At 56.4% G+C, this 57671-nt stretch carries 49 protein-coding genes, 1 tRNA gene and 3 rRNA genes (2 of these 53 only partly in view); 36 read left to right on the top strand and 17 right to left on the bottom strand.

What is annotated here, in order from left to right:
• The 7 genes from J8Z22_RS03270 to J8Z22_RS03300 all read left to right on the top strand — a co-directional run.
• Positions 1-145 carry the final stretch of a type IV pilus twitching motility protein PilT gene (locus J8Z22_RS03270; RefSeq protein ID WP_028114178.1) on the top strand. 887 nt of this gene lie to the left of the window's left edge, so 145 of the gene's 1032 nt are visible here — the last part of the coding sequence; its start codon lies beyond the left edge, outside the window; it ends in the stop codon at positions 143-145.
• Positions 146-153: 8 nt separating this feature from the next.
• Positions 154-1269: a PilT/PilU family type 4a pilus ATPase gene (locus J8Z22_RS03275; RefSeq protein WP_252008754.1), complete on the top strand. Its 1116-nt coding sequence runs from the start codon at positions 154-156 to the stop codon at positions 1267-1269.
• Between the two features lie 95 nt (positions 1270-1364).
• Positions 1365-1997 carry a TetR/AcrR family transcriptional regulator gene (locus J8Z22_RS03280; RefSeq protein ID WP_028114176.1) on the top strand — a complete coding sequence of 211 codons (633 nt, stop codon included), beginning with the start codon at positions 1365-1367 and terminating at the stop codon, positions 1995-1997.
• 7 nt (positions 1998-2004) lie between these two features.
• Entirely contained in the window at positions 2005-3345 is a 1341-nt protein-coding gene (locus tag J8Z22_RS03285; RefSeq protein WP_245595617.1) for an efflux RND transporter periplasmic adaptor subunit, read from the top strand.
• Positions 3342-6446, top strand: a complete 3105-nt coding sequence (locus tag J8Z22_RS03290; protein WP_252008756.1) for an efflux RND transporter permease subunit — start codon at positions 3342-3344, stop codon at positions 6444-6446. The genes J8Z22_RS03285 and J8Z22_RS03290 overlap by 4 nt, the downstream gene beginning before the upstream one ends.
• 373 nt (positions 6447-6819) lie before the next feature.
• Positions 6820-9054, top strand: coding sequence for a bifunctional diguanylate cyclase/phosphodiesterase (locus J8Z22_RS03295; RefSeq protein WP_028114173.1), 2235 nt, complete (start codon positions 6820-6822; stop codon positions 9052-9054).
• Positions 9055-9493: 439 nt separating this feature from the next.
• Positions 9494-10789 (top strand): NAD(P)/FAD-dependent oxidoreductase, encoded by a 1296-nt coding sequence (locus tag J8Z22_RS03300; protein WP_028114172.1) that lies wholly within the window; start codon positions 9494-9496, stop codon positions 10787-10789.
• A gap of 51 nt (positions 10790-10840) precedes the next feature.
• On the opposite strand, the gene yciA is transcribed toward J8Z22_RS03300, so the two are convergent.
• From yciA to nfo, 3 genes are all read right to left on the bottom strand, one after another.
• Complete coding sequence (gene yciA, locus J8Z22_RS03305) at positions 10841-11236, bottom strand: acyl-CoA thioester hydrolase YciA (RefSeq protein WP_281171325.1); 396 nt, start codon at positions 11234-11236, stop codon at positions 10841-10843.
• On the bottom strand, positions 11236-12255 hold the full coding sequence (gene ltaE, locus J8Z22_RS03310) for a low-specificity L-threonine aldolase (protein ID WP_252008758.1): 1020 nt from the start codon (positions 12253-12255) through the stop codon (positions 11236-11238). Before ltaE ends, yciA begins: the two co-directional genes overlap by 1 nt.
• Positions 12256-12740: 485 nt before the next feature.
• Positions 12741-13592: a deoxyribonuclease IV gene (gene nfo, locus J8Z22_RS03315; RefSeq protein WP_028114169.1), complete on the bottom strand. Its 852-nt coding sequence runs from the start codon at positions 13590-13592 to the stop codon at positions 12741-12743.
• Positions 13593-13707: 115 nt separating this feature from the next.
• Between nfo and ung the strand changes: the two genes are divergently transcribed.
• Positions 13708-14370, top strand: a complete 663-nt coding sequence (ung, locus tag J8Z22_RS03320) for a uracil-DNA glycosylase (protein WP_035416174.1) — start codon at positions 13708-13710, stop codon at positions 14368-14370.
• Positions 14371-14467: 97 nt separating this feature from the next.
• On the top strand, positions 14468-15010 hold the full coding sequence (locus J8Z22_RS03325) for a hemerythrin domain-containing protein (RefSeq protein WP_028114167.1): 543 nt from the start codon (positions 14468-14470) through the stop codon (positions 15008-15010).
• Positions 15011-15062: 52 nt separating this feature from the next.
• On the opposite strand, the gene J8Z22_RS03330 is transcribed toward J8Z22_RS03325, so the two are convergent.
• From J8Z22_RS03330 to J8Z22_RS03345, 4 genes are all read right to left on the bottom strand, one after another.
• Positions 15063-15245 carry a DUF3545 family protein gene (locus tag J8Z22_RS03330; RefSeq protein WP_028114166.1) on the bottom strand — a complete coding sequence of 61 codons (183 nt, stop codon included), beginning with the start codon at positions 15243-15245 and terminating at the stop codon, positions 15063-15065.
• A 109-nt stretch (positions 15246-15354) separates the two neighbouring features.
• Positions 15355-16998, bottom strand: coding sequence for a glucose-6-phosphate isomerase (pgi, locus tag J8Z22_RS03335; protein ID WP_028114165.1), 1644 nt, complete (start codon positions 16996-16998; stop codon positions 15355-15357).
• A gap of 59 nt (positions 16999-17057) precedes the next feature.
• Entirely contained in the window at positions 17058-18014 is a 957-nt protein-coding gene (gene tal, locus J8Z22_RS03340; RefSeq protein WP_028114164.1) for a transaldolase, read from the bottom strand.
• Positions 18015-18140: 126 nt separating this feature from the next.
• Positions 18141-19160, bottom strand: coding sequence for an outer membrane beta-barrel protein (locus J8Z22_RS03345; RefSeq protein WP_252008760.1), 1020 nt, complete (start codon positions 19158-19160; stop codon positions 18141-18143).
• Positions 19161-19669: 509 nt separating this feature from the next.
• Here J8Z22_RS03345 and J8Z22_RS03350 point away from each other — a divergent pair.
• Positions 19670-21124, top strand: coding sequence for a sodium:alanine symporter family protein (locus J8Z22_RS03350; RefSeq protein ID WP_035416171.1), 1455 nt, complete (start codon positions 19670-19672; stop codon positions 21122-21124).
• A 116-nt stretch (positions 21125-21240) separates the two neighbouring features.
• Complete coding sequence (gene yaaA, locus J8Z22_RS03355; RefSeq protein ID WP_028114162.1) at positions 21241-22014, top strand: peroxide stress protein YaaA; 774 nt, start codon at positions 21241-21243, stop codon at positions 22012-22014.
• Positions 22015-22066: 52 nt separating this feature from the next.
• On the opposite strand, the gene J8Z22_RS03360 is transcribed toward yaaA, so the two are convergent.
• Together J8Z22_RS03360 and rpsT are read right to left on the bottom strand one after the other, a co-directional pair.
• Positions 22067-23461: a M20/M25/M40 family metallo-hydrolase gene (locus J8Z22_RS03360; RefSeq protein ID WP_252008762.1), complete on the bottom strand. Its 1395-nt coding sequence runs from the start codon at positions 23459-23461 to the stop codon at positions 22067-22069.
• A gap of 131 nt (positions 23462-23592) precedes the next feature.
• Entirely contained in the window at positions 23593-23853 is a 261-nt protein-coding gene (rpsT, locus tag J8Z22_RS03365) for a 30S ribosomal protein S20 (RefSeq protein ID WP_028114160.1), read from the bottom strand.
• Between the two features lie 263 nt (positions 23854-24116).
• Between rpsT and murJ the strand changes: the two genes are divergently transcribed.
• From murJ to J8Z22_RS03430, 12 genes are all read left to right on the top strand, one after another.
• Positions 24117-25673, top strand: a complete 1557-nt coding sequence (gene murJ / locus J8Z22_RS03370) for a murein biosynthesis integral membrane protein MurJ (RefSeq protein ID WP_252008764.1) — start codon at positions 24117-24119, stop codon at positions 25671-25673.
• 68 nt (positions 25674-25741) lie between these two features.
• Positions 25742-26671, top strand: coding sequence for a bifunctional riboflavin kinase/FAD synthetase (gene ribF, locus J8Z22_RS03375; protein ID WP_028114158.1), 930 nt, complete (start codon positions 25742-25744; stop codon positions 26669-26671).
• A gap of 33 nt (positions 26672-26704) precedes the next feature.
• Positions 26705-29527, top strand: coding sequence for an isoleucine--tRNA ligase (gene ileS / locus J8Z22_RS03380; RefSeq protein ID WP_252008766.1), 2823 nt, complete (start codon positions 26705-26707; stop codon positions 29525-29527).
• A 10-nt stretch (positions 29528-29537) separates the two neighbouring features.
• Entirely contained in the window at positions 29538-30038 is a 501-nt protein-coding gene (lspA, locus tag J8Z22_RS03385) for a signal peptidase II (RefSeq protein WP_028114156.1), read from the top strand.
• Positions 30035-30481, top strand: coding sequence for an FKBP-type peptidyl-prolyl cis-trans isomerase (gene fkpB, locus J8Z22_RS03390; RefSeq protein ID WP_028114155.1), 447 nt, complete (start codon positions 30035-30037; stop codon positions 30479-30481). Before lspA ends, fkpB begins: the two co-directional genes overlap by 4 nt.
• Before the next feature lie 2 nt (positions 30482-30483).
• Positions 30484-31413, top strand: coding sequence for a 4-hydroxy-3-methylbut-2-enyl diphosphate reductase (ispH, locus tag J8Z22_RS03395; protein WP_028114154.1), 930 nt, complete (start codon positions 30484-30486; stop codon positions 31411-31413).
• A 106-nt stretch (positions 31414-31519) separates the two neighbouring features.
• The gene (gene pilV / locus J8Z22_RS03400) at positions 31520-32074 is read left to right on the top strand and encodes a type IV pilus modification protein PilV (RefSeq protein WP_252008768.1); all 555 of its coding nucleotides are present in this window, start codon (positions 31520-31522) and stop codon (positions 32072-32074) included.
• Entirely contained in the window at positions 32071-33027 is a 957-nt protein-coding gene (locus tag J8Z22_RS03405) for a PilW family protein (RefSeq protein WP_252008770.1), read from the top strand. The genes pilV and J8Z22_RS03405 overlap by 4 nt, the downstream gene beginning before the upstream one ends.
• Positions 33024-33464 carry a pilus assembly protein PilX gene (locus J8Z22_RS03410; protein ID WP_156897092.1) on the top strand — a complete coding sequence of 147 codons (441 nt, stop codon included), beginning with the start codon at positions 33024-33026 and terminating at the stop codon, positions 33462-33464. The genes J8Z22_RS03405 and J8Z22_RS03410 overlap by 4 nt, the downstream gene beginning before the upstream one ends.
• 1 nt (position 33465) lies before the next feature.
• Positions 33466-37113: a pilus assembly protein gene (locus tag J8Z22_RS03415; protein WP_252008772.1), complete on the top strand. Its 3648-nt coding sequence runs from the start codon at positions 33466-33468 to the stop codon at positions 37111-37113.
• Entirely contained in the window at positions 37113-37505 is a 393-nt protein-coding gene (locus J8Z22_RS03425; protein WP_305881813.1) for a type IV pilin protein, read from the top strand. Before J8Z22_RS03415 ends, J8Z22_RS03425 begins: the two co-directional genes overlap by 1 nt.
• Positions 37505-37780, top strand: a complete 276-nt coding sequence (locus J8Z22_RS03430; RefSeq protein WP_252010444.1) for a TapY2 family type IVa secretion system protein — start codon at positions 37505-37507, stop codon at positions 37778-37780. The genes J8Z22_RS03425 and J8Z22_RS03430 overlap by 1 nt, the downstream gene beginning before the upstream one ends.
• Positions 37781-37784: 4 nt before the next feature.
• Here the strand turns inward: J8Z22_RS03430 and J8Z22_RS03435 are convergent, their stop codons facing one another.
• Entirely contained in the window at positions 37785-38309 is a 525-nt protein-coding gene (locus tag J8Z22_RS03435) for a GspH/FimT family pseudopilin (protein WP_252008776.1), read from the bottom strand.
• 121 nt (positions 38310-38430) lie between these two features.
• Between J8Z22_RS03435 and J8Z22_RS03440 the strand changes: the two genes are divergently transcribed.
• Positions 38431-38769, top strand: coding sequence for a P-II family nitrogen regulator (locus J8Z22_RS03440; RefSeq protein WP_028114147.1), 339 nt, complete (start codon positions 38431-38433; stop codon positions 38767-38769).
• A 53-nt stretch (positions 38770-38822) separates the two neighbouring features.
• On the opposite strand, the gene J8Z22_RS03445 is transcribed toward J8Z22_RS03440, so the two are convergent.
• Complete coding sequence (locus J8Z22_RS03445; RefSeq protein ID WP_028114146.1) at positions 38823-39584, bottom strand: outer membrane protein assembly factor BamD; 762 nt, start codon at positions 39582-39584, stop codon at positions 38823-38825.
• A 123-nt stretch (positions 39585-39707) separates the two neighbouring features.
• Here J8Z22_RS03445 and rluD point away from each other — a divergent pair, with 123 nt between their 5' ends.
• The 12 genes from rluD to rimI all read left to right on the top strand — a co-directional run bounded on the left by rluD (position 39708) and on the right by rimI (position 52845).
• Complete coding sequence (gene rluD / locus J8Z22_RS03450; protein WP_252008778.1) at positions 39708-40679, top strand: 23S rRNA pseudouridine(1911/1915/1917) synthase RluD; 972 nt, start codon at positions 39708-39710, stop codon at positions 40677-40679.
• Positions 40679-41401: a peptidoglycan editing factor PgeF gene (gene pgeF, locus J8Z22_RS03455; RefSeq protein WP_252008780.1), complete on the top strand. Its 723-nt coding sequence runs from the start codon at positions 40679-40681 to the stop codon at positions 41399-41401. The genes rluD and pgeF overlap by 1 nt, the downstream gene beginning before the upstream one ends.
• 77 nt (positions 41402-41478) lie before the next feature.
• Positions 41479-44055 carry an ATP-dependent chaperone ClpB gene (gene clpB, locus J8Z22_RS03460; protein WP_028114143.1) on the top strand — a complete coding sequence of 859 codons (2577 nt, stop codon included), beginning with the start codon at positions 41479-41481 and terminating at the stop codon, positions 44053-44055.
• Between the two features lie 121 nt (positions 44056-44176).
• Positions 44177-44500 (top strand): hypothetical protein, encoded by a 324-nt coding sequence (locus J8Z22_RS03465; protein WP_252008783.1) that lies wholly within the window; start codon positions 44177-44179, stop codon positions 44498-44500.
• 566 nt (positions 44501-45066) lie between these two features.
• Positions 45067-46623 (top strand): 16S ribosomal RNA (locus J8Z22_RS03470).
• A gap of 360 nt (positions 46624-46983) precedes the next feature.
• Positions 46984-49873, top strand: a 23S ribosomal RNA gene (locus tag J8Z22_RS03475).
• A 94-nt stretch (positions 49874-49967) separates the two neighbouring features.
• Positions 49968-50082, top strand: a 5S ribosomal RNA gene (gene rrf / locus J8Z22_RS03480).
• The 16S, 23S and 5S rRNA genes sit together here, the layout of an rRNA operon.
• A gap of 959 nt (positions 50083-51041) precedes the next feature.
• A complete protein-coding gene (locus J8Z22_RS03485) occupies positions 51042-51215 on the top strand; it encodes a hypothetical protein (RefSeq protein ID WP_156897081.1) in 174 nt (57 codons plus the stop codon).
• A 121-nt stretch (positions 51216-51336) separates the two neighbouring features.
• Positions 51337-51413: transfer RNA gene (locus tag J8Z22_RS03490), tRNA-Trp, on the top strand.
• Positions 51414-51536: 123 nt separating this feature from the next.
• Complete coding sequence (locus tag J8Z22_RS03495; RefSeq protein WP_252008785.1) at positions 51537-52043, top strand: GNAT family N-acetyltransferase; 507 nt, start codon at positions 51537-51539, stop codon at positions 52041-52043.
• Positions 52040-52399 (top strand): hypothetical protein, encoded by a 360-nt coding sequence (locus J8Z22_RS03500; RefSeq protein ID WP_028114138.1) that lies wholly within the window; start codon positions 52040-52042, stop codon positions 52397-52399. The genes J8Z22_RS03495 and J8Z22_RS03500 overlap by 4 nt, the downstream gene beginning before the upstream one ends.
• A complete protein-coding gene (gene rimI / locus J8Z22_RS03505; RefSeq protein WP_035416085.1) occupies positions 52396-52845 on the top strand; it encodes a ribosomal protein S18-alanine N-acetyltransferase in 450 nt (149 codons plus the stop codon). Before J8Z22_RS03500 ends, rimI begins: the two co-directional genes overlap by 4 nt.
• Before the next feature lie 38 nt (positions 52846-52883).
• On the opposite strand, the gene lipA is transcribed toward rimI, so the two are convergent.
• The 6 genes from lipA to mltB all read right to left on the bottom strand — a co-directional run.
• Positions 52884-53852, bottom strand: coding sequence for a lipoyl synthase (gene lipA, locus J8Z22_RS03510; RefSeq protein WP_028114136.1), 969 nt, complete (start codon positions 53850-53852; stop codon positions 52884-52886).
• Positions 53845-54498 (bottom strand): lipoyl(octanoyl) transferase LipB, encoded by a 654-nt coding sequence (gene lipB, locus J8Z22_RS03515; protein WP_028114135.1) that lies wholly within the window; start codon positions 54496-54498, stop codon positions 53845-53847. Before lipB ends, lipA begins: the two co-directional genes overlap by 8 nt.
• 74 nt (positions 54499-54572) lie before the next feature.
• A complete protein-coding gene (ybeD, locus tag J8Z22_RS03520; RefSeq protein ID WP_028114134.1) occupies positions 54573-54836 on the bottom strand; it encodes a DUF493 family protein YbeD in 264 nt (87 codons plus the stop codon).
• Positions 54837-54958: 122 nt separating this feature from the next.
• Positions 54959-56128 carry a D-alanyl-D-alanine carboxypeptidase family protein gene (locus J8Z22_RS03525; RefSeq protein ID WP_028114133.1) on the bottom strand — a complete coding sequence of 390 codons (1170 nt, stop codon included), beginning with the start codon at positions 56126-56128 and terminating at the stop codon, positions 54959-54961.
• 95 nt (positions 56129-56223) lie between these two features.
• Complete coding sequence (locus J8Z22_RS03530) at positions 56224-57015, bottom strand: septal ring lytic transglycosylase RlpA family protein (RefSeq protein WP_035416082.1); 792 nt, start codon at positions 57013-57015, stop codon at positions 56224-56226.
• Positions 56999-57671, bottom strand: partial view of a lytic murein transglycosylase B gene (gene mltB / locus J8Z22_RS03535; protein WP_028114131.1) — the 3' portion only. Its footprint extends 281 nt past the window's final position; only the last 673 of its 954 coding nucleotides appear in the window; its start codon lies off the right edge, out of view; its stop codon occupies positions 56999-57001. Before mltB ends, J8Z22_RS03530 begins: the two co-directional genes overlap by 17 nt.

A 57671-nucleotide genomic window follows, 5' to 3' on the forward strand; every position in this document is an offset into this window, starting at 1 on the left:
CAAGGTGGCGCAGATGTATTCCGCCATTCAGACCGGAATGAGTCATGGCATGCAGACTCTGGAACAGAGTCTGACCAAGCTGGCCAATCAGGGAGTCATTAGCCGTCAGGATATGATGGCCAAGCTGAACGTCAGTACCTTGTAGGAGTCGATATGGAGATCAACGCCCTGCTGACCGAGATGGTCAGCCGCAAAGCCAGTGATCTGTTTATTACCGTGGGTTTTCCCCCCAGTGCCAAGATCGATGGCGTGATGACGCCGTTGACGGATCAGCCCTTGACCGCAGAGCAGGCGCTTTCGATGGTGGAGGCGGTAATGGCCGCCGACACCCGGCAGCAGTTTCATCAGCACCGTGAGGCCAACTTCGCCTACAGCTTTGATGAGCAGTTGGGGCGGTTTCGGGTGTCGGCGTTCTGGCAGCGGGAGTATCCTGGCATGGTGATGCGGTTGATTGAAACCCGCATTCCGACCCCCCAGGAGTTGCATCTGCCGGCGATCATGTCCGAAGTGGCGATGATGAAGCGCGGGCTGGTGATCATGGTCGGGGCCACCGGAACCGGTAAATCCACCTCGCTGGCGGCCATGGTGGGTCACCGTAATGCCAACCAGGCCGGTCACATCCTCACCATTGAAGATCCCATTGAGTTTGTGCATCAACACCGCAAAAGTATGGTGACGCAACGAGAGGTGGGCCTGGACACCGAGTCGTTCGAGGCGGCGTTGAAGAGTTCGCTCAGGCAGGCGCCGGATGTCATTCTCATCGGGGAAATCCGCAGTCAGGAGACCATGGAGTTCGCCCTGGCTTTCGCCGAAACCGGCCATCTGTGCATGGCCACACTGCACGCCAACAACGCCAACCAGGCCCTGGATCGGATCATGCATCTGGTGCCAAAAGAGAAGCACCGCCAGTTGTTGTTCGATCTGTCTCTGAACCTGAAAGCGGTGATGGCCCAGCAATTGGTGCCCAGTGCCGATGGTCAGGGTCGGCGGGTGGCCATCGAGGTATTGCTGAACACGCCAAGAGTGGCGGACCTGATCGCCAAGGGGGAGTTGCATGAGCTGAAGCAGGCGATGGCCGCCAGCACCGAGCAGGGAATGCAAACCTTCGATCAGGCGTTGTTTACGCTCTATCAACAGGGGCAGATCAGCTACGATAATGCCCTGCATCATGCCGATTCCGCCAATGACCTGAGGTTGATGATCAAGTTGCATTCCAAGGAACGGGACAGCAGCAGTAGCCTGGATGGGGTCACCATCGAGTTGGATTAATTCATCAATTGCCGATATTAAGATGAATTATTGCAGTGCCTTAGGTTGTCACAGTACCTTAATATTCATCGACTGATGAATATTAAGGTACCGCCATGGCCAATCGACAGGGTCGACCTGTGGGTGACTCCGATGCCCGCCAGCGTTTGATCGACGCTGCCCGTAAACAGTTTTCCTTTGCCCCCTACGAAAAGGTGTCAACCCGCCAGGTTGCCGAAGAGGCCGGCGTTAATGCCGCGTTGATTCGATACTATTTTGCCAATAAATGGGGTTTGTTCGAAACCATGATGGCGGAAACGGTCGCCCCCATCTCCGAGAAGGTACTGCAGGCGCAGCAGAGTGAGGACTTTGAGTCCATCAGCGTGGTGATGCGCACCTATAACCAGGTCATGTCAGAAAGCCCCTATTTTCCCCGCTTGGTGTATCGCTTGCTGTCTATGGAGGGCTCCGCCGGCCAGGTACAGCAACTGCAGAAACTGATTCATGGTGTGTTTTCCCATGGAGAAAATTTGATGTTTGAGGAACTGGCTGGCAAAGGCGGACTCAAACCCGGCGTCGATCCCGCTCTGGCCAGGCTCAGCTTCGCCAGTTTGATGGTGTTTCCCTTCCTGGCACCGCCGTCGATGTTGAAGGTTCAGGGAATCAAGGTCGATGATGATTTTTACCACCGCCTGGCGGAACACAACATCGCCTTGCTGCAAGCAGGCCTGCTGAAACAACCGGAGTAACCCTACCATGCCCGATACCCTGCTAACTCGCCTTGAGCTCGGCTCCAGATTTGGCCGCTATGCCAGGCGTCATCCGAGACAGCTTGGGGTGGCTGCCATCGCCATCGGTGCACTGGTGCTGGTGCTGGCCATTCAGCTGCGGCCGTCGGCGCCGGTGAATCCGTCAGCCAGTCATGCCCGCCTGGTGGAGGTGATGACCCTGACCAAGGGCAAAGTTTCCCCGCAGGTGAAAGGTTATGGCCGTGCCGCGCCGAAATTGGTGTGGCAGGCATTGTCTGAAGTCAGTGGGGCGGTGGTGTATCGCAACCCGTTGCTGGAAAAGGGCCGTTTTCTGGCCGCCGGGACCGAGTTGGTGCGCATCGACCCGCTGGAGTATGAGCTGGCGGTCGCCCAGGCCGAGGCCGATGTCAACAGTGCCAGGGCGCAATTGGCGAGGCTGGCGCAGCAGCGGGAGAATACCGACATTTCACTGGGAATCGAAAGCAATCGGCTGCAATTGGCCAGTGAAGAGTTCGTGCGCAAACAAAAATTACAACAGCAGGGGCTGACCTCTCTCTCTGAGCTGGACAATCAGCAGCAGAGCGTACTGTCGCAAAAAAAATTGGTGCAGGAACTGCAGAACCAGCTGGCGCTGCTTCCTGACGACATCAAGGTGGCTAAGGCGCAGTTGAAAGTCAGCGAGGCGAGGTTGCAGGACGCCAATCGCAAACTATCCAAAACCCGTGTCAGCTTGCCGTTTGATGCTCGCATCGCCCAGGTAGGGGTGGAGTCCGGTGAAGTGGTCAGTAATGGCCAGATGATGGTCGAGGCCGATGGCTTGGAGGTGATGGAGGTGGAGGCTCAGGTTGCCATTCATGATCTCATCACCCTGATGAAAGGGCAGCGCCTGCCATTGCCGGAGGGACAGCTGCCGGATGTGTCCAGATTAAACCTGGACGCCAGCGTTATGCTGCAAAGCGGTCAGTTTGAGGCTCGGTGGCCAGCGACGGTTGCCCGCTTCAGTGAGGCCGTGAACCCGGCTCAAGCTACCGTTGGGGTGATTCTGGAGGTAAAACAGCGTTATGGCGAGGGTAAACCCCGACCGCCTCTGACCAAGGGGATGTTCGTCGAGGCCAGGTTATCCGGAGTGGCGGCGGAGCACTTTCTGGTGCCGGAACACGCACTTCGGGGCACCGACCTGTATCTGATGGATGATCAGCAGCGGCTGTTGATTAAGCCGGTGACGGTGTTGTTCCGCAGCGGCACCCAGGTGGCGATCAGTGGCGACCTGGAGCCGGGAATGAAGGTGGTGGTGAATGACCTGATTCCTGCTGTTGCCGGCATGTCTTTGAAAGTGGTGCAATCATGATCGCCTATTTCAGTCGTCACCCCACTGCCGCCAACCTGCTGATGGCGGGCATTATGCTGATAGGTCTGCAGGCCCTGCCCGGTATCAAGCGGGAGACCTTTCCCGAGTTTGACCCAAAGTACATCAGTGCCTCTGTCGCCTATCCCGGGGCGTCGCCCATGGAGGTGGAGGAGAGCCTGTGCCTGCGAATGGAAGACGCGGTAGATGGTATCGGTGACATCATCGAGACCAAGTGTTCGGCGCTCGAAGGCGCCGCCACCCTGATGCTGAAGCTGGATGACAACGCGGAGATCAGCCGTAACCTGGTGGATGTCCAGACCCAGATTAATGCCATCAAAGATTTTCCCGCCGACATTGAGCCGCCGGTCGTGCAGCAGTTTGAGTGGACCGAACCGGTGATTGATGTGGCCATCAGTGCCGATCTGCCGCCGCCGCAGCTTAAGGCCTACGCCGAAGATCTGAAACGGCGGATTAAACTGGATGCGGATGTGGCACTGGTGGAGGTCAAGGGGTTTTCCGATCACCAACTTCGGATTGAGCTGCGCCAGGCCCAGGTTCGTCAGCTGGGACTGTCGGTAAAGGAGATTGCCGACAAGGTGGCACAGCAGAACGTGCAACTTCCCAGCGGCAGCATTGAGACCGACCAGAAAAACTTGCTGATTCGTTTCGATGAGCGACGGGTAACGCCTCAGGGACTGGGTGAGTTGGTGGTGGCCTCGGATGACAGCGGTGCCGTGGTCAGGTTGAAGGAGATTGCCACAATTACCGACAGGTTTGAGCTTGATGAGGCCAAGATTGATTTCGATGGCCACCCGGCCGCGGTGCTGACCATCAGTAAGAATGAAGCGGAAGATGCCCTCAAGGTCAAAGATAGGGTGGTGGACTTCATTGAGCAGGAGCGCAGCCGCATTCCCGATGGCATCATCTTGAGCCTGACTAATGATCTGTCGTCGTTATTGTGGGATCGGCTGACCATGATCCTCAGTAATGGCTACCAGGGCATCATCCTGGTGTTTCTGGTGATGTGGCTGTTCTTTTCGTTGCGGTACTCGTTTTGGGTAGCCGCTGGCTTACCGGTTGCCTTCCTGGGGGCCCTGTTCCTGATGAGTGTCTTTGGCATCTCCATCAACATCATGACTCTGGTGGCATTGTTGATGGCCATCGGCATCATGATGGATGACGCCATTGTCCTGGCGGAGTCCATTGCTGCCCACATCGACCGGGGCATGGAGGTGGATCAGGCGGTGATCGCCGGTGTTAACAAGGTGATGCCCGGGGTGGTGTCGTCGTTTTTGACCACGGTGTGCGTCTTTGGTGGATTGCTGTTTCTGGACGGTCAGATGGGGGCGGTGCTGTCGGCGATTCCGGCGGTGTTGATCATGGTGCTGAGTCTGTCTCTGATCGAGGCGTTTCTGATTCTGCCCAACCACCTGGGGCATTCGTTGCACAAACAGCGGCAGGAGCGTGAAGCGACCGGAGTGCGTCGCCGTTTTCAGGATGGCTTTGAGCATTTCCGCAACCATCGACTGGTGCCGGCGGTGCGCTGGGCGGTGGCGCGCCGTTACGCCTTTGTGGGCTCGATCATTGGCCTACTGCTGGTCTCGTTTGCCCTGGTGGCCATTGGCGCAGTGAAGTTCATTGGCTTTCCCGAGCTCGATGGCGATGTGGCCGAGGCCAGGTTGATTTTGCCACCGGGGTCGACGTTGAAGCAGACCGAAGCGGTGGTGGATCGAATAACCGCTTCGGCGGCCGAAGTGGCCGAGCGTTTTACCCAGGAACAGCAGGAGCCGCAGCCGCTTTTGCGTCACACCACGGTACACTACAACAGCAATCAGGATGCCGGTGAGAGCGGCCCCCACGTGGCGACCGTCAGGCTGGATATGTTATCTGCGGAAGTGCGAAACACCCGCATCGACGAGTTTATCGATGCATGGCGTCAGCACACCGGTGAGCTGGCGGCGCCGTTGGCGTTGTCATTTCAGCAACCGAAAATGGGGCCGGGCGGCCGCGACATAGAGTTGCGGTTTCAGGGCGATGACCTGCAACAGCTAAAGCGGGTGTCGGTTCAGGTACAGCAGTATCTGGGCCAGTTTGATGGCGTGACCGGGTTGCTGGATGACATGCGTCCTGGTAAGGAAGAGATTAAAGTCAGCCTGCGTCCAGGCGCCGAAACCTTTGGGGTCGACGGCAACCTGATCGCGGCGCAGTTGCGGGCAGCATTTTTCGGTCAGAATGCCGACATTGTTCAGGTTGGACCGGAAAATATCGAGATTCAGGTGCGACTGGATAAGCGCCAGGCCGGTGACATTGATGCCCTGAGCCGGTTTCCGGTGCTGGTGGCCGAGGGCAGCCAGATTCCTCTGGCGGCAGTGGCAAACATCGAGTTTCAGCGCTCGTTCGTGCGGATCCAGCGCATCGATGGTCTGCGTACCATCACCGTGATGGGCAACATCTATAACAGCAAAGCCAATGCCGCGCAGGTGCTGACTCAGCTGCGGCAGGAGTTTTGGCCTGAGGTGAAGCAGCACAACCCGGGTGTCAGGTTGGTGGTGGAAGGTGCCTCTAAGGACTCCCAGGAAACCTCCAGTTCCATGCAGCGCGGCTTTATCATCGGTTTGTTCGGCATCTTTGCCATCCTAAGCTTCCAGTTTCGCAGTTATCAGGAGCCACTGGTGGTGATGTCCGCCATTCCCATGGCTCTAATTGGGGTGATCTGGGGCCACGCCTTGCTGGGTAAGGACCTGTCGATGCCTTCGATGTTGGGTTTTGTGTCCCTGGCTGGTGTGGTGGTCAACGATTCCATCTTGCTGGTGCAGTACATTCGCCACCACCTGCAAGCGGGAGAGGAGATCTACGAAGCGGTGGTGCAGGCCAGTCGCGAGCGCTTTCGGGCGGTATTTTTGACCTCACTGACCACCGCCGTGGGCTTGTTGCCGCTGTTGTTGGAAACCAGCTTGCAGGCCCAGGTGGTGATTCCCATTGTCATCTCCATTGTGTTTGGGATCTTTGCTTCAACGCTGTTGGTGCTGTTTATGATTCCCGCCGCTTACGCCATCCTGGCTGATCTGGGCTGGGTGAGACAAGCTGACGCGGCTGGCTAGCCCCGGGAGGCCCTTGTAGGAGATCGCCCTTTTTCGAGTAGGAAAAGGGCGGCGCCCTATTTTTAAAGCTGTTGATGTTTAAGTATTAGTTCCTGCTGTTTTGTCATTGATTGGTGATTTTTTTTGAGGCCAGATCTTGGCGTTATTGGCCCTGGCTGACTAAATTTACACTTGCCGATCTGCCCGCGTTTCACTCTAATAAATTCCGCCGCAGAGGGGAGAACCCCGATGCAGAGGCGGTCAATTCTATCGTCGTTGTACGCCACCTGCCGTGGTGGCGCTGTCCGCAGGATGCGGGCTAGGCTCTGGGTGCAACCGGTTTATCGGAAATAGGCTGTGGGAGGGCTCCCGCCTTGAGATAAGAGGTGCAAGGATGCAACGGATTTTTGCTCGGCCACTGAAGTGGCAATTGACCCTGGTGTTTGCTGTGATCATGGCGGCGGGTACCGTCATTAGTTGGCGTCTGTCGGAGATGGGATTGCGTCTCGACGATGCCAGTGCCAACCTGGTGCAGCACAAGATTCCCGAATTAAACCGAATTCATCAATTGAGGTATCAGGTCCTGGAGCTCAAAGGGCTGCTGGTGGATGCCGAACAGGCGGGCATTAGCGTCGGCTTGCAACAGCAGATTGAGTCCACCGCCCAGCACAGCACTCAGTTGCTGGCCGAGTTACAGCAGCAGCAACACCGTGCGGCCCTGTTTCAGGAGCTGCAACTGGCGTCATCGCAGCTGCGCCAGTGGACGGCCTCACCCCAAAGCGCAGAATCCCTGCCTCAGTTGGCTGAGATCAGTGAGCTTTTGTTGTCAGTGCTTGATGGCGTCGATCTGGGGCTGATGAATGATGCCGGTGATTATCAGCAACTTGTGCATACAGCGACCGAAGGGGCCACGCGCCTGGTGGTGCAGTTTTTGTTGCTGTTGTGGCTGGCCATTGCCTTGATCGCCTTCCTGTCGTTGATCTTCTTGCGGGAGCATCGTCGCCGCAAGCGGCTGAGCATGTTCCCCGAACACAACCCGGATCCGGCTCTGGCCTGTGACTATCAATTGACTCTGACTTACCACAACCCGGCCTTTGATCGCTTAGCGGCTGAACTGGGCTTTGACTGCGCCAAAGAGATGTTTCGCACCTTGCTTGAGGCACTGAATTATCGCGACAGCCTGGAACCGATGAAGGAACACAGGCTGACATTTTATGGCCGGACTCTGGCGGTGACAGTGGTGATGCTGGATGAGCTGGAGCGGATCCATATGCACATAAAAGATGTGTCCGAGGCCCAGCAGGTACAGGAATTGATGGAACATCGCAGTAACCATGATTTTCTGACCGGGTTGCCGAACCGGCGTCGTTTCGAGCATGACATCGACTATTGGCTTACTCACCAGAGCTGTGAACTGGTGGTAGGCATGTTGCATCTGGACCGGTTTCAACGGGTGACTTCCGCAGTGGGTTTTGGCGGTGGTGACGGTGTGTTGATACGGGCCACCGAGATTCTCAGCAATCAACTGCAGAAACTGTCATTGCCGGATCAACCCATCGCATTGTATCGCTTCGAGTCGACGCGGTTCGCCATGCTCTGGGTCGGGAGTCACCGCCCGGAAGCGGTGTCTCGCCTGGCGGAAAAGGTGAAGTCGTCGTTTCAGCAACCCGTGGTGTGCGGTCGCAGTGAGCGGCAGTTTTTCTTCTCGCTCAGTCAGGGATTCTCCTCGACCACAAGTTCCATTCGCGATGCCGGCAGTCTGATTCGGGATGCGGATTGCGCCGCTAGTCGGGCGGTGCATGAGGGTGGAGACCGAGTCCGTTTCCACTCCGAAGCCCAGAGTCAGAAAGAGCAACGGAAACTGAGGTTGGAGCAGGATCTTCGATATGCGCTGGAGCGCAATGAGCTCAAGGTGTATTACCAGCAACAGTGTTGTGAAAGTGAATTCATCAGTGCTGCCGAGGCGCTGTTACGCTGGCAGCACCCCCAGTTGGGGATGATCCCACCGGATGAGTTTATTGAACTTGCTGAGCAATCGGGTCAGATCATTGAGATCGGTGAATGGGTGCTTCAGCAAGCCTGTGAGCAGGTGAAAAGCTGGAATCGAGAAGGGCGGCGCATGGGGGTGGCAATCAATGTGTCGGTGAAGCAGTTGGTGGTGCCACAGTTTGTGGATTCGGTGAAAGAGGTGCTGGCGCTGACCAAGGTGGATCCGTCGTTGATCGAGTTTGAGCTGACCGAATCGATGCTGATGGAAAACCTTGAGGCCGGCAAGCAGGCGATGCTGAAGATCAAGGCGCTGGGTGTGCGCTTTGCCATCGATGATTTTGGAACCGGTCACTCATCGCTGGCGTACCTGTCTCAACTGCCTTTCGATGTGCTTAAGATTGACCACAGTTTTGTCAAGCAACTGCCTCGGGATCCGCATTATTGCAAGGTGACTAAAGCGATTCTCAGTCTGGCCAAGAACCTGGGACTGACGGTCGTTGCCGAGGGCGTCGAGCATCAGGATCAGATGCGCTGGTTACGTCAGCATGGCTGTGATCTGATGCAGGGCTACCTGCTGGGCAAACCGGTTACGGTACCGGAGTTTCGTAAGTTACTGGCATTGCAGCCGGTGGTACATTGACCAAGCGGCGGTTGGTTTGACCTTGTTACCTGGCTTGGGATAGCGTCGCTGCCTGATCGTGCTCAGAAAAGCAGCTACGGCATTTTCTATTTTGATTTCAGCCACTTTAGATTATGAGGCCAGGGTTGCCACTTTCGGCGCGCAAATCCCGTCATTGAGTTTCAGTCACTGAAAGTTGTTGCTGACAGAGTTTTCTGGCTCGAGGCGGATTTTGAGTTCTCGATCGCCTATTTCTGTAGCTATGAGTGGTTGATCATAAAGGATTAAGTTGAATTAATGTCTGTTTGAAAGGGAATGACGGCGTTGTTAGACTGCCAGACGGCTCGATGAGGGTCACATTTGCCAGGATGCAGAACGTGATCAGGGGTGAATTTTGGCCCCGGGGAGTGAGCTGTAACGACTGGTGGTTGCTCAACTAATCCCGCTGTGGAGTGTCACAATGACCAAAATTGTAATCGTTGGCGGCGGCGCCGGCGGCATGGAGATCGTTACCAAGCTGGGACGAAAACTGGGCAGAAAAGGGAAGGCGGAGATCACCCTGATCGATCGCTGCGATCATCATATCTGGAAGCCGCTGCTGCATGAACTGGCCACCGGCAGCCTCGATGAGGGGCTGAACGCACTGGACTACCGCATGCACGCTTCTCAAAATGGCTACCGCTTTGAACAGGGAATGCTGGCGGGTCTCAACCAGATCGACCGGCAGGTGATACTGGCGCCGATGCTGGATGAGTTTGGCACCGAGATCCTTCCGGAGAGAAAAATCGGCTATGACTATCTGGTGATCGGCGTCGGCGCAGTGACCAATGATTTTGGCATTCCCGGAGTGCAGGAACACTGTGATTTTCTGGATCTGACCGAACAGGCGATGGCGCTGAGGAAGAAGATTCGTCACCGCTTCTTACGTTACGCCAAAGAGCACAATGTGGAGCAGGAGCACTTTGAAATCTCCATCGTTGGCGCCGGCGCGACCGGGGTGGAGATGGCGGCCGAGATGCATCATGCCGCGGATACTCTGAGAGGTTACGGTTACGACATACGTGAAGACCTGTTGCAGGTGAACCTGATTGAAGCCACAGACCGGGTTTTGCCTCGTATCGACAAGCCACGCATTTGCGATGCCGTGGCCAAAGAGTTGGCCAAGTTGGGGGTGAGGGTAAAAACCGATACTCGCATCAGTGAAGTGACCCCGGAGGGGATGCATACCGCCGACGGTCAATTCATTCCTTCGGACATGGTGTTGTGGTCGGCCGGGGTCAAGGGGCATCCATTCCTCGCCACCTTGGGTCTGGAGGTCAATCAGGCGGATCAGATCATGGTTCACCCCAGTTGTCAGAGCCTGAGCAATGATCGCGTCTTTGCCTTTGGCGATTGTGCGGCCTGTCCCCAGGAGGACGGCAGCTGGGTACCGCCACGGGGTCAGACGGCCCGGCAGATGGCGCTGTTGGTGGGGGACAACATCGAAAAGCTGATGGCGGATCCCCGGGCCAAGCTGGCGGGGTATGTGTATAAGGATCTGGGATCCTTTGTGAACATGTCCAAGTTCCATACCGTGGGGAATCTGATGTCCTTTGTCGGTGGTGGCATGACGGTGGAGGGAAAGATGGCGCGGCTGGTCTACACCTCATTGTATCGACGCCACCTGATCGCCCTGCATGGTGTCAGCAAGGGGTTGCTGTTGATGTCGCTCAATGGCCTGCAGCGCATCATGCGACCGGAGCTGAAGTTGCACTAGCAGCCAAACCAAAAAAAGGGAGCCCAGGCTCCCTTTTTCTTTGTCAGATTCTCAGCCCTGAGGGGGCACGGTCCGCGGGCGGCCCGATTCGGTGATGGCGACATAAGTGAACGTGCCTTCGGTGACGCAGTAGCGATCTTTTTCGCCTTTGAGCACCGGCTTGGCCCAGACCTCCAGGGTGAGGGTCATGGAGCTGTTGCCGACTCGGGTACACTGACCATGGACACAGACGGCATCACCGACACCGACGGGCTTGTGAAAGGTCATGCCGTCCACCGAGACCGTACAGATGCGACCGCGGGCAATCTCCTTGGCCAGCAGGCCGCCGGCCATGTCCATCTGAGACATGATCCAGCCCCCGAAGATGTCACCATTGGGGTTGGTGTCTGCTGGCATCGCCAGGGTTCTGAGCAGCAGTTGGCCGCTGGGTTTTCGATCTGAATTCACTATGAGTTTCTCGCAAAAAAGGCCTTTATCTGGACAATCACCTTATCCAGATCGCTTCGTTCAATGTCTTTGTGGGTCACCAGGCGCAGGGGGTTGGCTGCCGAAATCCGAATCCCCTGTTGCTCCAGGTGTTGCTGTAAGGCTTTCGGGTCGTACGCTGGGTTGAGGGTAGCAAAGACCATGTTGGTTTGCACCGCAGACAGATCCACATTCAGCTCGTCCAGTTGCGTCAACTCTCGGGCAAGATGGCTGGCGTTATCATGGTCGATGCTGAGGCGCTCCACCTGCTGTTCCAGCGCCAACTGTCCGGCTGCTGCAATAATGCCCGCTTGGCGCATGCCACCGCCGAGCATCTTTCTAAGGCGTCTGGCCTTGGTGATCAGGGCTTCGTCACCGATCAGCAGTGACCCAACCGGCGCGGCCAGACCTTTGGACAGGCAGATGGTCATCGAATCAAAGTGCTGACTGATGCGGGTCAGGGGCACCTGTTGTTTGACGGCGGCATTAAACACCCGGGCGCCGTCGAGGTGGATCTTCAGGCCATGCTCAAAGGCAAATGACTGCGCATCAGCCAAATAGTCCAGCGGCAGCACTTTGCCACCGATGGTGTTTTCCAGGCTGATCAGCCGGGTTTGGGCAAAGTGGCAATCGTCGGGTTTAATCTGAGCTGCCAGCTGCGACAGGCACAGGCTGCCGTCTGGCTGATTGTCGACCGGTTGCGGTTGGATGGAACCCAGGACGGCGGCACCGCCAGCTTCGTAGCGGTAGTTGTGTGCCTGCTGGCCACACAGATACTCATCGCCGCGCTGACAATGGCTCATCAGGGCCAGCAGGTTAGCCTGGGTACCGGAGCTGGTGAACAGCGCCGCTTCAAATCCGGCCATCTCGGCAGCGGACTCTTCCAACTTATTCACGCTGGGGTCGTCGCCATACACATCGTCACCGACCGGCGCGCTGGCCATCGCCCGGCGCATTGCTTCAGTCGGCTGAGTGACCGTATCTGATCGCAAATCAATCATGGTATTTCCTACTGCAGTGCTGGGTAAAAATTGCGCTCACTGTAGCAGCTTGATGGTGAAATGACACTTATTTGCAATGACGATGATAACGCCAGTGCGGGCAAGATCACGTAACCGCTGACAGCGGCCGAATAATGACATTTTCATTGCCGGAAAGATGAGACCGGAGTGGCAGTTTCAGATGAGTGAAATTAATTCGAGGAGTATTATTCGTCGTTTGTCGGCGACGACAATTGGGGTCAAAATGGCCACCTCGTTGATTAAGCAATCAGTGTTAGAGTCAATGAACGCGCCGAGTAATACAGGTAAGTGTTTATTCAGTGTGTGAGTGTTTTCAGTTTCATCCAGTTTGATTTAAATGCAAGTCGGGGTGGTGGTGTTTTCTTGTGTCGGGACACCATCAATTGAGGCCCCATTTGCTGCTTAAGTTTGGCAGGTCAATATTTTGACCTGCCTTTTTTTTGCCTGACATTTGAGCCGGCAGCTTAGCGGGTTGTCCTTTCCAGGCTGTATAGCCACTCAATCTCCTTTGACCACAAACTGTCGTCGATGGTCTCCAGTACCATGGGAATCTCATCGGTGGCCGGGTGGTTCATTAAGAACTGAAACACCTCCGTGCCCATCTCCCCCTGTTGCAGGCTGTGGTGACGGTCAACTCGACTGCCCAGGGTGGACTTACTGCCATTGAGGTGCATGGCGCTCAGGTACTTCAAACCCACCACGCTATCAAATTCTGCAAACGTGGCCCGGCAGGCCTCGAGGCTGGAGAGGTCGTACCCGGCGGCGAAGGTATGGCAGGTATCTAGGCAAACACCGACGCGGCTGCGATCCTCGACGGCATCGATGATGGCGGCCAGGTGTTCGAAGCGGTGGCCCATGTTGGAGCCCTGACCGGCGGTATTCTCAATGACGGCGGTGACTCCCTCTGTGGCGTCCAGGGCCTGATTGATGGAGTCGCTGATCAGGCGAAGGCAATGGGCTTCGGGAATCTGCCTCAGGTGGCTACCGGGATGAAAATTTAGCAGCGACAGTCCCAGTTGCTGACAGCGTTGCATCTCATCCACAAACGCATCCCGGGAGCGGGCCAGCGCATCCGGATCTGGGTGGCCGAGATTAATCAGATAGCTGTCGTGGGGCAGGATGTGGGCAGGAGCGATGCCGACGTTAAGGCAGTTGCTTTTGAATGCGTGGATGCTTTCGTCGGTCAGCGGCTTGGCCTGCCAACGACGTTGGTTTTTGGTAAAAAGGGCAAAGGCTTTGGCGTTAATGGCGGCGGCATTCAGCGGCGCATTTTCAACGCCACCCTGTGCACTGACGTGGGCTCCGATCCGTCTCATGGTCTGGGTTGGCTAAGGAATGGTACCGGGATCCTAGGGGTTTGCGACAAGTGAATCAATTGCTCAATGATAAAGGGTTGTTTATGCTTTGCGTTTTCTTAATCTGAGGCTGAAAATGGGCAAGGATTGGCAGGAGGTTGTCGACCGTGAGCGGCAACAGACTTACTTCGAGGAGATGCAGGCCAGACTGGCAACCCTGAGGCAGTCTGGCGTGGCGGTCTACCCGGCAGACGATCAGGTGCTGGCGGCATTGACCCTGACGCCTCTGCAGCAGGTGCAGGTAGTGATCCTGGGGCAGGATCCCTACCATGGCCCCGGTCAGGCTCATGGGCTGAGTTTTTCGGTGCCCGATGGCGTGAAGGTGCCCCCTTCGCTGCGGAACATCTTCAAAGAGTTGCACCGGGATGTCGATGATTTCGCTATTCCATCCCAGGGGAACCTCAGTGATTGGGCCAGGCAGGGCGTCTTGTTGTTGAACACCGTGTTAACCGTGGAGCAGGGGCGGGCTCACTCCCATGCCCGGCTGGGCTGGGAGCGGTTTACCGATGCCTTGCTGGCGGAGTTGAATCAGGGGCCTCGCCCGGTGGTGTTTATGTTGTGGGGCGCCCATGCCCAGAAAAAAGGTCGGGCGCTGGATTCGGATAAGCACCTGATTTTGAAGGCTCCACACCCTTCTCCGCTTTCGGCCCATCGTGGTTTTTTGGGGTGTGGTCATTTTTCAAAAGCCAACGAGTGGCTGATGCAACAGGGACGTAAACCCATCTGCTGGCAGCTTTGATCTGAGTCAACGAAGCTTCAGGTTAATCAGCGATGGGTTACTGGATGTCACTTAAAGTTAACTACTATTAGTTAAAGCGATTATTAGGGGGAATGCCATGCTGGCCAGGATCCACACCGACCACAAACACATTCTCACCCTGCTACGGGTGTTGTCAGGCAAGGCCAAGAGTTTGCGGGAGGGGCAGGAGGTCAATCTGACCTTGATCCGCGATGTGGTGCACTATCTGCTTCAATACGCCGATACCAGCCATCACCCGATGGAGGACATCCTGTATCGGTATTATCTGGAAAAGAAAGGGGTTGAAGAGCAGGTCAGCCAACTGGAAGTGGAGCATCAGTCATTGCGGGTGGCCACCGAGGAGTTGTTGGACACCCTGAGCATGATCCTCAATGACGCCGTGGTTCCCCGGGACAAGTTGATTACCGACGTTGAGCGCTTCGTGCGCATGCAGACCCGTCATCTGGAGTATGAGGAGAGCAAGATTCTGCCGATGCTCGAAGCCAGCTTTGATGACGACGACTGGAAGCAGGTGGATCAGCTGGTGGCGTCGAAACTGGTGGAAGATCCTCTGTTCGGCCGCGGCAGCGAACAGGAGTTTGAAGATCTGCGCAATTACCTGGCCGATGCCGACGGCTAGAACGCAGTCGAAGGCAGCAAAAAGCCCCGCATCGCGGGGCTTTTTTAATGGGTCAGGCTTCGATCGATTCCCAATCTGGCTCGTATGAGAAGTCGATTCCCTGTAGCTCTTTTTCAAGACGATGCCGCTCTTTCAAGGCTTCAATCTCTCGCCACTTGCGCTTCTTGTTGGTCCTTGTTCGAGTCGGCTTTTCCACAACTGTGCCCAGTGGTGAGCCGTAATCCAACCTTTCCATAGGTCCCCTCCTCAGCTTGCCTCAGTGATTCCGGTATACCATAGCCGGATTTCAGTATGCAACTTATATGTTGCAAAAAGGTTGCGCCTGAAGGGGTGAATTCGTCGGTCTAAATCTCCCCTTTGCGGAAGATCTTAATCAGCTCGACGGTCGAGGCATCCTGATTCAACTTGGGAGTGGCACTTTCCAGGTCATCTAATACCGAATTGCCCAGTACCTTGCCAAGTTCCACTCCCCACTGATCGAAGGAGTTGATCTGCCAAATTACACCCTGGACAAAGGTGCGGTGTTCATAGAGTGCAACCAGTGCGCCGAGGGTGGCCGGAGTCAGTTTGTCCATCAGCAGGGTGTTGCTGGGTTTATTGCCCGGCATCACTTTATGAGGCGCCAGTGTCTCGGCGGCTTGTGGATCGATGCCTTTGTCCAGCAGTTCCTGACGGGCTTCCTCCAGGGTTTTTCCGGCCATCAGAGCCTGGGTTTGTCCAAAGCAGTTTGCGGCCAGCATGGCGTGGTGGCGGCCCAGAGGGTTATGGCTGTTCAGTGGCAGGATAAAGTCGGCGGGAATGATGCCGCTGCCCTGATGAATCAACTGGTGGTAGGCGTGTTGGCCGTTGGTGCCTTCGCCGCCCCAGATGACCGGGCCGGTGTGGTAGTCCACCGATTGGTTGTGGTTGTCGACGCCCTTGCCGTTGCTCTCCATATCCAATTGTTGAATGTAGGCAGGCAGGCCCCGCAGGTAGTGGTCGTAGGTCAGCACCACATGGCTGCCGGAGTCAAAGAAGTTGGTGTACCACACCGCCATCATTGCCATCATCACCGGCATGTTCTGGGTAACCGGTGCGCTCCTGAAGTGGTTATCCATGGCTTCGGCACCGTCGAGTAGGTGGCGGAACTGTTCAAAGCCAATCTGCAGGGCAATGGGCAGGCCAATGGCGGACCACATGGAGTAACGGCCACCCACCCAATCCCACATCGGGAAGATGTTGTCGGCGTCGATGCCAAACTGGATGGCAGCCGGCACATTGGAGGTCACCGCGACAAAATGCTGGCCGATGGCCTCTTCCGGGCCACCGTTGGCCATGAACCAGTCTCTGGCTGTGAGGGTGTTGGTGAGGGTTTCCTGGGTGGTGAACGACTTTGACGACATCACAAACAGGGTGGTTTCCGGGTTCAGCTTCTTCAGTTTTTCGCTGATGGCGGTACCGTCGACGTTGGCGACGTAGTGGCAGTTCAGACCTTTGCGCCAATAGGGCTTCAGGGCTTCGGCCATGATTTTCGGTCCCAGGAAGGAGCCGCCGATGCCGATGCTGACGATGTCGGTGAAGGGCTGGTCGGTATAGCCTCGCCACTCGCCCTGGTGAACCGAGGCCACAAAGGCGGCCATTTTATCCAGGGTAGAAGCGATCTCGGCGCGAACGTCTTCGCCGTCAACCAGCAGGGGGCTGGTGTCGTGGCTGCGCAGCGCCGTATGCAAGACTGCCCGCTGTTCGGTGTGGTTAACGGCAACGCCGTCAAACATCGCCTGACGTTGCTGCTCGAGCTGACACTCTTCGGCCAACTGTTCAAACAGTGACAGGGTTGCGTCGTTGAGGCGGTTTTTGGAGTAATCCAGCCGCAACCCGGCGGCACTGATGCCGTAGCGCTGGGCTCGGGCTGGATCGGACTCAAACATCGCCTTCATATGGCTCTGTTTGATCTCATCGGCGTGTTCTGTCAGGGCTTGCCAGGATGGCAGCGAGGTCAGGTTGCTCATGTCAGGTCCTCTCAAAACAGTAAGGCCCCCAATTGGGAGCCTATGGAATAGGGCGTGAATCAGCCCGCCAGACGCTCAGTCAGCATCGCTTCCAGCTTGTTCTGATCGATGGCAAAGTTGCGAATGCCTTCAGACAGCTTTTCGGTGGCCATGGCATCCTGGTTCATCTGCCAGCGGAACTCGGCCTCGGTGATGGGGGCCGGGCGGGCTTCCAGCTCGCCGCTGTAGCTGAGCTTGCGGCTGACCGGTGCTGAGCTTTGCTCCAGCTCTTCCAGCAAGCCCGGGCCGATGGTCAGGCGATCGCAGCCCGCCAGGGCCAGAATCTCACCGGTGTTGCGGAAGCTGGCACCCATGACCACGGTTTGGTAGCCATGACGTTTATAGTAGTCGTAGATGGCGCTGACCGAAACGACGCCCGGATCGGTGTCGGCGCTGTAAGATTCGCCGGTCTTGGCTTTGTACCAGTCGAGAATGCGGCCGACGAAAGGAGAGATTAGGAACACCCCGGCTTCGGCACAGGCACGGGCCTGGGCAAACCCAAATAGCAGCGTCAGGTTGCAGTTAATGCCCTGCTCCTCGAGGTGGCGGGCGGCTTGAATCCCTTCCCAGGTCGAAGCCAGTTTGATCAGGATGCGATCATTACTGATACCAGCTTCGTTATACAGGCGCATCAGCTTATTGGCCTTTTCGATCGAGCCTTTGCTGTCAAAGGAGAGACGAGCGTCCACTTCGGTGGAGATGCGTCCGGGAACGATCTTGAGAATCTCCAGACCGATGTTGACCGCAAGTTTGTCGGCGGCGTCTTCCAGTTGCTGGTCGGCGTCGTTGCTCTGCGCCTTGGCCCAGGCTACCGCATCTTCAATTAATGGTGCGTACTCAGGGATCTGCGCCGCTTTTAGAATCAGCGACGGGTTGGTGGTCGCGTCTTCAGGCTGGTAACGCTTGATCGCTTCGATGTCACCGGTATCCGCGACGATCGTCGTCAGCGCTTTTAATTGAGATAGAGCATTGGCCATAGGTGTTATTTCCATTACAACTGGGTGGGCGGACAGGCCCACCATTAAATGCGATTTTGTACTAATTGCCAACAATAAAGTAAGAAAATTACAGTAAGCCAGCCCGAAGGCTGGCCTGAGGCGATCTTATTTGTCGTCAATTCTGATAACCACTTTGCGGTCGGGCCGGTTTACAGCCGCGGCCGCATTGTCGGCACCCTGGCTGTCTACCTGCATGCGCTGGCTGTCTATCTGCCAGCGCTCGGCAAAGTAATCGGCGACGGCGTTGGCACGCCGAATCCCCAGTCTTTGATTGTAATCCACATTACCACTTTTATCTGCATGGCCGACAATAGTGGCAGTAAAATCGGGATATTGGCTCAGGAATTCGCCGATTGTATCGAGTTTGCCGGCTTCATCCTGTTCCAGAGTGTCGGAATCCAGGCCAAAATAGACCGCCTCTGCTGCCGGCAGGCTCGGGGCGACCACTGAGGCAACCACCGGAGGTTGCGGCTCGGGAGCCAGCGCCGGCGCCGGTGGTGGTGGCGGCGGCGGTGTCATGGAGCGCGCCTGCTGCTGTTTACCGAAGCGATAGCTGAGTTCAAGGCCGTAATAATCGGCACTGACGGTATTGAAGCGGTTGCTGATCTCCATCTCATGATAATGTCGGTATTTCGCGGCCAGCTTCAGGTTGTCGGTCAGGTGATAAGCAAACCCGACGCCATAATAGGGAGAAACATCGTCGTCGTCCTGAGACGGGGCCTGCTCCGGTGTGATTTCCAGGGTATACCAGTAGCCGCCGACTTCGGCATTGATGTCAAAGCGCTCGGTCAGCGGGTAGTTGCCCACCAGTCCCAGGCTGATGCCATCAGCCTCGGTTCGACGACCGGTCTGAGTGGATTGCCAGTTGGCTTCCCCCAGGTTGTCGTATCCCAGTTCCAGTCCGACATAGTCGTTAAACAGGTAACCGGCGAACAGGTCGTAGGCGAAGTCGGTGTCATCACAATCCGTGGTCTGGCCATAGGTTTTCGGACAGACTCCGGCGTAGTTGGATTGCCCCAAGCCAAACCCCAGATACCAGGGTTGCAGGTTAGCCTGGGCTGGCATAACCGCCAGGCCGGCCAGTAGCAGAGCGACAGGGCTCAGCGTGTGTGTTCTAGTCATCATCTAACTCCAGATTTTCCCTTATCTACAGGACTAGTTTTGCGAATTCGTACCATTAGGGTACGAACTCTATTAACAGTAGCTCTCCCAGGCGTAATCGCCAGTGATTTCTTGTGGTTTTTGTGATTGTTTTTCGCCATTTTGCAGCCACTTACGCTGAATTAAATTGAAATGGCCGAGTTTGACTCCCATTCGATGTTGTAACTAAATCGGGTGGCAATCTTGTTGGGGCGTTGTTTGCTTTTGGTGTGTTAAGTGTGGAGGGTCTGTTGCGCCACTGATAGGGCTGTGTTGCGTTGTGATCCTGGTCACGCGAATTTTCCGGAAACCTATGCTACTGTGCCGCTCCATCGCCTAAACCATTGTGGAAAAAATACCCAGTGGCTCAATCAATAACTACCTTATAAAAAGGGCGATAAGGCCATGAAAGGCCGCCATTTGGTTACGGAAAGATCCATTCATAGTGAGCCGTTCGCTATCGGACCGGCTAAACGACAAAGAAGAATTCCAATATGACTATTACAGCAGTTGCGGGTGCGTCTGCCCTGGAAGCCGTGAACGACGTTCTGGCTACAGCCACAGGCGCCATCAACTCGATATTGTGGAACCACATCCTTATCTACCTGTTGGTATTTGCCGGCCTGTTCTTCACCGTGCGGTTGGGGTTCATCCAGTTCCGCCGTCTGGGGCATGGGTTTCACTCGGTGTTCCATGGTCGTGAGACCGAGCACGGCATCTCCTCGTTCCAGGTGTTTTGTACCTCCATGGCTGCCCGAGTGGGCACCGGTAATATGGCGGGCATCGCGGTGGCCATCGTCGGTGGCGGTCCGGGTGCCATCTTCTGGATGTGGGTCATTGCCTTGCTAGGCATGTCCACGGCCTTTATCGAGGCCACCCTGGCTCAGCTGTTTAAGGTTGAGGACGAGGACGGCTTCTATCGCGGTGGACCAGCCTTCTACATGGAGAAGGGTCTGGGTCAACGCTGGATGGGGATCCTGTTCTCTATCTTCCTGATCATCGCCTTTGGTTTCGTGTTTAACGCCGTACAGGCCAACACCATCGCCGGTGCCATCGGTGGCGCCTTCGGCATCGACACCATGGTGCTGGGTGTGATTATGGTGGTGGCGACCGGCCTGATCATCGTTGGCGGCCTTAAGAAAGTGGCGCACGCTTCGGAGATCATTGTGCCCATCATGGCTGTGGTTTACCTGGCGGTCGCCCTGGTAGTGGTGCTGATGAACCTGGGCAAGGTGCCTGAGGCGCTGGGACTGATCATCGACAGTGCCTTCGGCCTGGAGCAGTTTGCCGGCGGTGCCCTGGGGGCCCTGATCATCGGTGCCAAGCGAGGGTTGTTCTCTAACGAAGCGGGTATGGGTTCTGCGGCCAGTGTGGCCGCCAGTGCCAACCCGAATCCTAAGCACCCGGCGTCTCAGGGCTTCATTCAGATGACCGGTGTCTTTGTTGATACCATCGTTATCTGTACCGCTTCGGCGGCCATCATCCTGTTGTCCGGCGTGCTGGATAACCCAGGTGATGCCTCTGGCATCGGTCTGCTGCAACTGGCTCTGACCAACGAGCTGGGCGGCTGGGCCAGCTATTTCATCGCCTTTGCCATTATTCTGTTCAGCTTCAGCTCCATCATTGCCAACTACAGCTATGCCGAGAACAACATCATGTTCCTCAATGGCAACACCAAAAAGGGGTTGATGCTGTTCCGTCTGGCGGTGTTGGCGATGGTGATGTTTGGCGCCATGGCGAAGGTGGCCGTAGTCTGGGATATGGCGGACGCTTCCATGGGACTGATGGCGGTGGTGAACATCGTGGCGATTCTGGCGCTGTCCGGGCTGGCGATCAAGCTGGCGAAAGATTACGTCGACCAACTGGATGCCGGCAAAACCCCGAGCTTTGATCCGGCCCGCTTCCCTGAGCTTAAGGGTAAGCTGGAAAAAGGGGTGTGGGATAAGTAACCCCTGGCGATGATTTAGCGATTGTCACTATCGAAAACCACGCCTCAGGGCGTGGTTTTTTTGTGGCTGGCGCGTTGTTATAGTGAGGGCTGACAAATTGAATATGGATGGGCCCTATGCTGGCGGTTATTTCTCCTGCGAAAAATTTGGATTTTGAGTCTCAGGCCCCGAGTGATGGCTACAGCGAGGCGGAGTTGCTGGATGAGGCCGAGGCGCTGATTGAGGTGTGCCGCAAGCTGACGCCGGCGGATCTGGCGTCGCTGATGAAGCTGAGCGACAAGCTGGCTGGTCTGAATGTGGCTCGGTTTCAGCAGTGGCAGCGCCCCTTTACCGCGGACAATGCCAAACAGGCGATTTTTGCCTTTAATGGCGATGTTTATACCGGTTTCGATGCCGCCTCCTTGAGTGAGCAGGAACTGGCTTACACCCAGTCTCATCTGCGCATCTTGTCTGGATTGTATGGAGTACTGAAACCGCTGGATCGGATGCAGGCCTATCGGTTGGAGATGGGCACTAAGCTGGCTAATCCTCGTGGCAAGGACCTCTATGCTTTCTGGGGCAGTACCATTACCGATGCTCTGAACCGAACCCTGGCGGGAATGGACTCTCAAGTTGTGGTGAACCTGGCCTCCAATGAGTACTTCAAGGCGGTTAAACCGGCGTTGCTGAATGCTCAGGTGGTGACGCCGGTGTTTAAGGACTTTAAGAATGGCCAGTATAAAATCATCAGCTTCTATGCCAAGAAGGCGCGGGGCATGATGGCGCGTTTTATGGCGAGAGAGCAGGTGACTGAGTTGCAGCAACTGGAGGGCTTTAGCGAGGGTGGCTACCGCTTCAGTGCCGAGCAATCCGATGCCAACACCCTGGTTTTTTTGCGAGACCAGGTGTAGCCGCGACAAGGTTATAGAAAAAGGGGCCTCAGGCCCCTTTTTTTGTGGTTGCTTACTCGACCGGAGGTATCGGCCGCAGTGGCTGCTGGGCATTGGCCATCAGCCAGGCATAGAGGGTATAGACGGCGGTGCTTTGACGCAGCGCCTCTGGATCCACCTTGTCCAGGGTGTCGTCGGCGGTATGGTGAAAATCGAAGTAGTCGGTGCCATCCAGCGCCAGTCCGGCCACCGGGACCCCGGCTTCGGGCAGGATGGAGACGTCCGGCCCGCCCCAGGAGGTGTTGCCACCGCGAGCGACGCCCAAGGGGGCCAGCAGCGTTGCCACCTGATCCATCATCGGCAGGGCGCTGTCATTGACGCGGCTGTCGAGGCGGTAGATCGGGCCGGCGCCAAAGTCCGCTTCGGCGGCGATGTAGAATTTGTCCAGCTCCTGTTGATGGGCGGCCTTGTAGGCCTTGGCACCCACCAGACCGACCTCTTCGGCGGCAAACAGGACCACCCGAATGGTGCGCTGGGGCCGCTTACCCCGCTCCAGAATGTGTTTGGCGGCCGCGGTGACAATGGCGACGCCGGCACCGTCGTCCAGTGCGCCGGTGCCTTCATCCCAGGAGTCCAGGTGCGCCCCGATCAGCACAATCTCGTCGGGGTAGTGACTGCCGGTGATCTCGGCAATGACGTTGTACGAGGTCTGAGGGCCGCGATCTTCGCTGCCCAATTGCAGATTCACCCGGACCGGTTGCGAGCGTTTGAGCATTCGAGCCAGTTGATCGGCATCGGGGTTGGAGAGGGCGGCGGCGGGGATCTGGGTGACGCCGTCGGCGTAACGCATCATGCCGGTGTGGGCGAAGCGATGGCTGTCGGTGCCGACGCTGCGCAACATCATGGCGACGGCACCTTTACGGGCGGCTTCGACCGCGCCTTTTCCCCGGGCTTTGACCACCGGGCCATAGCCTCGTCCATCGCGGTAGCGCTCCATCTTGTTGTCGATGAACACGATTTTTCCCTCGACGTCGGCTCGCGGCGCGTCTATGAGCTGCTGCAGATCGGCAAAGGCCACCACATCGGCTTCGACACCGGCGGTTGGGGTGCCGATGGAGTTGCCCAGGGCGCTGATCACCAGCGGTTGCGGAAACGGCGCGGTAATGCTGGCCTTGGCGTGGCCGCGATGCCAATGGGGAACGGTGACCGGCTCGGCGTAGACCCGATCGAAACCCAGCTCATTCAGGGTCTGCTTGGCCCAGGCCACGGCCCGCTTGTCGCCGTCGGTTCCCGGAAGGCGGGGCCCAACCTCGGTGGTGAGGGACTCCAGAATCTGCCAGGATTGGTGGCTGACCATCGCATGATGGCGAAGCTCCTCGGTGTGCTGCAGCACAGAATCGGAGAATGGGGTGGCGAGGGCGGTCTGGGCGGCCAGCAGGGCGGCAGACAGGGTCAGCGTCAGGCGCATGGGGTTCCTTGTAATCAGTGTTCCTTGGCCGGGCAATGTATCAAAAAAACCGCATCATGGGCAGGAGAGGCAAATCGGAGGTAAAAAAAAACCGGCCAAGGCCGGTTTTTACATCACAACAATCGAAACTCTTACAGAGCTTTGATTTGAGCAGCCATACGGCTCTTGTGACGGGCAGCTTTATTCTTGTGAATAAGGCCTTTAGTCGCCATGCGATCCAGGATCGGCATAACGGCATTAAATGCTTCGGTAGCGGCAGCTTTATCACCAGCGGCGATAGCAGCTACAGTTTTCTTCAGATAGGTGCGCAACATGGAGCGACGGCTAGCATTGTGCTGGCGACGCTTCTCAGATTGAATTGCACGCTTCTTAGCAGACTTGATGTTAGCCAAGGCAAACTCCTAAAAGACGGTGCTGTCGTATTTTCAAAGGCCGTGGAAAATACCGCTTTTATGGGGTAATGTCAATCTTACCGCACAAATAAGCGTCATCAAAATTCGGAGAAACTCCGAAGTTTGGCTTTCTTCCGGCCAACTAGTTTAAGATGGGGCGCAATTCTAGCAGCATTTTTTGTCGGGCAACAGGGGCGTGAGGTGATATTTATTAGCATCACCGAGGATTCGTCGAGCCCGTCTCAGGTTAAGAGCAGATTTCATTGAGTAAACAGTTATTGCGTTCCGGGGCTGTGGTCAGCGCCATGACCCTGATTTCCCGCGTGCTCGGCTTGGTTCGCGACGTGGTCGTGGCGAATCTGATGGGGGCCGGAGCCGCCGCCGACGTTTTTTTTCTGGCCAATAAAATTCCCAATTTTCTGCGTCGCCTGTTTGCTGAAGGGGCCTTCGCCCAGGCCTTTGTGCCGGTATTGACCGAGTATCGCCAGCAGGGCAGTGAGGATCAGGTGCGGCAGTTGATCGCCAAGGTCAGTGGCACCCTGGGCACCATAGTGACCCTGGTTACCCTGGTGGGGGTGGTGGCGTCCCCGGTTCTGGCGGCGCTGTTTGGCACCGGTTGGTTTGTGGCCTGGGTCAATGGCGAGCCGGACGGCGCCAAGTTTGAGATGGCCAGCCTGATGTTGAAGATCACCTTCCCCTATCTGTGGTTCATCACCTTTACCGCCTTGTCCGGGGCGATTCTGAATACCATTGGGAAATTTGCGGTCGCGGCCTTTACCCCGGTGTTCCTCAATGTGGCCATCATCGGCTGCGCCCTGTATCTGGCTCCGCAGTTGGCCCAGCCGGAGTTGGCGCTGGCGTGGGGGGTGTTCCTCGGTGGTTTGATTCAGTTTGTGTTTCAGTTGCCGTTTCTGCTGCGGGCCAAGGTGTTGGTGCGTCCCAGTTGGGGCTGGCATGACCCCGGGGTCACCAAGATTCGTACCTTAATGATACCGGCGATGTTCGGGGTGTCGGTGAGCCAGATCAACCTGCTGTTCGATACCCTGATCGCCAGTTTCCTGATGACCGGCTCCATCAGTTGGCTGTATTACTCCGACCGGCTGCTTGAGTTTCCTCTCGGCCTGTTTGGCATCGCCATTGCCACTGTGATCCTGCCGGCCCTGTCCCGTAAGCACGTCGACGCCAGTAGCCATGGTTTCGCCTCGACCATGGACTGGGGCATTCGCAGCGTGGTGGTGCTGGGGGTGCCGGCGGCGCTGGGGTTGATTGCCCTGGCCCAGCCGATGTTGATGGTGCTGTTTATGCGCGGCGAATTCAGTGTCTACGACAGCCAGATGGCGGCGGCCAGCTTGATGGCTTATGGCAGCGGTCTGCTTAGCTTTATGCTGGTGAAAGTGCTGGCACCCGGCTACTACTCGCGTCAGGATACCAAGACCCCGGTGCGTTACGGCATCATCGCCATGGTCAGTAACATGGGGTTCAATCTGCTGCTGGCCATCCCCTTCGGTTACGTGGGGTTGGCGATGGCAACCGCGGCGTCGGCGACACTCAATGCGCTGCTGCTGTATCGCGGCCTCAAGCGTCAGGGGGTGTTTGAACTGAGCGGCTCGACCTGGGGGTTTTTGATTCGGGTGCTGGTGGCCGGGGTGATCATGGCGGTCAGCGTGGCCTGGCTGTCTCCGGTTGAAGCGGCGTGGGTGGCGATGGAGTTTGTTACCCGCGCCCTGACTCTGGCGGCCTTGATCGGCGCCGGAGTGGTGGTGTATCTGCTGACGCTGTTAGTGATGGGGATCCGGCCGCGGGATTTGCGTGCAGTTTGAATGCTGATTCTGGCGCCACTCTGAGGTATAATCCGGCGATTTTCGACAGTAAAAGCCCAAGCAGGACTATGGAGCTCATCCGCGGTACACACAATCTGCGCCCGAAGCATCGCCGGTGCGTATTGACCATTGGCAATTTTGATGGCGTTCACCTGGGCCATGCTGAGGTAATTAAGTCTTTGGTTGCCAAAGGCAAAAGCATGAACCTTCCGGTAACGGTGATGCTGTTTGAGCCTCAACCTCAGGAGCATTTTGCCGGCGATAGGGCTCCGGCCCGGATCAGTTTATTGCGAGACAAGTTGCGGCGATTGCAGGCACTGGGGGTGGAGCGGGTACTGTGTGTCAGCTTTAACCGTCGTTTTGCCGAGCTCAGCAGCGAGCAGTTTATCGAGCAGTTGCTGGTGCAAAAGCTGGACGTTAAATACCTGGTGGTCGGCGACGATTTCTGTTTTGGAAAGGGTCGAAAGGGCAGCTTTGATACCCTGGCGGCGGCCGGTCAGCGGCATGGTTTTGACGTGGTTCCGACCGCCAGCTTTAAACTGGCGAGTCAACGAGTCAGCTCAACACTGATTCGTCAGGCGCTGCAGCAGGGGAACCTGACTCTGGCCAACCAGATGTTAGGCTACCCGTACCAGATCACCGGTCGCATTGCCCACGGCCGCAAACTGGGGCGCACCATCGGCTTCCCGACGGCGAACATCCTTATGAAACGTAAGGTGGCGCCGGTGAGCGGGGTGTTTGCGGTGCAGGCCATCGACTCTCAGGGGCATCGATACCCTGGGGTGGCCAATGTCGGCGTTCGGCCGACGGTGGCGGGCAACCGCTGCCAGCTGGAGGTTCACCTGTTCGATTACGAGGGTGATCTGTATGGCGAACACATGCAGGTGCTGTTGATAGAGCACCTGCGACAAGAGCGGGCATTTGAGTCATTGGATGCCCTGAAGAATCAGATTTTCAAGGATGCGGAGCAGGCTCGACGCCTGCTGTCTGTGTCTTAACAGCTTTTAGCCTGAGTAATGGTGAAAGGATCAATGAGCGACTATAAATCAACGCTAAACCTGCCGGAAACCGATTTCCCGATGCGAGGCAACCTGGCCAAGCGGGAACCGGAAATGTTGAAACAGTGGGACGAGAAAGCGCTTTATAAAGCGATTCGTGCCAGCCGTCAGGGAGCGAAGCCATTCATTTTGCATGATGGCCCTCCGTACGCCAACGGCGACATCCACATTGGTCACTCAGTCAACAAGATTCTGAAAGACATTATTATCAAGTCCAAGACTCTGGCGGGCTTTGATGCGCCCTATGTGCCGGGTTGGGACTGCCATGGTCTGCCAATTGAGCTGAAGGTTGAAGGTAAGGTGGGTAAGCCGGGGCAGAAGATCTCTGCCGCCGAGTTCCGCCAGAAATGCCGTGAGTATGCCCATAAGCAGGTAGACGGTCAGAAAGCCGACTTTATTCGCCTGGGGGTACTGGGTGAGTGGGACAAGCCTTACCTGACTATGGATTATGGCACCGAAGCGGAGATCATCCGCTCGTTGGCTAAGATCATCGACAACGGCCACCTGCACAAAGGCGCTAAGCCGGTGCACTGGTGTACCGATTGTGGCTCGGCACTGGCGGAAGCGGAAGTGGAGTATGAGGATAAGACCTCTCCCTCCATCGACGTGCGTTTCTCGGCCGTGGATGCCAAGTTGGTGGAAGACAAGTTTGACTGCGCCGAAGGTCACACTGGTCACGGTCCGTTGTCGGTGGTGATCTGGACCACGACTCCCTGGACCCTGCCTGCCAACCGTGCCGTATGTTTGCACGCCGATCTGCAGTACGCCCTGGTACAGGTAGAAGGTGAGCACCCAGAGCGACTGATTCTGGCGGCGGACCTGGTGAAAGATGTGATGGATCGTGCCGGCATCGAGCAATTCCATAACCTGGGCTTCTGCCAGGGTAAGGACCTGGAACTGCAGCAGTTTAACCATCCCTTCTATGAGATGACGGTTCCGGCGATCCTGGGTGATCACGTGACCACCGAATCCGGTACCGGTGCGGTGCATACCGCCCCTGGCCACGGTCAGGAAGACTTTGTGGTGGGCAACAAGTACAACCTGGAAGTGGCTAACCCTGTGGGCAACAACGGCGTTTATCTGCCGGATACCCCGCTGTTTGCCGGCCAGCACGTCTTTAAAGCCAATGATGCGGTGGTTGAGGTATTGAAGGACAAGGGGGCGCTGCTGCACCACGAAGCGTTCCGTCACTCCTACCCGCACTGCTGGCGCCATAAGACGCCAATCATTTTCCGCGCGACCCCACAGTGGTTCATCTCCATGGACCAGGCCAAGCTGCGTGAACGCTCCCTGGAAGAGATCAAAGACGTTCAGTGGATCCCGGACTGGGGACAGAGCCGCATCGAAGGCATGGTCGCCGGCCGCCCTGACTGGTGCATCTCTCGCCAGCGTACCTGGGGCGTACCCATCGCCCTGTTCGTTCACAACGAAACTCAGGCCTTGCACCCGAACTCGGTTGCCCTGATGAATCTGGTGGCGGACCGAGTGGCCGAAGCCGGCATTCAGGCCTGGTGGGATCTGGACGCCAGTGAGTTGCTGGGCGAGGAAGCCGATCAGTACCACAAGGTCCTGGACACCCTGGATGTGTGGTTTGACTCCGGGTCGACTCACGCCTCGGTGGTGGATGCGCGCCCCGAATTCCAAGGTGCCGAAGCCGACCTGTACCTTGAGGGTTCGGATCAGCATCGTGGTTGGTTCATGTCCAGCCTGATGACCGGCGTTGCCATTAAGGACAAGGCCCCCTACAAGCAGGTGCTGACCCATGGCTTCACCGTGGATGGCAAGGGCCGCAAGATGTCCAAGTCCATCGGTAACGTCATCAGCCCGCAGCAGGTGGTGAACAAGCTGGGTGCCGACATTCTGCGCCTGTGGGTCGCTTCCACCGACTATACCGGTGAGATGACGGTTTCCGATGAGATCCTCAAGCGCAGCGCCGATGCCTATCGTCGTATTCGCAACACCTCTCGCTTCCTGCTAGCCAACATGAGTGGCTTTGAGCCGTCTCGGGACATGGTCGAGCTGGATGAGATGGTGGCATTGGACCGCTGGTTGGTGGGTCGGGCTTATCAGCTGCAGCAGGAGATTGTGACTGCCTACGAGGAGTACAACTTCCTGGCGGTAACTCAGAAGCTGATGCGTTTCTGCTCCATCGAGCTGGGCAGCTTCTATCTGGACATCATTAAGGACCGTCAGTACACCGCTAAGGCCGATGGCCTGGCGCGTCGCTCTTGCCAGTCGGCGCTGTACCTGATCACCGAGGCCATGGTGCGCTGGATGGCGCCGATCATGAGCTTTACCGCCGATGAGATTTGGCAACTGATGCCAGGTGAGCGCAGCGAATTTGTGTTTACCCAGGTGTGGTTCGATGGCCTGGCGCCTATGACCGACAATGCTGCTCTGACCGATGCTGAGTGGCAGATGTTGGTGGAGGTGTTGGCCGAACTCAATAAGGCGTTGGAACAGGCCAAAGCCGATGGCGTTAAAAACCGCCTGGAAGCCGACGTTACCCTGTACGCCGATGGCGAGCTGAAAGCTTTGCTGGACCGTCTGGGAGATGAGTTGCGCTTTGCCATGATCACCTCCAACGTGACTGTTGCCCCGCTGAGCGATGCGGGTGATGCCGCCGACACTGAGTTGGCTGGCCTGAAGGTGAAACTGGTGAAGACCGAAGCGGCGAAATGTGAGCGTTGCTGGCACCACCGTGAAGAAGTGGGCACACTGGAGGCTCACCCAACACTGTGCAGCCGCTGCGTGACCAACGTTGACGGCGAAGGCGAAAGCCGACAGTTTGCATAACGGAGAGATGATGCCACAGTCATGGAGTCAAAGCGGCCTGCGGTGGATGTGGGTCGCGGTGGTGGCGCTGGTGCTGGATCAGGCTACGAAGTTGGCGGTGATCGCCAACTTCCAGTTGTTTGAAAGCATCCCGCTGATCCCGTACCTGAACCTCACCTATGTGCATAACACCGGTGCGGCGTTCAGCTTCCTGGCGGAAGCCGGTGGTTGGCAGCGCTGGGCCTTTGCCGGTTTTGCCTTGGTGGTGACCATCGCCCTGACGGTGATGATGCGTCGCCAGGCCCACTCGCTGTGGCGCTTGAATCTGTCTTATGCGCTGATCATTGGCGGGGCCATCGGTAATGTTATCGACCGCCTGGCCTATGGTTATGTTGTCGATTTTATTGATTTTTATGTCGGTGCCTGGCACTGGCCTGCATTTAACATTGCTGACAGTGCCATCTGCGTCGGAGCGGTTTTGATGATCCTCGACAGCTTGCTGGATGGTCGTCGGCCCAAGGAGGCCTCATGAGCCAGTTAACCATTGGCAGTGACAGCCAGGTGTTTGTGCATTTTGATGTGGAACTGCCGGACGGTACGGTGGCGGACAGCACCCGGGCCCACGGCAAACCGGCGCGACTGACTCTGGGGGATGGCAGCCTCAGTGGCGCCTTCGAGGCCGCCATCAAGGGGATGGAGAAGGGGGAGAAGCGTCGCTTCTCGCTGGATCCGCAACACGCCTTTGGTGAACGCAACCCAGATAACATTCATCACCTGGACCGGGCTCAGTTTGCCGCTGACGCCGATCTCAGTGAAGGCACCATCATGGCGTTTGATACGCCGGACGGCAATCAGGTTCCCGGGGTGATTCGGGAACTGGCCGGTGATTCGGTGACTGTGGATTTTAATCATCCATTGGCGGGCCAGACGGTAATTTTCGATCTGGAAGTGCTGGACATCGTAATTAAGGACTGATTATGCAGATTCGACTGGCAAACCCACGAGGCTTTTGTGCCGGCGTTGATCGCGCCATCAGCATTGTCGAACGTGCGCTGGAGTTGTTTGAGCCGCCGATCTACGTGCGTCACGAAGTGGTGCACAACCGCTACGTGGTGGACAGCCTGCGCCAGCGTGGGGCGGTGTTTGTGGACGAGTTGCACGAAGTGCCGGACAACAGCATTGTGATCTTCAGTGCCCACGGCGTATCTCAGGCGGTCCGTAAGGAAGCCGATGCCCGTGGACTAAAGGTGTTTGATGCCACTTGTCCACTGGTGACCAAGGTGCATATGCAGGTCACCCGTGCCAGCCGTAAGGGGCAGGAGTGTGTCCTTATCGGTCATGCCGGTCACCCTGAAGTGGAAGGCACCATGGGCCAGTACAGCAACGACAGTGGCGGCATCTATCTGGTGGAATCTCCGCAAGATGTGGCCAATATGTCGGTACAGGATCCGGACAACCTGCATTTCGTGACTCAGACTACCCTGTCGGTGGACGATACTGCCGAGGTGATCGATGCCCTGCGTGCTCGTTTCCCTTCCATTGCCGGTCCTCGCAAGGACGACATCTGCTACGCCACCCAGAACCGTCAGGATGCGGTGAGGGAGTTGGCGTCCCGTTGCGATTTGGTGTTGGTGGTGGGATCGAAAAATTCCTCCAATTCCAATCGTCTGCGCGAACTGGCGGAGAAATCAGGGGCCCGGGCCTATCTGGTCGATGGTGCCGATGACATCAATCCCCAGTGGCTGAGTGAGGTGACCACCATTGGGGTGACTGCCGGTGCTTCGGCCCCGGAAGTGTTGGTGAAAGGGGTGGTGACCGAGCTGCAGAATCTCGGTGCTGCCGACGTCGAGGAAGCGACAGGCCGAGAAGAAAACATTGTTTTTCAAGTTCCTATTGAACTGAGATAAGCCTGTTCCCAGAAGTTATAAGAAAGCGCTGCCCATCTGGGTGGCGCTTTTTTTTGCCTGTCTTAAGCTTTAATGACACGGAACGTACGGCAGCCACAAGGATGTTATGGCCAGTCATACTCAATGGGGTGTCACCCTGGTTGAGGTGTTGGTGTCGGTGGTGGTACTGGCGGTAGGCCTATTGGGTACCCTGCAACTCCACATCGTCGCTAAACGCAGCAGCTTTCAGTCTTTTCAGCATGCCCGCGCCATGAACATGGCGGCCGATGCATTGGAGCGCATGCGTCTTAATCCCACTCAACTCGCCGCCTATCAGGGCCACTACGGTGTGGCACTGCTTCCACAACCCGACGTTTCCTGCTTAGCAGATACCAGTGCCATTATTCCTTGCAACGCCGAGCAGATGCGGCAGTGGGATCGGTTTCAGTGGCAGCAGGGGCTGTTGAGTGTGGCCGAGGCCAGTGGGGAGGGAAATCGCAAGCTGGCTCAGGTGGTGGGATGTATCCATATTGACGGCAATCGAGTCGGGGTGGTGGTCAGTTGGCAGGGTCTGCAGCAGGGGGTGGATGCGGTGACTGAGGCCGATGGCTGGCGATTCGAATGTGGTGTGCCAACGGCGCGACGGCGACAGGTCTACCTGGACTCGATGGTGATTCCATGAGCAGGGTCAAGGGACTGACGTTGGTTGAGCTGCTGATCGCCATGGTGCTGGGGGTGTTTGTCCTCTCTGCCGTTTTTGGGGTATTTGTCAGCTCCTCCATTTCGGTGACCTCCACCGGCCAATACAACCAGATTCAGGAATCGGCACGCCTGGCGTTGCGGCTGATGAGTGATGATCTGTCTCAGGCGGGGTTTTATGCCGGGCTAACCGGGACCTCTCTGACCACCCGCAATGTGAGTGTCGATGCGGTGGTGAATAACGACTGCGTCGGTCTGGGGGAGAACAATGCCAGTGTTCCCGCTGACCGAGGGCATTTTCGGACCATCTGGAGTTACCGCCAGAGTGCGGTGCCTTCGATGGATTGCACTCAGCAGGCGCTGTTGGGCAGCCACGTGCTGCAGGTGAAGCGGCTACTGGGTCCGAATGTGGCGGCAACGGCGTTGAGTGAAAACCGTTACTACCTGGTGAGCAATCATGCTCAGGCCAGGTTGTTTGCCGGCAATCAACCGGCTCCCGTTCTGGTGCAGGGACGTTACTGGCAGTGGCAACACAGGGTTTATTACGTCGAGCGTCGTGACGATGGCATGCCGGTTCTGAAGTGGCGTCAACTCTATGTGAATGGCGGCATGGTGGAGGAGGAGTTGGTTGAGGGGGTTGAGATGTTGCAGTTTCTCTTCGCTGTGGACAGCCTGGGCGACGGTCGGGTGGACAGCTATATAACGGCGTCTGCCATGAGTGAAGCACAGTGGGATGGCGTTGTAGAGGTACTGGCAGTGACGGTGTATCTGGTGGTGCGGGCGGCCAATGATGATCAGGGTGGCATCAGCGACGGCAGGTTGCGGTTGACCTTGCCCGACGGGGTGGTTTCTTATGACGACGGCATTCCTCGGCGCCTGTTTTCTACCACGGTGATGGTGCGAAATGCGGCACTGGTGGCCGAGGGGGCAGGATGAGACCAGAGCGGGGAGCGGTGCTGATCGTCAGTTCGTTGTTGTTACTGGTATTGATGGTGATCGCCCTGGCCCTGACCGGAGCCAGCCGCAACGTGATTCAGGCCGAAGTGGCCAGCGCGGCTCGAAGCCAGGTGCTGCAGCAACTGCATGGGGCTTTGGATGGTTTTATCGAGCGTCAGCGTCTGGCCAGGGCCGACAGCCTGTTGCTGACCAACAGCGCTGAGGTCAGTGAGGTCGACGCGGTGTTTGGGGCACAGCACGGTGTCAGCTTTATTACCGAAGGGCCGTGTCAGCGGCAGCAGGCGGCTGATGCCGGCAGCCATTTCGTTTGCCGCATCAACCAGGTGAGTTCCAGCAAGCGTTATGGAAAGGGGGAGCGCGGTCAGCAGAGCATCACTACCGGGGTTCAGCAGCAGGTTTTGGTGGTGGGGAATTAGCATGAGAGCACTCTCGATGGCACTGATGATCTGGGCGACCTGGGCAGGGGCGGATGACACCGAGCTGTATGTCTATGGGGGAACCGTCGCCAGTGACAGTCGCCCCCAGGTGTTGATCATCTTTGATAACTCCGGTTCGATGTCCACCGAAGAGGAGGAGGCGCCGCCACCGTTTGATGCGAATCAGGACTACAGTGGTGGCCTGGATCAGGGGCGGCTGTTTTACGTGCGCGGGCAGTTAAATGGCAACCTGCCGGATCCGGACCGCGGCGATGAGTACCGTTATTTCCCTGCCACCATGAACGGTTGTAGCAGTAGCCTGATACCGGAGTCGGACTCGGGACTCAGTATCTTGCAACACAATGGCTATTACACCGACGTGGTGCTCAGTTTTCGCCGCGGCGGTCGGGCCGACCGCGACTGGAAGTGGCGCCCAATGCCGGCGAGCCTGAAAAAGGCCCACAATCAAGGCAGTCTCAGCCAGTTGGGGTTTGATTGTCTGCAGGATTTGCGGGATCGGTTGACGGTGAATGCGGTCAGTCACCCTCAAGGAGCGTTCTCCCAACCCGGGTTTCCCCGGAATCTTGACCAGGCTCAGCCCTACGATGGCAGCGATAATTCGCTGTCGGCGGCGCAATTGGTTGCCGCTGCCGATGCTTCACTGTCGCAGACCGGCTTTGCCAGCGGCGACAGCGTTACCCTGTTTACAGAGAACTACCTCTATTATCGAAAAACCGCCGTGCCGGTGGTTCGCAGCCGCCTGGCCATTGCCAAGGACACCATCACCGACATCGTGCAGAGCACCCCGGGGGTGGATTTCGGTCTGGCGGTGTTTAATGGTAACGGCAGTGACGACGGGTTGCTCAGCGGTAGCCATGGCGGTCGTTTGCTCAGCGCCATTCAACCGATGACGCCTTCGAGCAAAGCCAGCCTGATGAGTACCATCAATGGTCTGACGGCCAGCACCTGGACGCCACTGTGTGAAACTTTGTTTGAGGCGTATCGCTATTTCAGTGGCGGCGAGGTGCTGTTTGGGGGGACGGTGCCGGTGTTTGGGGTACCCTTTGCGGATTCCGGTCGGTATCTGAGCCCCTTTGTCACCTGTCAGCCTCAGGCTTATGTGGTGCTGATTACCGACGGTTCACCCACGAAAGACGAGGCGGCCAACGCAGTTCTGAGAGCCGAACTGGGGATCGGTGTGTCGGAGCGGGTGTCGGTGTACGATCCTTACCGCACTCTGGGGTACGGAGACTGGGCCGACAGCTACCTGCCGGCGGTGGCCGAGCATCTGTACAGTCAGGACATCAATGCCGTCGCTTCGGGGCGTCAGAGTGTGGTGACTTACACCATCGGTTTTTCCCAGGATGCCATCGACAGTGCCGGGGCGCTGCTGGCGGAGACCGCCCGTCGCGGCGGCGGCGAGTATTTTGCTGCCGCCGATGCGCTATCACTGCAGAATGCGCTGCAGCGGGTGTTTTCCGAAATTCTGGCTGTGGACGCCAGTTTCACTTCGCCGTCGATTGCCGCCAACAGTTTTGATCGCACTCAGACACTGGACTCGGTGTACTACTCCATGTTTCTGCCCTCGGACCGGCCGCGTTGGGCGGGAAATCTGAAGAAGCTGCGCATTCTTGGTTCGGGACAGGTGGTCGATGCCAGAGGGGAGGCCGCCATCGATGTCGGCGGCAATATTGCCGAGACAGCCTGTACGTATTGGACCTCGGCGGCCACCTGTGCCCTGGCCAGCAGCGGTGGCGATGGCAATTCGGTGATGGAGGGGGGGGCGCTGGAAGCGATGCAAACTCAGTTGCAACGGCGGGTTCTCACCGAGCCGGCCAGCGTCACCGGGACCTTGGTCGCACTGTCACAGAGCAGCCTGGAGCAGCGTGCCGGTGGTCAGGAATCCCTGCTGGCGGATTTAGGTGGCATTGACCTTGCCAGCCTGGGTGACTGGGTGCGTTGGTTGCAGGGGGAGGATGTGGACGATGAGGATGAGGATGGCCTCAGCGGTGAACGTCGTGAAGATCTGATGGGGGATCCACTGCACTCCAAGCCGTTGGCGATTCATTACGGCGGCGACAAAGGGGTGCGTATTCTGGTGGGAACCAATGCCGGTGCCCTGCACATGTTTGAAGATGGCGGTGCCACCATCACCGAAAGCTGGAGCTATCGGCCCTATCGATTTACCGGTCAGACCCCCTTGCTGAGGCATAACCCGCAAACCGGCGGTCACAGTGTCTACGGGGTCGACGGTCCGCCGGTGGCCTGGATCGTGGATCTGGATGCCGACGGGGACATCGACGCCGATCAGGGTGACAAGGTGTGGGTGTATTTCGGTTTGCGTCGGGGCGGACGGGCCTATTACGGCCTGGATCTCAGTAACCCGGACCAACCCCGGTTGATGTGGGTGAAAAGCGCTCAGGATTCAGGGTTGGCAGTGCTGGGACAAACCTGGTCCGAGCCGGTATTGACTCGAATACCGGACTATCCTCTGGGTAACCTGAGTGCTGCTGCCGCTCGGCCGGTGCTGATTGTCGGAGCCGGCTACGACAGCAACAAAGACGCCAACGGCGTGGGGACGGCGGATTCGGTTGGTACCGGCGTGCTGATTCTGGATGCCGAGACCGGTGAACCGGTGCATCAGTTTGTTAATCAGACGGCGTCGGCGTTGGTAACACCGGTGCCGTTCAGTGACAGCGTCGCCGCCAGGGTGGCGATTCTGGATAGCAATGGCGATGGGCTGACTGACCGCATCTACGCGGCCGATACCGGGGGGGCGGTGTGGCGGCTGGATTTGCCTGGTACGCGAGCCGAACACCCCTGGAGCGGGTTTCGGTTTGCCAATCTGGGCGGGGACACGGCGCACAGCGATCGCCGCTTCACCCATGAGGTCAGTGTGGCCCAAACCAAGATGACGCTCAAGGAAACCGAAATCGTCACCGAAGGTGGTCAGACTCATACCCGGGTCATCCGTACCGATCTGCCCTACGATGCGGTGGTGATCGGCAGCGGCAACCGTGCCCACCCCAATGCCATTTCGACTCAGGACTACCTGTTCGTGCTGCGAGATCCTCACCTGTATCCGGCCAGTTTTGATGGTGGCAGTGGTGATGGTCACAGACCGGTTCCGGCAGCAATAACTGTGGCGGAACTGTTTGATGTCAGCAGTGATCCGGTCGGCGCCGCCACCGATGATGACAGCAGGCTGGTTCAGGAGGTGTTGTCCGGCAGCAAGAGGGGCTGGAAGTTAGCGCTGGCTCCGGGAGAGAAGTCGCTGTCGGCCGCCGTTATTCTTTCCGGCAACGCTTTCTTTACCACCTTTATGCCGGGAGAACCTGGCGCTGCCAATGCCTGCCTGAGTGCGGGCCAAGGACGGCTGTACGTGCTGAACCTGCATCATGGCATCAACCGCTACCAACACCGGTACATTGAGCTAGGGGCGCGCCTGCCGGACACGCCACAGATCGTGATACCCCCGCCGGAGGATCCCGATGACCCGAGTTGGAACCCTAAGGTCTATCTGGTGGGCGTGGGGCGGGGATTCAACTTGAGCCAGGATGGCATTGAATTGACCGACAGCGGCAGTGGCGATCCGGATAAGTCGTTGTTGCCAGTCTACATCTACTACTACTTGGGAGGGCAACCCTGATGAGGCTGTTGCGGGGTGTTACTCTGATTGAACTGATGCTGGTGGTGGCCATTGTCGGGCTGTTGATGGCCATGGCTCTGCCCTCCTACCAGATTCAGCTGGCGGCCGGATACCGGGCTGAGGCGTTGTCGGAATTGACCCGAATGGCGAACCTGCAGGAGCAATACTACATGGATAATCATACCTATGTGGCAGACATGACCCGGCTTGGGGCCAGCGCCGACCCTATGGTAACGCTCAGCGGCCGCTTTTCGGTGGATGCGGTGGAAGCCAGCGCCAATGGCTTCACTTTACAGGCGACGGCTCTGGGGGGGCAGGCACTGGCGGACAGTGAGTGTGCTGAATTGAAGCTGTCCGATGCCGGTGAACGCACGCCTGAGGGGTGTTGGTGATGAAGGGGGGGAGCATCTTGGTGTTGCTGATGCTGGCGTCCGGCAATGACGCTCGCCAGGAGCACAAGTGTTGGCTGCGGGACGAGGCGGGGCATCAGCGCATTGTCCATTATCAGTTGCGCCCGGCCCGGTTGGAACAACAGATGACCGGGCTGGCAGGCAGGCTGCTGGTTCAATCTGGTAATCGAATTGCACAGGTGATGGAGTGCGTGCCCTACAAGGGCAAGTTTCGCTCTCGCCAGGCCAGGGCGCTGGAACAGCTGACGCCGCGTTAGCTGGCTATTGGCAACTGACCGGAGTGGTGAGCGTATGGTGGCGAATGCGGCCGGTGCGGCTGATCACCACGGCGGTTAGGTGGCTGGCGCTGGCACTGTCCGGGCAGTAGTAGAAGGTGCCGTTCTGACCGGTAAAACCGGCTTCGTCAAAGCGGATGGCATTGACGTTGGCCGAGAACTTGATGGCGTCTCGGCTGGCAATGGCCGGTTGCTGTTTCAGGTGTTCGTCGTCATCGCCGTAGGTTTGCCAGGGCGGACTGTCGATGAAGATTCGATAGCCCTGATGCCATTGGCCGTCGCACTGGGAGGAGGGCGACAGCGGGCACAGGGTGACTGTGGCCTGATAGGCGATGGCCAGTTGACGGGCGTAGTTGAGATCCTGGTATAGGCTGGTCACCGCAGAGTGCGCCCGGCTGTTGGCGAGCAGTTGTTGCAAGGCCGGTACCCCGGTGGTCAGCAACAGGGTGGCAACGGCCAGCGTGATCATCAGTTCAATCAGGGTCAATCCATGATATTTGCAGCAAGGCATCGTTTCAGGCTTCCCTATCCTGATTTGAATCGCTTACACTTTCTGTCAGTTTAGCTGGCCTGATGGGCCCAGTTGTTTTTTTTGGGAAGCGGTGCTCCTGTTTAGCAAGGAATGACGGCAGATGAAGAAGATTGAAGCGATTATCAAGCCATTCAAACTGGATGATGTGCGTGAAGCCCTCGGTGAGATTGGAGTGAATGGCATGACGGTTCACGAAGTGAAAGGCTTTGGGCGTCAGAAGGGCCACACTGAGCTGTATCGCGGTGCGGAGTACATGGTGGACTTTCTGCCTAAGGTGAAGATTGATCTGGTCATTGCCGATGAGCTGGTGGATCAGGCGATCGAAGCGATTGTCGATACCTCACGTACCGGCAAGATTGGTGACGGTAAGATCTTTGTCACCGACGTCGAGCGGGTGATTCGCATCCGCACCGGTGAAGAAAACGAAGATGCCATTTGACGGTTCCATAAAAAAAGGCGCCTGTTCGGCGCCTTTTTTGTGTCTTAAGCACTCTACTCGGAGAACGTATTGTTCGGGTAGGTGGCTTTGAGCACTGTCAGCGTGTTCTGTTTCAGGGTTTCCTGTCCCAGCTCATGGTAGCTTTTGGCCATGATCTCCAAAGCTGGTTCGACGGCGGGCGTGCCCGCGTAGGTTTCGACAATCTGCTGAGCGCGGTTGGCAGCGGCTACCCAGGCCTCGATTTTGACGTAGTACTCGGCAACGCGAAGGGAGTATTCCGCCAGTCGGTTCTTAATGGCGATCATCCGCTGGCGCCCGTCGGCGGCGTAGCGGCTGTCCGGGAAGGTCTTGACCAGCTTCTCAAAGTCCTTGAATGCGGCCTTGGCATTTTCAGGGTCGCGATCGGTGCGATCGATGCTGAGCAGATCGTGGAACAGGTAGCTGTCCGCCTGCATATTGATGAGGCCGCGCATGTAGTAAACGTAATCGATGTCTTTATGGGTTGGGTTCAACCGAATAAAGCGATCCACATTAGCGAGAGCGCTGGCGGTGTCATCTAGTTTATAATAGGCGTAGATCAGGTCGAGCTGGACCTGAGTTTTGTAGGTGCCAAACGGATAACGAGAGTCCAGCGCTTCGAGGATTTTTGTTGCTTTGGAAAAGCTGCCGGCTTCCATCGCCTGGCGTGCATCCGTGTACAGGGCTTCTGGTGAGCGGTCTTCGATGACGTAGGTGTCGCTCTGCTTGGTGGAGCAACCGGCCATCATCAGGCTACTGGCCAGGACGAGTAGCAAAGGACCTGCTAGTTTGCGCATGTTATGAACCAATTCCTTATCATTGTCGTGAAGTTCTGATGCAAAAAGAGATAAAATTGCAGTTGGAGCGATTCTATCAGAACTGCGAGTGATTTCGAGCTTTTACAGCTGGATCGAGAGTATATGACCCAACACGTTGAATTAAATGGCGTATTTAACGATACGCACCTTGGTATGCGGTTAGACCAGGCGTTAGCCGATCTGTTCCCAGATTATTCCCGCAGTCGCATCAAGGAGTGGATCCTGGCTGGTAACGTCAGTCTGGACCAAGAAGTGGTGACCCGGCCCCGGGAAAAGGTGCTGGTGGATCAGGCGGTCTCCGTGCGTGCCACTCTGGAGGAGGAGGTCAGCTCCAAACCCCAGGATATCGCTCTGGACATCGTGTACGAAGATGACCACATCCTGGTGATCAATAAAACCGCCGATCTGGTGGTGCACCCTGGTGCCGGCAATGGCGATGGCACCATATTGAATGCGTTGCTGTTCCATTGTCCGGAGATTGCCAACGTACCACGGGCGGGCATTGTGCACCGACTGGATAAAGACACAACCGGCTTGATGGTGGTGGCCAAAACGGTGCCAGCGCAAACCCATCTGGTGGCCCAGTTGCAGGCGCGGGAGATTACCCGTGAGTATGAGGCCATTGCTCACGGTACCCTGACTGCCGGCGGCCTGGTGGACGCCAACATTGGCCGTCATCCGCAGAAGCGGACCCACATGGCGGTGACGGAGATTGGCAAGCCTGCGGTTACCCATTATCGCATTGCCGAGAAGTTCCGTTCGCACACCCGTTTGCGTCTGCGCCTGGAAACCGGTCGTACTCACCAGATTCGCGTGCACATGGCCCACATTAAGCACCCCCTGGTTGGTGACCCCCTGTATCAAGGCCGTCCTCGTCCGACTAAGGGCGCTACCGAGGCACTGCAACAGGTGCTTAAGGGCTTCCGCCGTCAGGCGTTGCACGCGGTAAAACTGGAGCTGGAACATCCGGTGACCAGCGAGTGGATGCAGTGGTATGCCCCGGTTCCTGAGGATATGCTGCAGTTGACCGAAGCGCTGCGACAGGACACCGCCGAGCGAGGCATGGAGTACTGATGTGGCACGTCCCTGATTGGGTGCTTCCCGATGGCGTGCGCGCCGTTTATACCGATCGGATTGGCGGAGACTCTTTGCCGCCATTCGATGGGTTTAATTTGGGAGCGCACGTTGGGGATGCTGTGGCTGCGGTCGATGCCAATCGCCACAGGCTGGTGCGGGGATTGGGGCTGCAACAGCCGGTGCAGTGGCTGGAGCAGGTGCACGGCACCGATGTGGTCACCCTGCCGGCAACGGCAGCGCTACCGGTGGCAGACGCTGCCTTTAGTTGCCAGAACGGCATCGCTTGTGCGGTGATGACGGCGGACTGTCTGCCGGTGTTGCTGTGCAATGAGGCTGGCACCCAAGTAGCCGCCGCTCATGCTGGCTGGCGTGGGTTGTGTGATGGTGTGCTGGAGTCGGTGCTGTCGGAGTTTGAATGTCCGGGGGCGGCGATTCGAGCCTGGATTGGCCCGGCCATCGGCCCACAAGCGTTTGAGGTAGGCAGCGATGTGCGCCAGCAGTTTATGGCGGTGGATGCTGAGGCGGCGACGGCCTTCAAAGTTCACGGAGATCGCTATCTTGCCGACCTGCCTCGGCTGGCGCAGCAGCGCCTTAACCGATTGGGGGTGAACCGGGTTACCCTCAGCGGTCTGTGTACCTATCAACACCCGGAACGCTTTTTCTCTTACCGTCGTGATGGCCGCTGTGGTCGTCAGGCGTCCCTTATCTGGCTGGATTGATTCAGTTCCTGCGCTTGAAATTTGCCCGAGTCGTACCCATCTCTGCTTTGTGTAAGGCAGTTTTTGGAGAGTAGGGTATGCGTCTTGATCGACTGACCAACAAATTTCAGGTAGCCATTTCTGATGCGCAGTCACTGGCTTTGGGCCGTGATCATCAATACATCGAGCCTGAGCACTTGATGCTGGCGTTGTTGAATCAGGACGGCGGAACCGTACGCCCATTGCTGGCGGGATCCGGCGTGGATGTTCACGCGCTGAGATCCAAGTTAACCGAAGCGCTGGATAGGATGGCGAAAGTCTCCGGAACCGGCGGCGACGTGCAGCTGTCCCGTCATCTGGTGGCGATTCTGAATCTTTGCGACAAATCATCCCAAAAGCGCAAAGATCAATTTATCTCCAGCGAGTTATTCTTGCTGGCGGTGCTGGAACGAGGCGATGCTTTGGGGGAAACCCTGAAACAGATGGGGGCCAACGCCGATAAGATTGAAGCGGGCATTGAGAAGTTGAGAGCGGGTCACACCGTGGAGGATGCCAATGCCGAGGATCAGCGTCAGGCATTGTCCAAGTACACCATCGACCTCACCGAGCGTGCCGAAGCGGGCAAGTTGGATCCGGTGATCGGACGGGATGATGAGATTCGACGCACCATTCAGGTGTTGCAGCGACGCACCAAGAATAACCCGGTAATGATCGGTGAACCCGGTGTGGGTAAGACCGCCATCGTCGAAGGCCTGGCTCAGCGGATCATTAATGGCGAAGTCCCTGAGGGCCTGAAAGGAAAGCGGGTGCTATCCCTGGATATGGGAGCCTTGCTGGCCGGGGCCAAATACCGCGGTGAGTTCGAAGAGCGCCTGAAAGCGGTATTGAATGAGCTGTCCCAGGAAGAGGGGCAGATCATCCTGTTTATCGATGAGTTACATACCATGGTCGGTGCGGGCAAATCCGATGGTGCCATGGACGCCGGTAATATGTTGAAGCCGGCGCTGGCCCGGGGGGAACTGCACTGTGTCGGTGCCACTACCCTAGATGAATACCGTCAATACATCGAAAAGGACGCCGCACTGGAGCGACGTTTTCAGAAGGTGCTGATTGAGGAGCCGAGTGTCGAGGACACCATCGCCATTTTGCGCGGCCTTAAAGAGCGTTACGAACTGCACCATAGTGTTGAGATTACCGACCCGGCCATTGTGGCCGCGGCAACCCTATCGCACCGTTATGTGTCCGATCGGCAACTGCCGGACAAGGCCATCGACTTGATTGATGAGGCGGCCTCCTCCATTCGAATGCAGATCGATTCCAAGCCGGAAAACCTGGATCGGCTCGAGCGTAAGATCATTCAGTTGAAGTTGGAGGATCAGGCGCTGGTCAAAGAGGAAGATGAAGCCAGTAAGAAGCGGTTGCAGTTGTTGCGGGAGCAGCTTGGTGAGTTGGAGAAGGAATACCTGGAGCTGGAAGAGGTCTGGAAGACCGAAAAGGCGGCTCTGGCAGGGACTCAGCACATCAAGACGGCACTGGAACAGGCTAGGCAGAATCTTGAAGTCGCGAAACGGGCCGGTGATCTTAGCCGAATGTCGGAGCTTCAGTATGGCCGCATTCCTGAGCTGGAGAAGCAGTTGGATCTGGCGGCCCAGGCCGAGATGCAGGACATGAGCTTGCTGAAGAACAAGGTCACCGATGTTGAGATTGCCGATGTGCTGTCCCGGGCGACCGGTATTCCGGTATCAAAGATGCTGGAGGGAGAGCGAGACAAACTGCTGAAGATGGAATCGGCGCTGCATGGCCGGGTGATTGGTCAGGAAGAAGCGGTTGGGGCGGTGGCCAATGCCATCCGCCGCAGTCGTGCCGGTCTGTCGGATCCGAAACGTCCTATCGGCTCATTCCTGTTCCTTGGGCCTACCGGGGTGGGTAAGACCGAGTTGTGCAAATCTCTGGCTCAATTCTTGTTTGATACCGATGAGGCGATGATTCGCATCGACATGTCCGAGTTTATGGAAAAGCACTCGGTCGCCCGACTGGTGGGTGCGCCTCCCGGCTACGTAGGCTATGAGGAAGGCGGCTACCTGACCGAGGCGGTGCGGCGTAAGCCTTACTCGGTGATCCTGCTGGATGAAGTGGAAAAAGCCCATCCAGACGTGTTCAATATTCTGTTGCAGGTGCTGGATGATGGTCGCCTGACTGACGGCCAGGGGCGGACGGTGGACTTCCGCAATACCGTGGTCATTATGACCTCCAATTTGGGATCCGATGTGATTCAGCATCAGGCCCAGTCTGGCGGTGACTATGAAGGCATGAAGCATGCGGTCATGGACGTGCTGAGTCAGACCTTCAGGCCGGAATTCCTAAACCGAATCGATGAGACCGTGGTGTTTCATCCTCTGGCTCAGGAGCACATCAAGGCGATTGCCCGGATTCAGTTGCAGTTGTTAACACGTCGACTGGCTGAAAAAGAGTATCAGCTTGAGATCAGTGAAGAGGCATTAGGGCTGATTGCCGAAGCCGGATTTGATCCGGTTTATGGAGCCAGGCCGCTGAAACGTTCCATTCAACAGCGGCTGGAAAACCCTCTTGCTCAGGCGATTCTCAGTGGCCGCCTGTTGCCGGGCAAACCGATAACTCTCCACCGTTCTGAGCAAGGGTTTGAGTTCCAGCAGTAACTGTAACGGCTGAACCATTCAACTTATTCCGTCGTAGCATAGGTATCGGGGCTTTTGGTCTAAAAGAGAAGCCCCGGTACTGCTATCTATTCAGATAGGCGAGCTAACGGATGGAGTAGTTATGAAAACGGTTAACTGGGTTCTAGTGGGGTTGCTGTTCAGTGCGGCGGCTGGTGCCAATCATTATGGGGTGCGATTATCAGAGTTGGCACAGTCTTCGGTGCCTCAGCCTCAGGTTATTGCTCAGGCCGATACTCAAGAAGCTTTGCTCAGTCAGTTGCAGCAACAATCCGAAACCATGGAGATCAACCAGCTTCTGGCAGAGCAGCCGACGGCGGCAGGCGGAGAGCAGAAGTTACGACAGAAGCGGGTCGTCGATCGTTGTTACCACAGTGTTCAGGCCGTTGCCTGTTCCACTAAAGTGGTTTACCAATTGATCGAGTGATTTTTCTGGCGGTGAGGTTTATTGAGAGTCTGGCATGAGAAGGCCAACCTTTATGCTCAATAGTTATAAGCTTCAGGCATCGGCCTGAAGCTTCCTGTCCTAAACTGTATGTCCCGGCAGCAAAAAGCCGCTTTTAAGTCATACCTCTGCTGTGCTGTGGCTTAAAGCTGAGCGGAGTTCGATAACTCTTTGATTCGATTGCTGTGAATTTGAGCGTTCAACCCCGTTGGAGTGAAATCGACTTGACTCTGTTTAGGATTCGAGTAACATAGGCGTCCGCTTCGAAGGGATGGAAGAGATTCTGAAACGGAAAAAGCGACCGTCAATCAAGAGTTTTGAGAAAGTTTAAAATAACGCTTGACGGGAGATGAGGAAAGCGTAATATACGCACCTCGCTTCGCTACTCCAACGAGCTAGCAAGCAACGTTCTTTAACAATTAGTCAGACAATCTGTGTGGGCACTCGCGCAGGATTGATATCTCATATATCAATGTTGCACTGAGTGACTATAACAAGTTAATTCAGTAATTCATTGAGTCGAAGTTTTCGGACTTCAAAAAACTTTTTAATTGAAGAGTTTGATCATGGCTCAGATTGAACGCTGGCGGCAGGCCTAACACATGCAAGTCGAGCGGAAACGACAACAAAGATTCTTCGGATGATTTGTTGGGCGTCGAGCGGCGGACGGGTGAGTAATGCTTAGGAATTTGCCCAGTCGAGGGGGATAACCATTGGAAACGATGGCTAATACCGCATACGCCCTACGGGGGAAAGAGGGGGATGCTTCGGCACCTTTCGCGATTGGATAAGCCTAAGTGAGATTAGCTAGTTGGTGGGGTAAAGGCTCACCAAGGCGACGATCTCTAGCTGGTTTGAGAGGATGATCAGCCACACTGGAACTGAGACACGGTCCAGACTCCTACGGGAGGCAGCAGTGGGGAATATTGCACAATGGGCGCAAGCCTGATGCAGCCATGCCGCGTGTATGAAGAAGGCCTTCGGGTTGTAAAGTACTTTCAGCGAGGAGGAAAGGTTAGTAGTTAATACCTGCTAGCTGTGACGTTACTCGCAGAAGAAGCACCGGCTAACTCCGTGCCAGCAGCCGCGGTAATACGGAGGGTGCGAGCGTTAATCGGAATTACTGGGCGTAAAGCGCATGCAGGCGGTTGATTAAGCGAGATGTGAAAGCCCCGGGCTTAACCTGGGAACTGCATTTCGAACTGGTCAACTAGAGTCTTGTAGAGGGAGGTAGAATTTCAGGTGTAGCGGTGAAATGCGTAGAGATCTGAAGGAATACCAGTGGCGAAGGCGGCCTCCTGGACAAAGACTGACGCTCAGATGCGAAAGCGTGGGGAGCAAACAGGATTAGATACCCTGGTAGTCCACGCCGTAAACGATGTCTATTAGGAGTCTGTGCCCTTGAGGCGTGGGTTCCAAAGCTAACGCATTAAATAGACCGCCTGGGGAGTACGGCCGCAAGGTTAAAACTCAAATGAATTGACGGGGGCCCGCACAAGCGGTGGAGCATGTGGTTTAATTCGATGCAACGCGAAGAACCTTACCATCTCTTGACATCCACGGAAGCTTAGGGAGACCTGAGTGTGCCTTCGGGAACCGTGAGACAGGTGCTGCATGGCTGTCGTCAGCTCGTGTTGTGAAATGTTGGGTTAAGTCCCGCAACGAGCGCAACCCTTGTCCTTAGTTGCCAGCACGTAATGGTGGGAACTCTAGGGAGACTGCCGGTGATAAACCGGAGGAAGGTGGGGACGACGTCAAGTCATCATGGCCCTTACGAGATGGGCTACACACGTGCTACAATGGTCGGTACAAAGGGTTGCCAGCTAGCGATAGTGAGCCAATCCCATAAAGCCGGTCGTAGTCCGGATTGGAGTCTGCAACTCGACTCCATGAAGTCGGAATCGCTAGTAATCGTAGATCAGAATGCTACGGTGAATACGTTCCCGGGCCTTGTACACACCGCCCGTCACACCATGGGAGTGGGCTGCAAAAGAAGTGGGTAGTTTAACCGTTCGCGGAGGACGCTCACCACTTTGTGGTTCATGACTGGGGTGAAGTCGTAACAAGGTAGCCCTAGGGGAACCTGGGGCTGGATCACCTCCTTACGAAACAGATACGGTTTTGCGTTGAGTGTTCACACAGATTGTCTGAAATCATCCTAACGGATGATTTTGGCGTTTTTGCTTTTAGCAAAAACTTGCTCTTTAACAATTTGGACAAGCTGATAAATTTCTCGAGATATTTGCAATTTTTGCAAGTGCCTTGAATATCTGGCGATAAATTAACGTATTGGTTGTTTAATCGTATTAAACAATTTCAGTAGGTTCTGCGCAGGAATTTGCGGCTTAGGCGAGGCGAAAGTCGAGCGAGCGATTGAGTTAACTGTAGTTAATGATTGAGCGAGCGAGAGTTTCAACGACGCATAAGTAGCAAAGACCCAGCAGAAAGACTTATTGGGGTTGTATGGTTAAGTGACTAAGCGTACACGGTGGATGCCTAGGCAGTCAGAGGCGATGAAGGACGTAGTAACTTGCGATAAGCGATGATTAGGCAGTAACAGCCACTTGAGTCATCGATTTCCGAATGGGGAAACCCGGCCACGTAAGTGGTCACTGTGCACTGAATACATAGGTGTATGGAGCGAACCAGGGGAACTGAAACATCTAAGTACCCTGAGGAAAAGAAATCAATTGAGATTCCCTAAGTAGCGGCGAGCGAACGGGGATTAGCCCTTAAGCGTAGAGGGTGTTAGTGGAACGGTCTGGAAAGTCCGGCGATACAGGGTGATAGCCCCGTACACGAAAACTAACTTTGCGTGAAATCGAGTAGGACGGGACACGTGATATCTTGTCTGAACATGGGGGGACCATCCTCCAAGGCTAAATACTCCTGACTGACCGATAGTGAACCAGTACCGTGAGGGAAAGGCGAAAAGAACCCCTGTGAGGGGAGTGAAATAGAACCTGAAACCGTGTACGTACAAGCAGTGGGAGCCGACTTGTTCGGTGACTGCGTACCTTTTGTATAATGGGTCAGCGACTTACATTTTGTAGCGAGGTTAACCGCATAGGGGAGCCGTAGGGAAACCGAGTCTTAACTGGGCGAATGAGTTGCAAGGTGTAGACCCGAAACCCGGTGATCTATCCATGAGCAGGTTGAAGGTTGGGTAACACCAACTGGAGGACCGAACCCACTAATGTTGCAAAATTAGGGGATGACTTGTGGATAGGGGTGAAAGGCCAATCAAACCGGGAGATAGCTGGTTCTCCTCGAAAGCTATTTAGGTAGCGCCTCGTATCTCACCATTGGGGGTAGAGCACTGTTAAGGCTAGGGGGTCATCCCGACTTACCAACCCTTTGCAAACTCCGAATACCAATGAGTGCAATTACGGGAGACACACGGCGGGTGCTAACGTCCGTCGTGGAGAGGGAAACAACCCAGACCGCCAGCTAAGGTCCCAAAGTTCTAGTTAAGTGGGAAACGATGTGGAAAGGCTCAGACAGCCAGGATGTTGGCTTAGAAGCAGCCATCATTTAAAGAAAGCGTAATAGCTCACTGGTCGAGTCGGTCTGCGCGGAAGATGTAACGGGGCTAAACTAGACACCGAAGCTGCGGATGCACACTAGTTGTGCATGGTAGAGGAGCGTTCTGTAAGCGGTTGAAGGTGTGTCGAGAGGCATGCTGGACGTATCAGAAGTGCGAATGCTGACATGAGTAACGTTAAAGCGGGTGAAAAACCCGCTCGCCGGAAGACCAAGGGTTCCTGTCCAACGTTAATCGGGGCAGGGTGAGTCGACCCCTAAGGCGAGGCCGAAAGGCGTAGTCGATGGGAAACGGGTTAATATTCCCGTACTTCTTCTTACTGCGATGGAGTGACGGAGAAGGCTAGGCCAGCGCACTATCGGATGTGCGTTTAAGGTTGTAGGCTGTGTGTTTAGGCAAATCCGGACACACATTAGGCTGAGAGCTGATGACGAGGTGCTACGGCACTGAAGTGGTTGATGCCATGCTTCCAGGAAAAACTTCTAAGCTTCAGGTAAGAAGGAATCGTACCCCAAACCAACACTGGTGGTCAGGTAGAGAATACCAAGGCGCTTGAGAGAACTCGGGTGAAGGAACTAGGCAAAATGGTACCGTAACTTCGGGAGAAGGTACGCCGCTGACGGTGATGGAACTTGCTTCCTAAGCTGTTGGCGGTCGCAGATACCAGGTGGCTGCAACTGTTTATCAAAAACACAGCACTGTGCAAACTCGTAAGAGGACGTATACGGTGTGACGCCTGCCCGGTGCCGGAAGGTTAATTGATGGGGTTACTCTTCGGAGGAAGCTCTTGATCGAAGCCCCGGTAAACGGCGGCCGTAACTATAACGGTCCTAAGGTAGCGAAATTCCTTGTCGGGTAAGTTCCGACCTGCACGAATGGCGTAATGATGGCCACGCTGTCTCCACCCGAGACTCAGTGAAATTGAAATTGCGGTGAAGATGCCGTATACCCGCGGCTAGACGGAAAGACCCCGTGAACCTTTACTACAGCTTGGCACTGAACATTGACCCTACATGTGTAGGATAGGTGGGAGGCTTTGAAACCATGTCGCTAGATGTGGTGGAGCCGACCTTGAAATACCACCCTTGTAGTGTTGATGTTCTAACTTAGGCCCCTGAATCGGGGTTGAGGACAGTGCCTGGTGGGTAGTTTGACTGGGGCGGTCTCCTCCCAAAGAGTAACGGAGGAGCACGAAGGTTGGCTAAGTATGGTCGGACATCATACGGTTAGTGCAATGGCATAAGCCAGCTTAACTGCGAGACAGACACGTCGAGCAGGTACGAAAGTAGGTCATAGTGATCCGGTGGTTCTGCATGGAAGGGCCATCGCTCAACGGATAAAAGGTACTCCGGGGATAACAGGCTGATACCGCCCAAGAGTTCATATCGACGGCGGTGTTTGGCACCTCGATGTCGGCTCATCACATCCTGGGGCTGAAGTCGGTCCCAAGGGTATGGCTGTTCGCCATTTAAAGTGGTACGCGAGCTGGGTTCAGAACGTCGTGAGACAGTTCGGTCCCTATCTGCCGTGGGCGTTTGAGAATTGAGAGGAGCTGCTCCTAGTACGAGAGGACCGGAGTGGACGAACCTCTGGTGTTCCGGTTGTCACGCCAGTGGCATTGCCGGGTAGCTAAGTTCGGAATCGATAACCGCTGAAAGCATCTAAGCGGGAAGCGAGCCTCAAGATGAGTTCTCACTGGGACTTTAAGTCCCCTGAAGGGCCGTGGAAGACTACCACGTTGATAGGCAAGGTGTGTAAGCGTTGTGAGGCGTTGAGCTAACTTGTACTAATGACCCGTGAGGCTTAACCATACAACACCCAATGGGTTTTGATATCCCAGATAGTTAAGCGCTTGCAAGAATGCAAACGAGAAAATCAGCTTGTGCGAATTGATAACAGTTTTTGTCTGACGACAATAGCGCTGTGGCCCCACCTGATCCCATGCCGAACTCAGAAGTGAAACACAGTAGCGCCGATGGTAGTGTGGGAGTTCCCATGTGAGAGTAGGTCATCGTCAGACTCCCATTAAGAGAAAAGCCCGTTCCGAAAGGAACGGGCTTTTTTCGTTTTTGTGGTTTTAAAAGCCGCTGGGTACCCGCGTGCGCGGGCACGACGGGGTCGTAGTTGGCGTTTTGCGAACTTGATGCAGATGGCGACCACTAACCCTGCCGCCCGCACAACTCTTCAACCGTGTCGCCCTTGCGAACGCGAGGGGCCAGTGTCTTTGGTTTGAGTACGGTGAATGAAAGCCGCTGGGTACCCGCGTGCGCGGGCACGACGGAGGGTCGTAGTTGACGCTTTGCGAACTTGATGCAGATGGCGACCACTAACCCTGCCGCCCGCACAACTCTTCAACCGTGTCGCCCTTGCGAACGCGAGGGGCCAGTGTCTTGGTTTTGAGTACGGTGAATGAAAGCCACTGGTACCCGCGTGCGCGGGCACGACGGAGGGATGGTTAGGGTACGTTCGCAACGACTAGCATCGAGCTCTACCGATACCTTAATCACTGCCCGTTTACTACCAACCCTGCTAACAGCACCGTCGCTCATTGCGAACGCGAGGGCTCAGTGTCTTTAGTTTAAGTACGGTGAATGGAAGCCACTGGGTACCCGCGTGCGCGGCCACGACGGAAGGATGGTTAGGGTACGTTCGCAACGACTAGCACCGATCTTTGCCGATACCTTAATCACTGCCCGTTTACCACCAACCCTGCCAACAGCACCGTCGCTCATTGCGAACGCGAGGGGCCAGTGTCTTTGGTTTTTAGTACGGTGAATAAAAGTCACTGGGTACCCGCGTGCGCGGCCACGATGGAAGGAGAGGCGGTGAGTCGTTTGTTTGCTCAGGTTCACTCGAGGGATAAAAAGCGGGGCGTCTTAGACTTTGGTCAAATGGTCTATGCTTGGGGAAGGTGGTATATCTTGTCGCCAGTGGTTCTCTTTGTATTGATGCTGTGACAAGGAATGAGGAAAGGTAGCGATGAATGAATTTGAAAATGCGCCGGAAACATCCGCTGAATCCATGGGCGAGCGTGAGCATTGGCGTTCTGGGCAACTGGGCCGTCAGTTAGTGGCGATTCTTGAAGACAGTTACGAGCAGGACGCGGACAGCGATTCTCTGCACAAACCCAGAGTGGATGTCTCTCGCGGCTAAGGATAAGTGGGCATTTGCCAGCTTTTGAGTCAGATTGCTGGATACTTGGTCAGTCGGCTCACTTTCAACGAAAAAGAACTTTACCTTTCGACCTGGGAACGTATAATTCACCTCGTTCGCTAGGGGTGTAGTTCCAATTGGTAGAACAGCGGTCTCCAAAACCGATGGTTGCGGGTTCGAGTCCTGCCACCCCTGCCACATTAAGAATCGGCCCGCAGAGTAATCTGCGGGCCGTTTTCGTATCTGCACTGCCGCGTTATTACCTATCCTATTTCATTGGTATACACTGAGTCTCCTTGTGATGATGTCAGTGTGTTGGTTATGCCTAAACTCTCTATTCGACCGATGATAAGCCGTGATTTGGCTCAGGTCGCCGAACTCTATCGCCAGCGCAGTTGCGTCGAGAACTCGTTGCACACGCCTTTTATCTCTGAAGATGAGTGGCGCAACCGGGTGCTGCATATGGGCAATGATTTGCAGTGTCTGGTGGCCTGTATCGATGAACAGTTGGTGGGACACTGTTGCTTAACCACTTACCAGAATGAACCTAGGCGCCGCCATGCTGCAACGGTGGGGGTGGTGGTGGATCAGTCGTACCGACGGCAGGGGATTGCCCGCGCCATGCTGGAAGAGATGATCGACACCTGCGACAACTGGCTCGGTGTGACCAGAATTGAGCTTGAGGTGTTTGTCAGCAACCCGGGTGCTATCGCGCTGTACCGTCAGTTAGGTTTTGCAGAAGAGGGAACAATGCGCCACTATGCGTATCGCAATGGCATCCTGGAGGATGCGGTTATCATGGCGAGGAATCAGGAGACGGTGGCGTGAATCAAAACCAGTTTCGAAGTCGGTGTCTGGGGGCGCTGGGCATTAACCAGTGGCGTTTGAATGCCGAGTATGGCGAAACGTCGAAAGCCGTTTTGCCCAAGCGCGATGAAGCGCTCTGGTGTGTGTTGGGCGCGGATCCTGAAAGTCCATTGTTGCAGGATCTATTGCTGTTGCTTCAGTGTTCGCCGGAAGAGGTGACTCTGGTTAACGAGGGTGACCCATTGAGCCAGGGGCAACGCTTGTTAAGCTTTGGCGTTGAGCACGAGGGCGCTACGATCTCGCTACCGCTGTGGTCTGAGTTGAAGACGGTCAAGGGCAAGCGTCAGGCCTGGCAGGCAATGCAGGAACTGTTATGAGCGTTGAATTTGTTAAGTTGTCGGCGCAGCCAATTGACCAACTGTATGCTATCGAGCAGTCGAGCCATCAATACCCGTGGAGTCAGGCGACGCTGGCCAGTTGCCTGGGCAGCAGTTATCAGGGCGAGGCATTGCAGGTGGATGGCAAACTGGCAGGCTACTACATTACCCATACTGTGGTGGGTGAGGCCACGCTGATGAATATCTGCTTGATACCAGGCCTTAGGGGGCAGGGGCTGGGGAGGCGATTGCTGCAACGAGGATTGGATGAATTGAACCGGCAACAGGCCGAGTGCTGTTTTCTGGAGGTTCGGGCTAACAACGAGTCCGCCCTGGCGCTATATCGTAATATCGGTTTCGTCCAACTCGGCCGCCGCAAGGGCTACTACCCCACCGATGACGGTCGGGAAGATGCAGTGATAATGAGTTACCGCTTTCCCCATTAAAAAAGGAGCCGCCTGGCTCCTTTTTTGTTTCTCAGGCCCTATTTGACCTCTTTTCCCTGAGCCTGCATGTCGGCATGGTAGCTGGAGCGTACCAGAGGGCCACAGGCGGACTGGGTAAAGCCAAGCTGTAGGGAGTGTTCCCTAAGCTCATCAAACTCGGCTGGTGGGACGTAGCGTTCCACTGGCAGGTGGTGGCGACTGGGTTGCAGGTATTGACCCAGGGTCAGCATCTCGACATTGTGATCGCGCAGATCCTGAAGCACCGATTTAATCTCGTCATTGGTTTCACCCAACCCCATCATCAGACCGGATTTGGTTGGAATGGCGGGGTGCATCGCTTTGAAGCGCTTCAGCAGGTCCAGTGACCATTGATAGTTCGCGCCTGGCCGGGCCTTGCGGTATAGCCGAGGGGCGGTTTCCAGGTTGTGGTTGAACACATCTGGCGGCTCGGTGGCCAGAATCTCCAGGGCGCGGTCAATGCGGCCGCGGAAATCCGGTACCAATATTTCAATCTTGATGTGCGGTGACAGTGCTCGAATCTCGCGGATGCAATCGGCAAAATGTTGAGCGCCGCCATCTCGAAGGTCATCGCGATCGACCGAGGTGATTACCACGTACTTGAGCTTCATGTCGCGGATGGTTTCAGCCAGCTTTTTGGCTTCATTGGCATCCGGTTTCAGCGGCCGGCCATGGGCAACGTCGCAGAAGGGGCAGCGGCGGGTGCAGATGGCCCCAAGAATCATGAAGGTCGCAGTGCCATGATTAAAGCACTCGGCCAGGTTGGGGCAGGAAGCTTCTTCGCAGACAGAATGAAGCCCATGCTTTCGCATTGCGCCCTTTACTTCATCAATTTTCTGACTGGATGAGGGCAGTTTTACTCGCAGCCAGTCCGGTTTGCGCAGCATTTTTTCCCGCTCGACCGGCACCACTTTCACCGGAATTCGAGCCAGTTTTTCGGCGTCCCGTAACTTCACGCCTGGTACCAGGCGTTCTGGGCGTTCACTCATGCGGTAATCCTTCTAACAGGGTCAGCTGGGTGTAGCCCAGCTTGTTATAGAATATGTCAGCCAGTCGATCGCCGGCTTCTGAAACCGTTTGTGGGCCGCCGAGATCGGCGGTTTGTACCATCTCCATGCCGGCGTAGCCGCAGGGGTTGATACGAAGAAATGGAGAGGTGTCCATATTGACGTTCAGAGCCAAGCCGTGGAATGAGCAGCCTTTGCGAATGCGCAGCCCCAGGGAGGCCACTTTGCGCTCGTTGACATACACTCCGGGGGCGTCGGCCTTGGCGTAGGCATCAACCTGGTAGGGCGCCAGCAGATCGATCAAGCTGTTCTCAATCTGAGTCACCAGTTGCCGCACGCCAATCCCCAGTCGCTTGATGTTCAGCAGTGGGTAGGCCACCAATTGACCGGGGCCGTGGTAGGTGACCTGACCGCCGCGATCGACCTGTACCACCGGAATGTCGCCGGTGTTGAGCAGGTGTTCGGCCTTGCCAGCTTGACCTTGGGTAAAGACGGGAGCGTGCTCTAACAGCCACAACTCGTCGGCATTATCCTGATTGCGGGTGTCGGTGAAGCGTTGCATCGCCTGCCAGATCGGCTCATAGGGCTGCAGGCCCAGGCGACGCACTATCAGTGTTTTTGCGACCAATCCTTTATCACGCCAAGTTAGGGGAGATTGGTCGCATTATACCTGTGCAAAGTGGAAATGCTAGGTAGATCACATTATAGAACTCGGATTACGCCGTCGATTGCGCCAAGTTCGGTGTACAGGGTTTCCAGCTGTTCTTTGCTGGTGGCGGTGATGTTGATGGTCACTGCGTGGTAACTGCCCTTGCTGCTGGGGCGCACGGTCGGGTGATAGTCGCCAGGGGCGTGGGCTTGAACGACAGCAACTACTTGATCGGGAAGCTGTTCGCTGGCGTGGCCAATGACCTTAAACGGAAAGTGGCAGGGGAACTCTAGCAGTTCGTCAAATTTGGTGTTCATGGTCTAACTCCGGCTCAAAATTACGGCAGCTGGCTTAATGGGGGCCAGTGTATCAAATTTCAAGTATGGCAATGCAAAAGAGGCCTGCGCATGGCAGGCCTCATCAAGGAATTCCGCGGCGCTTAATTGAACCAGCTGGCCACCAGCAGTTTGATGTAATCGATCAACTTGCTGAACCAGGAGCCCTCTTGCACGTCTTGCAGAGCAACCAGCTTGTACTCGGCGATGTCTTTGCCGTCCAGCTGGAAGAAGACTTTACCGACGACCTGGCCTTTGGTCAGGGGGGCTTTCAACTCCTCGGTCAGCTCGAAATTGGCTTCCAGTTTTTCGGCTTGGCCACGGTAGATGGTGACCGGAGTGTCTTCCAGTACGCCCAGGCTGACCTGAGGTTCGCTGCCGTACCAGATCTTATGGCTGATAAACTCATCACCGGCTTTATAAGGGGTCACAGTTTCAAAGAAACGGAAGCCATAGTTAAGCAGTTTCTTGCTTTCTGCTTCGCGGCTGCTGGCGCTCTTGGCACCCATCACCACACTGACCAGTCGCATGCCGCCGCGCTCGGCCGAGGCTACCAGGCTGTAGCCGGCGTTGGCGGTGTGCCCGGTCTTGATGCCGTCCACACCCAGGCTGCGGTCCCACAGCAGGCCGTTGCGGTTGTGCTGGCGAATCTTGTTGAAGGTGAACTCTTTCTCACTGTACAGGGCGTACTCTTCCGGTACGTCCCGAATCAGTGCCTGACCCAGCAACGCCATGTCGTAAGCGGTGGTGAAGTGCTCGGTGGAGTCCAGGCCATGGGCGTTGACGAAGTGGGTATCGACCATGCCCAGTTGGCCGGTCCAGGCATTCATCAGATCGGTGAAGGCGCCTTCGCTGCCGGCAACGTGCTCGGCAATGGCGACACAGGCGTCGTTGCCGGATTGGATAATCATGCCTCGGTTCAGGTCTTCCAGTTTGACCTCTTTGCCCACCTCGATGAACATCTTGGAAGAGTCAGGGAAGTTTTTGGACCAGGCTTTCTTGCTGATTTTAACGTTGTCGGTCAAGGCAACGTTGCCCTGCGCCAACTCCTGACCGAGTACGTAAGAGGTCATCATTTTTGTCAAACTGGCTGGAGCGCGCTTTTCGTAGGCGTTCTCTTCCGCCAGTATCTGACCAGTCTGGAAGTCCATCAGCACATAGGCGGTGGCGTTGACCGTTGGTGCATTGGGAACCACACTGGGCACCGCCAGGGCGGAGGTGGCGAAGAGAAGGCCGGTTACGGCAGACAGCGTTTGCTTGAGTTTATTCATAATGATCTGACTGGAATTCCTATACGTTTGATGCAAATCGAGTGTCGAAACACCGAAAGGGCAGTATATCACTTGACCCCGCCGACCGGAGAAAAGTTTCATTTTGGCTCTAAAGTTTCATAAACCGTGAATGCGCCGTCGTAGCCGTCGTGCTTGAGGGTTTGCAACAGCTGCTGACTCTTGAACGGGTCCTGCAGTGGCCCAAGCTGCAGTTTATACAGTTCCCCCTGGCGAACCAGGCGACTGCCTACCTGATAGTGCTGCTCCAGTTGTTTCGCCAGCTGCATCAGGGCGGCCTCGTTGGAGGCGGCGGTCAGCTGCAGAAACTGTCGGGTGGCCACCTGGGGAAGCATCGGAGCCGGATTGGCTTCGGTGGCCAAGGCCTCAATGCGAACTCGGGCGGTGCCCTGTTTTAGCATGTCCAGATGGTAGGCGGCGGCGTAGGAGAGGTCGATCAGCCTATCGCCGTGGAAGGGGCCTCGGTCATTGGCACGAACAATCACGGTTTTCTGATTGGCCAGGTTGGTGACTTTCAGATAGGTCGGCAGCGGCAACGCTTTGTGGGCGGCGCTGAAGCCATACATGTCGTAGGTTTCACCATTGGAGGTCAGGTGCCCATGGAATTTGGCGCCATACCAGGAGGCGGTGCCCTCCTCCATATAGCCACTGGCACTGGGCATCACTTGATATGACTTTCCCAATACCTGGTAGTTGCGGTTGCCCTGCTTGCTGGGCGGCTCATACCTGGGTTTGGGCTGCTCCAGTTGACTGACGTCCGGTGCGTTGTTCGGCGCCCGGTCCTGGTCCATGTGGTAGCGGCCACTGCTGCAGCCGACCATCAGCAAGACAGGCAGCAGCAGTAGACAAAGCCGATTATTGATAGAAGCCATCGTGTAACCGTTGTGAGAACTCATGGGCCGCCATGGCATACAGCGGGCTGCGATTGTAGCGGGTGATGGTGTAGAAGTTACTGGAGACCTGATAGGCCTGCTGTTGCTCTTCTGCACTCTGCAGCATCAGAATGGCGGCGGTGTCGGATTCGGGGCCGGAGACGTTGACACCTTTGGCTTTCAGTTGGGCCACGGTGGTGGTCAACGGCTTGCCCTGCCAGCTGTCCGCGGCGGCCAATGTTATCGACGGGGTGTCGATGGCGTGCGCCACCGGGCCGCCCAGGCGCCATTTGTGCTTGGCGAAGTAGTTGGCCACGCTGCCGATGGCATCGACCGGGTTGTTAAGCAAGTCCCGCTTTCCGTCGCCGTCGAAGTCCACCGCATAGGCCAGGTAACTGGAGGGGATAAACTGACCCCAGCCCATGGCGCCGGCATAGGAGCCTTTGACCTCGGTCAGGGACCAGCCTTCCTGTTGGGCCAGTTTAAGGTAGTGCCCCAGCTCCGAGGAGAAGAACTTGGCCCGCTTCGGGTAGTAGAACCCGAGCGTGTAGAGGGCGTTGAGCACCGGGTAGCGACCAGTAAACTGGCCATAGCGGGTTTCGATGCCGATGATGGCGACGATCATGGCGGCGTCGACGCCGTATTGCTGTTCCGCC

The organism is Ferrimonas sp. SCSIO 43195 (assembly GCF_023716685.1).
GTDB lineage: Bacteria > Pseudomonadota > Gammaproteobacteria > Enterobacterales > Shewanellaceae > Ferrimonas > Ferrimonas kyonanensis.

Coding starts and splice junctions, on each gene's coding strand:
- J8Z22_RS03275 (WP_252008754.1), top strand. CDS start 154: ATGGAGATCAACGCCCTGCTGACCGAGATGGTCAGCCGCAAAGCCAGT.
- J8Z22_RS03280 (WP_028114176.1), top strand. CDS start 1,365: ATGGCCAATCGACAGGGTCGACCTGTGGGTGACTCCGATGCCCGCCAG.
- J8Z22_RS03285 (WP_245595617.1), top strand. CDS start 2,005: ATGCCCGATACCCTGCTAACTCGCCTTGAGCTCGGCTCCAGATTTGGC.
- J8Z22_RS03290 (WP_252008756.1), top strand. CDS start 3,342: ATGATCGCCTATTTCAGTCGTCACCCCACTGCCGCCAACCTGCTGATG.
- J8Z22_RS03295 (WP_028114173.1), top strand. CDS start 6,820: ATGCAACGGATTTTTGCTCGGCCACTGAAGTGGCAATTGACCCTGGTG.
- J8Z22_RS03300 (WP_028114172.1), top strand. CDS start 9,494: ATGACCAAAATTGTAATCGTTGGCGGCGGCGCCGGCGGCATGGAGATC.
- ltaE (WP_252008758.1), bottom strand. CDS start 12,255: ATGATTGATTTGCGATCAGATACGGTCACTCAGCCGACTGAAGCAATG.
- nfo (WP_028114169.1), bottom strand. CDS start 13,592: ATGAGACGGATCGGAGCCCACGTCAGTGCACAGGGTGGCGTTGAAAAT.
- ung (WP_035416174.1), top strand. CDS start 13,708: ATGGGCAAGGATTGGCAGGAGGTTGTCGACCGTGAGCGGCAACAGACT.
- J8Z22_RS03325 (WP_028114167.1), top strand. CDS start 14,468: ATGCTGGCCAGGATCCACACCGACCACAAACACATTCTCACCCTGCTA.
- J8Z22_RS03330 (WP_028114166.1), bottom strand. CDS start 15,245: ATGGAAAGGTTGGATTACGGCTCACCACTGGGCACAGTTGTGGAAAAG.
- pgi (WP_028114165.1), bottom strand. CDS start 16,998: ATGAGCAACCTGACCTCGCTGCCATCCTGGCAAGCCCTGACAGAACAC.
- tal (WP_028114164.1), bottom strand. CDS start 18,014: ATGGCCAATGCTCTATCTCAATTAAAAGCGCTGACGACGATCGTCGCG.
- J8Z22_RS03345 (WP_252008760.1), bottom strand. CDS start 19,160: ATGATGACTAGAACACACACGCTGAGCCCTGTCGCTCTGCTACTGGCC.
- J8Z22_RS03350 (WP_035416171.1), top strand. CDS start 19,670: ATGACTATTACAGCAGTTGCGGGTGCGTCTGCCCTGGAAGCCGTGAAC.
- yaaA (WP_028114162.1), top strand. CDS start 21,241: ATGCTGGCGGTTATTTCTCCTGCGAAAAATTTGGATTTTGAGTCTCAG.
- J8Z22_RS03360 (WP_252008762.1), bottom strand. CDS start 23,461: ATGCGCCTGACGCTGACCCTGTCTGCCGCCCTGCTGGCCGCCCAGACC.
- ribF (WP_028114158.1), top strand. CDS start 25,742: ATGGAGCTCATCCGCGGTACACACAATCTGCGCCCGAAGCATCGCCGG.
- ileS (WP_252008766.1), top strand. CDS start 26,705: ATGAGCGACTATAAATCAACGCTAAACCTGCCGGAAACCGATTTCCCG.
- lspA (WP_028114156.1), top strand. CDS start 29,538: ATGCCACAGTCATGGAGTCAAAGCGGCCTGCGGTGGATGTGGGTCGCG.
- fkpB (WP_028114155.1), top strand. CDS start 30,035: ATGAGCCAGTTAACCATTGGCAGTGACAGCCAGGTGTTTGTGCATTTT.
- ispH (WP_028114154.1), top strand. CDS start 30,484: ATGCAGATTCGACTGGCAAACCCACGAGGCTTTTGTGCCGGCGTTGAT.
- pilV (WP_252008768.1), top strand. CDS start 31,520: ATGGCCAGTCATACTCAATGGGGTGTCACCCTGGTTGAGGTGTTGGTG.
- J8Z22_RS03405 (WP_252008770.1), top strand. CDS start 32,071: ATGAGCAGGGTCAAGGGACTGACGTTGGTTGAGCTGCTGATCGCCATG.
- J8Z22_RS03410 (WP_156897092.1), top strand. CDS start 33,024: ATGAGACCAGAGCGGGGAGCGGTGCTGATCGTCAGTTCGTTGTTGTTA.
- J8Z22_RS03415 (WP_252008772.1), top strand. CDS start 33,466: ATGAGAGCACTCTCGATGGCACTGATGATCTGGGCGACCTGGGCAGGG.
- J8Z22_RS03425 (WP_305881813.1), top strand. CDS start 37,113: ATGAGGCTGTTGCGGGGTGTTACTCTGATTGAACTGATGCTGGTGGTG.
- J8Z22_RS03430 (WP_252010444.1), top strand. CDS start 37,505: ATGAAGGGGGGGAGCATCTTGGTGTTGCTGATGCTGGCGTCCGGCAAT.
- J8Z22_RS03435 (WP_252008776.1), bottom strand. CDS start 38,309: ATGCCTTGCTGCAAATATCATGGATTGACCCTGATTGAACTGATGATC.
- J8Z22_RS03440 (WP_028114147.1), top strand. CDS start 38,431: ATGAAGAAGATTGAAGCGATTATCAAGCCATTCAAACTGGATGATGTG.
- J8Z22_RS03445 (WP_028114146.1), bottom strand. CDS start 39,584: ATGCGCAAACTAGCAGGTCCTTTGCTACTCGTCCTGGCCAGTAGCCTG.
- rluD (WP_252008778.1), top strand. CDS start 39,708: ATGACCCAACACGTTGAATTAAATGGCGTATTTAACGATACGCACCTT.
- pgeF (WP_252008780.1), top strand. CDS start 40,679: ATGTGGCACGTCCCTGATTGGGTGCTTCCCGATGGCGTGCGCGCCGTT.
- clpB (WP_028114143.1), top strand. CDS start 41,479: ATGCGTCTTGATCGACTGACCAACAAATTTCAGGTAGCCATTTCTGAT.
- J8Z22_RS03465 (WP_252008783.1), top strand. CDS start 44,177: ATGAAAACGGTTAACTGGGTTCTAGTGGGGTTGCTGTTCAGTGCGGCG.
- J8Z22_RS03485 (WP_156897081.1), top strand. CDS start 51,042: ATGAATGAATTTGAAAATGCGCCGGAAACATCCGCTGAATCCATGGGC.
- J8Z22_RS03495 (WP_252008785.1), top strand. CDS start 51,537: ATGCCTAAACTCTCTATTCGACCGATGATAAGCCGTGATTTGGCTCAG.
- rimI (WP_035416085.1), top strand. CDS start 52,396: ATGAGCGTTGAATTTGTTAAGTTGTCGGCGCAGCCAATTGACCAACTG.
- lipA (WP_028114136.1), bottom strand. CDS start 53,852: ATGAGTGAACGCCCAGAACGCCTGGTACCAGGCGTGAAGTTACGGGAC.
- ybeD (WP_028114134.1), bottom strand. CDS start 54,836: ATGAACACCAAATTTGACGAACTGCTAGAGTTCCCCTGCCACTTTCCG.
- J8Z22_RS03530 (WP_035416082.1), bottom strand. CDS start 57,015: ATGGCTTCTATCAATAATCGGCTTTGTCTACTGCTGCTGCCTGTCTTG.